Genomic DNA, 56,869 nt, shown 5'->3' with positions numbered 1-56,869 from the left:
GCGCGACGAAGAAGGGGCCGTTCAGGTAAAACAGGTTCTTGAGAGGCGCCGCCTCCTCCGGCCGCGCCCAAGGATAGAGCAGCGGCAGGGCGAACAGGATCGGCAGCAGGCACAGCGCCAGCAGCAGCATGGTCGCGGCGGCGGCCCGCAGCGGCTCCCGCGCCGGCCGGCCCCAGCGCCCACCGGTCAGGTCGTGGGCCAGCAACAGCATCAGCGCGCCGAGCGGCAGCCCGACCCAGAAGGCGAAGGCCGCCAGCCAGCCGCGCAGCACCGCGCCGGGGTCGAACGCCAGTCCGACCGCGCACAGGACAAGGCCGGCAACGCCCACCAGAAGCGATGCCGTCCGCCCCCTCATTTCAGCCCCCGCCGGACCGCGTCCGGAAGGCTGGCCGCGGCGACCCGCTGGCTGTCCTGAAGCGCGCGGATGTAGGCGGCGATGGCCCAGCGGTCGTCCGAGGCCACGCGGTCGGCGTAGCTGTACATCACACCGTAGCCCTGGGTGACGACGTCGTAAAAATGCTGCGTCGGCGCCTGCCTCAGCCGGTCGATGTGGAAGGACGGCGGTGCCGGGAATCCGCGCTGCACGATCATCCCGTCTCCCTCACCCAGATAGCCGTGGCAGGGCGTGCAGTAGATCGCGAAACGCTCCTGTCCGCGCGCCAGCAGGGCGGGTGTCAGCGGCGGCGCCGGGCGGGCCACGTCCTCCCGCGCGATGGCGTCCGCGGGCGGCACCGGCGGCCAGACCTTGCGGTCGGGCAGCGCATTGGCCGGCCGCCATGTCTTGTCGCGCGGCTGGCTCGCCATGTTGTCGCAAGCCGTGAGCGACAGGAGCGCCAGGGCCGCCAGCACCAGGATCCTCGCGGTCATTCCGGCACCTCCTCGATCCGGACGCCGTCGAAGCGGGCGAGGGCTCGGTCCAGCCGCTCCCGGTCGATGCTGGCCTCGCGCAGTTCCACCCCGATCAGGAAGCGGTCCTGCGACGCCCGCTCCATGCCCGGCACCGCGAACACCGGGTCGTAAAGGCGCGGCAGACGGCACAGCGCGAAGAAGGCCAACACCCCGACCAGCAGCATCGCCAGCGCCGCCAGTTCGAACGTGGAGGTGCTGAAGGCCGGCCAGCTGTTCAGCGGCCGTCCGCCGATGTTCAGCGGGTAATGCACCGCCATGCCGACATATTGCAGCAGGAAGCCGCCCACCGCCCCCGCCACGCCGGCCGCCACGATGATCAGCGGCAGCGCGCGGCTGCGCCGGCCCAGCAGCTCGTCCACCCCCTCCACGGCTTGCGGGCTGTAGACCTCCAGCCGCGAGAACCCGGCCTCGCGCAGCCGGCGCAACGCGTCGAGCATCCGGTCGGGGCTGTCGAAGACGGCGAGGACGCGGCTCATCCCGACCTCCCCTTCTTCTGCAAAAGCTCCCGCATCTCGAACATCGAGACCATGGGGATGAAGCGCAGCAGCAGGAAGAATCCTGTCAGGAAAAGCCCGGCCGAGCCGGCCAGCGTCGCCCAGTCCCAGACGGTCGGATGGAAGGGAAACCAGCTCGATTCGCTGTAATTGCGGTGCAGGCTGGAGGCGACGATGACGTAGCGTTCGATCCACATGCCGACCACCACCCCGGCCGCGATCACGAACAGCAGCGGCCGGTTCAGCCGCACGGCGCGAAACCACAGCAGCTGCGGCACCACGCTGTTCAGCGCGATCTTGGCCCAGTACCAGGGGGCGTAGACGCCCGTGAAATTCGCCAGCACCACCGTGATCTCGTGCCGCTCCCCGCGATAGAAGGGCATGAAGACCTCCAGCAGATAGCAGTAGGTCAGCAGCAAGCTGGCGGTCAGCAGCAGCCGCGCCAGCACGTCGACGTGCCGCAGCGTGATCACGCCGGAAAGCGCCAGCGCGCGGCGCAGCGGAATGACCAGCATCAGCACGACCGCGAAGCCCGACAGGGCGGCGCCGAAGACGAAATAGGGCGGGAATTGAGTCGCGTGCCAGCCCGGCGTCAGGCCGCCGGCGAAGTCCAGCCCGACCACGCTGTGGATGGACACGACCAGCGGTGCCATCAGCGCCGCCAGCACGAGGTACAGCGTCTTGAACTCCCGCCAGTGCTGGGACGATCCCTGCCAGCCCAGCGCCAGGATGCCGTACAGCACGCGCTGCCAGCGCCGCGTCGCCCGATCGCGCAGGGTCGCCAAGTCGGGGATCAGCCCGACGTACCAGAAGACCACCGACCCGATCACATAGGCCAGGATGGCGACGAAGTCCCAATGCAGCGGGCTGCGGAACTGCGGCCACAGCGCCATGGTGTTGGGGTACGGGAACAGCCAGTAGAAATACCACCAGCGCCCCAGATGGATGATCGGCATGATCCCGGCGCAGGCAACGCAGAAGACCGTCATGGACTCTGCGATGCGACTGGTGGCGCTGCGCCATTCCGACCGGGTCAGGAAGAACAGGGCGGAGATCAGCGTCCCACCGCTCGCCATGCCGACCCACCAGACGTAGTTGGCGATGGCGAAACCCCAGGCGACCGGCCAGTCGATGCCCCAGATGCCCACACCCCGGATGAACAGCCAGACGATCGCCACGACGAACAGCCCCAGCAAGCCCGCCGACAGCCCGAAGCCGACCCACCACCAGAGCGGAGTCGGCGCCTCCAACACGATGTCGCTGACGTGGGCGGTCACGCCCATCGGCGTCACGCCCGGCTCCACGACCCGCCGGGTGTCCTCCTGCATCCGTTCGGCGGCGATCGTCACGGCTCACGCCTCCTGGATGTCGGGGTTGGGGTTGCGCAGCCGGGCCTGGTAGGTGGTGCGCGGGCGGGTGCCCAGTTCCTCCAGGACTCCGTAATTAAGCGGGCTGCCCCTGCGCCGAGACACCGCGCTGTCCGGATCGTTGGCGTCGCCGAAGACGATGGCCTCCGCCGGGCAGGCCTGCTGGCAGGCGGTCTTCACCTCCCCGTCGCGGATCGGCCGCCCCTCCCGGTCGGCGGTGATGCGGGCCTCGCGGACGCGCTGGATGCAGTAGGTGCACTTCTCCATCACCCCGCGCGCCCGCACCGACACGTCGGGGTTCCAGGACATGGGCGGCCGCGGATCGTCCTCCGCATAGTTGAAGTAGTTGAAGCGCCGGACCTTGTAGGGGCAGTTGTTGGAGCAGAAACGCGTGCCGACGCAGCGGTTGTAGACCATCACGTTCAGCCCGTCGGTGTCGTGCACCGTCGCCCCGACCGGGCAGACGACCTCGCAGGGCGCCTTTTCGCAATGCATGCAGGTCATGGGCTGGAACAGCGTCTCGCTTGGCGCCTCCGCTTCGCCTCCGTACCAAGTGTCGACGCGGATCCAGTGCATCTGCCGGTTCCGCAGAACCTCCTCCTTGCCGACGATGGCGATGTTGTTCTCCGCCTGGCAGGCGGCGGTGCAGGCGTTGCAGCCGATGCAGGCGTTGAGGTTGATCGCCATGGCCCAGGCGTTGCGTGGGTACTCCCAGGCCGGGTAAAGCGACTGATCCGACACCGGCCGTTGCGCGAAGCGCGGGTTCTCCCGGAACTCGTCCAGCGTTCCCGTGCGCACGACATCCGGCGAGTCGATCATCTGGTGATGTTGTGTGGCGGCCAGCGGATACGTCCCGCCAGCCTTACGCAGCAGCACCGCCACCTGCCAAAGCCCGTCTGTCCGTCGCAGCCGGTAGGCGTCGAAGCCCACCCCCTTTCCGATCCGGCCCGCCACCGTCCGCCCAAAGCCGAAGGGCAGCGTGACGCAGTCCGGCGCGTGGCCCGGCAGCACCCACACCGGCGCCCGCACCGCCGCACCCGCCACGGTCAACTCGACCACGTCGCCGTTCTTCAGGTCCAACCGCTCCGCCGTCGCCGGCGCCAGCAGCGCGGCGTTGTCCCAGGTCAGAGTCGTGAAGGGCCGCGGAAGTTCCTGAAGCCAGCCGTTGTTGGCGTGCCGCCCATCGCCCAGCCACGGATCGGGCCGGAACAGCGCGGTCAGCGCCTCGCCGCGCGGCGCCTCGGCCGGACTTGGCAATCCAGTCGCCAAGTCACCAGACACCGACACGTCGACCGGCGTCGCCGCGCTGTCCGCCACCACGCCCGCGCGGACGGACTCGGTCCAGAACGCCTCGGCGTCCGCCTCCCCGCGCGCCTGCGCCGCGCGCAGCCAATGGTTCCGGACGATGCCGTAGCCGTTCGGCCGCGGCTCCCCACCCAGCACCGCCAGCAGTTCGTGCGCCGACCAGCCGGCCCACAGCGGCTGCAACTGCGGCTGGATGATGGTGACCGTGCCGTCAAAGGCCCGCGCGTCGCTCCACCGCTCGAAGACATGCGCTTCCGGCACGTGCCAGCCGCACAGCATCGCCGTCTCATCCACATGGGTGCCCAGATGCACGGACAGCGGCACCCGCCCCAACGCCTCCGCGAAGCCCAAATCCGCTGGCGCGGTGAAGGCCGGGTTGGAGTCGAGGATCAGCAGCGTGTCCACCGCCCCGGCCCGCATGTCGCGCACCAGCGCCGCCAGGGAGTCCGCATGATCGACCGGATCGACCTCCACTGGATCGATGTGTGTGACCGTCGGCCCCGGCGCGCCGAGCGCGGCGTTGATGGCGTGGACCAGCGCCTGCACGGCCGGCGGCTGCGCCGGCCCGGCGTGGACCAGCGCCGCCCCACGGTGCGCGCTCAAGTCGCGGGCGACCGCCGCGACCCAACCCGGCCCCTGCCCCTTCCACTCCACCGGTCCCGCGCCGAGTTCGGCCGCCACCGCGCGCACCGCCCGCTCGATCTCCTCCGGCCGCGCGACAAAGCGGTGGTCGGCACGGGCACCGGCCAGAGTCGGCACGCTTTCCACGGCGTAGAGGCGGTTCGTCGCCTCCGGCCGTCCCTCCTCCGCCGCGCGCCGCCGCCGGGCGAAGTCGCGGGCGTAGCGCAGATGGCCGGGCGCGCCGTCGAGAAAATCACTCTCGATGGCGAGGATCACGTCCGCCCGGTCCACATGCAGGACCGTGTCGACCGGCCGCCCGAAGGCGAGCGCCGCACCGGCCCGGACGTTGTCCCGCCCGTCCGCCTCCCACTGGTGCCACTGCATCTCCGGAAAGCGTTGCCTCAGCGCCTCCATCTGCGCCGCCAGCGTCGGGGAGGTAACAGCGCCGCTGAGAATGCGGAGCCCTCGCCCACCCTTCGTCGCCAGCGCGTCCACGCGCGCGGTAAGCGCGGTGACGAAGGCGTCCGACCCGGCGATCCGCCCCGCCTTCAGGGCGGCCTGTGACCGGTCGGGGTCGTAAAGGTCGAGAATGCTCGCCTGGATGACGGGGTCGAGCGCGCCGAGGCTCGCGGGATGCTCCGGGTTGCCCTCCACCCGCACCGGGCGGCCCATCTGGTGGACGACCAGCACGCCGTCGGCGTAGCCGCCGCGCGTGACCGCCGTTGCGAAATGGCGTGCCACTCCGGGCACCACGCCCGGCGGCAGCGCGACGTAGGGGATCGCCACGTCCGGCACGGTGGTCGGCCCGCAGGCGGCAAGTCCGCCCAGCGCCAAGGACGCGCCCATCAGCTCCAGCAGGCGCCGCCGGCCGAGCGTCGCCTCCGTCAGCGAAGGCAGCCCCGGAAATTCCCGCTGCAGCAGGCCCATCACCTCCGGATCGCGCGACAACTCGCCCAGGCTGCGCCACAGGGCACGCCCACGCTTGCCCTCAAGCCGGCGGACCAAAGCCGCACGATCGTTGATCGGCTCATTGCTCATCGATGGCACACCGAGCAGTCGGACAGGGTTTCCGGGTGGATGTGGTACTGGGCGAGCAACTGCTGGCCCGACGGCGTGCCGGCCGTGCGTTTCCAGTCCGGGTTGAAGACCTCCTCGCGCGGGCGCAGGTTCGGGGCGGGGTCGCGGTGGCAGTCAAGGCACCAGCCCATGCGCAGGCTCGCCCCCTTCCAGGTCAGTGGCATGCTGTCGATCGGCCCGTGGCAGGTCGTGCAGCCCACCCCCTTGGCCACATGGATGCTGTGGTTGAAGAAGACGTAGTCCGGCAGGGCGTTGATCCGGTTCCACTGGATCGGCTGCCCCTGCGCGAGGCTTTGGCGCACCGGCTCCAGCACCTTGGCGTTGGTCCAGATCTGCGAATGGCAGGTCATGCAGACGTGCGTCGGGGGCAGCCCGGCGTTTGCCGACACCTCCACCGACGTGTGGCAATAGCGGCAGTCCAGCCCCAGGCCGCCGACGTGGTGTTCGTGGCTGAAGGGGACCGGCTGCTGCTGTACGATGCCGCGTTCCGTGGCGTATCCCGTCATCGGGACCAGCCAGCCGGCACCCACCAGCACCACCAGCCCGGCGACGGCGGTGCACAGGACCAGCTTTGTCACGAGGTTGGCGGTTGGACCGAAGACGGCCGGCATGCTCCCTTCCCGACCCGTTGACGGCGTGGATGCAAGAGCCTCAACGCACGGGAGGAAAGGTCGTGCCGAAGTTTTTCAAAACCCCGATGGGGCAATCACTTACGTCTGGTGCCGCGATGGAGCGCCGGGACCCGGAGGGCCATGCCGCGCGTTTCCCCCGCATGACGACACGCCCCATCCGCGCCGCCCTTGCCGCTGCGCTGCTGCTGCTCGCGGCCGGCTGCGAGACCTACGACCCCGGCAACCCGCTGATCGGGCGCTGGACCCTGACCGCGCCCATCGGACTCGGCATGGCGCTGGGAACCTACGAGTTCCGCCGCTCCAGCATGCGCGGCTTGGGCATCGACGAGCCGGTGCAGTATTCGGTATCCGGCAACGAGGTCACGGTGATCCCGGAAAGCTTCGGCCCGACGCTGGAAATCGAAATGATCGACGCCAACACCGCCCGCCTGAAAGACCCGCTGACCGGCGGCCTGATGACGTTGCGGAGGGTGCGGTAGCAACGGAAACCCCCTCTCCCGCCCCCGGCGGGAGAGGGGTGACAAACCTCACGCCGCCTTCAGCATGCCTTGCATGTCGTCGAAGGACGGCAGCTTGTCGAGCACGCCGACGGCCGACACGGCCATGGGGCCGGCGAAGCTGCGGGCGGCTTCCTTGACGACATCCTCCACCGTGACCGCGTCGATCCGCTCGAAAATCTGCTCGATGGTGCGGATCTCGCCGGTGCGCAGCAAGGTGCGGGCGAAGCGGTCGGCACGGCGCATGGTGGATTCCAGCGACTTGCCGACGGAGAAGCGCATCTGCTCCTTCGACCGCTCAAGCTCCACGGCGGTGACGCCGTCCTGGACCTTGCGCAACTCTTCGAAGAAGACGGGGACCAGTTCGGCCACCTCCTCCACGCCGGTGCCGGCGTAGAAGCCGAGCGCACCGCCGTCCGCATACTGGATCGGCGTGGCGTAGACGGAATAGACCAACCCGCGCTTCTCACGGATCTCCTGGAACAGGCGCGAGGTCATGCCGCCGCCCAGGATGTTGGCGAGGTGGCGCAGCGCGTAGCTCGCCTTGTCCTCCGACCCCACGCCGGGGAAGGCCGCCATGAAGTGCACCTGCTCCGCGTCGCGCGGCAGCAGCGCAGATCCGCCCTTGTTGGCGACCGGCTCGTGGAAGGGCGTGTCCTTCGGCGTCAGGTGGCCGAACAGCGCCTCCATCCGGCGCACCACCGTGTCGTGGTCGACGTTGCCGGAGACCACGTAGACCATGCGCCGGGGATCGTAATGGGCGACATAGTCCAGCAGATGCTCCCGCCCGAAGCCGGCGACGTTCTCGCGCGGGCCCAGGATCGGGCGGCCGAGCGCCTGCCCCTGGAAGGCGGTGCGGCGCAGCGCCTCGTAGACCACGTCCTCAGGCTCGTCGGCGTAGCGGCCGATCTCCTGGATGACGACGCCGCGCTCCTTCTCCACCTCCTCCTGCGGGAAGACGGAGTTCAGCACGATGTCGCCGATGATCTCGCAGGAAACGTCCACATGCTTGGCCGCCATCTGCGTGTAGTAGGCGGTGACGTCGTAATCGGTGTAGGCGTTGAACTCCCCGCCGCGGTTCTCGATCTCCAGCGCGATGGCCAGCGCGTCGCGGCTCTCCGTGCCCTTGAAGATCATGTGCTCCAGGAAGTGCGCGATGCCGTTCACCTCCGGGCGCTCGTTGCGCGCGCCCACCCCGACCCAGACGCCGCTGGTGATCGTGCCAAGATGGGGCAGATGGTCGGTCAGCACGCGGAAGCCGTTGCCGAGGGTGGTCAGCTGGATCGTCACAAAGGCTCTCCTGATTGGCGCGGATGTCGTTCGAACAGAAAACGTGGGTTGCCGGGCCCGCATGAACAACGCCCCGATCCACGCCGTCAACCCGATGCGGCACCGTTCCGGCGCTCATCCGCGTGTTTTTCGCCCCGCTCGGCCGTCGCCTGCTCCCACAGCTGGCGGAAGCGCGGCTGGCGGCGGATCAGGTCGGGCAGCGGCCCGCTGTCCAGGATCCGTCCGTCCATCATGAAGACCACCGTCCCGAAACGGGGCAGCAGGTGCAGCCGGTGGATGGAGGAGATGATGCAGGAGTCCGGAAACTCCCGCATCAGGTTGCCGTAAACCTGCGCTTCCGTCGCCGGGTCGAGGCTGCTCGTCGGTTCGTCCAGCATGATGATGGAACTGGACCGGGCGGCGAGGATGCCGCGGGCGAGCGCCAGCCGTTGCTTCTGCCCACCGGACAGGTTGCCGCCGCGCTCCACGATGCGCGTTTCCAGCCCCTGCGGCATGGCCTCCACGATCGGCGTCAGCCGGGCGAGGTTGCAGGCACGGCGGACCTCCTCGTCGCTGTGCTCCACCCCCATGGTGACGTTGTGGTGCACGGTGTTCTCGAAGATCTCCGGGTCCTGCGGGATCAGCGTGGCGGCGGAGCGCAGGTCGACCAGCTCCGGATGGTGCGTGCCATCGATGCAGAAGCGCACCGCCCCGGCCTCGTACAGCCCGCTCAGCACCCGCATGAGGGAGCTTTTGCCCGACCCGCTCTCCCCCACCAGCGCGATGCGGTCGCCGCGGCGCAGGGTGATGGAGACGTCGTCCAGCGTGGGGGCGGCGCTGCGCCGGTTCGGGTGGTGGAAGCGCAGGCCCTCCACATGGATGTCCCGCCAGCCATCCGGCACATGCCCGCCGAAGCCGCGGCGCTCCGGCGCGTCGAAGATCTCATCGGCGCCGGACAGGTCCGTGGCGCTGCGCACCACGTCCTGCCACTGCGTGGCGAAGGAGCCGACGACGTCGCCGATCTGCTCCGAATATTGGTAGACCATGACCGCGGTGCCGACCATGACCACCCCGGCCGACCGCCATTCCAGCCAAGCGTAGAGGGCGACCAGCCCGACGCGCAGGATCTGCCCGAACAGCTCGATGGTCAGCCACTTGGCCTCGTTGACCACGATGTTGCGGCGTAGGGGGGCGAAGACCGCGCGCAGGCGCCCCATCATGGCGCCGCGCGTCGCCTCCTCCAACCGCAGGGTCAGCACGGTGCCGACGTTGCCCAGGCTGTCGACCATCTCCGCCGTGTAACGCCGCTCCGCCACGTTCTCGTCGTCGATCAGCTTCGCCATGGTGCGGTCGAGACGCAGGACCACCGCCCCCAGCACCGCATAGGCGGCGACGGCCGCCGCCCCAACCGGGGGCGAGATGGCGAACACCGCCACCAGTGGGCCGAACAGCCCGACGGCGTTGCGCAGGTAGGTCCACTGGTTCTGCGCGAAGCCGAACAGGGCGAGGTTCGCCTTGCCGACGCGCTGGATCGTCTCCCCGGAATGGTGGGTTTCGTGCCAGCCCATGGGCAGGCGCATCAACTTGGCGTAGACGGCGTCGGAGAAGCGCTCGCGGATCTTCAGGGCGGTGAAGCGCTCCACCACGCGGCCCGGCCCGTGCAGCAGCCAGCCGGCCACCCCCGCCGCCAGCATCAGCAACAGCGCCAGCCCGGCCGCGTGGATGTCCTGGGCGCGGGTGTCCTGCAAGGCGTTGACCGCCTGCCCGAAAAAATAGGGCACGGCCAGCCGCGCCAGCTGCGCCGCGACCAGCAGCGCCACGAACAGCACGACCAGATGCCGGCTGCCCTCCGCAAAGCGCCACAGGGCGGCGTACAGGCGGAACAGCCCGCGGCGAGGGCCGGGGGATGGGGGAGGATTAGGGTGGGGACCCAACGCGGGGGCTTTCGTCTCGTCAGATTTCATCACGATATCCGAAACCATCCCGTGCACACCGGAGGGGCGTACGTGCCATCCGTACGTCTCGCAATACCCGTACGCTTCGTCGGACGATCAACCCACATTTCCACCCGCCAACCGACGCGCATACTCCGTCCGCACTCTCGCGCAATCCCGTGCTCCACCGCGACCTTCTGAGTTTTATGCAATTCGCAGACAAGACGTGCCGGCTTTGGGCTGGTATCATACAGTAACCTACCTGTGGTTCGCCCCGCCCCATACCAAATTGGCGTGCGACGTCATTTCTGGGACACGCGCATGAAGGTGATCCTTGCCCAACCTCGCGGCTTCTGCGCCGGAGTGCAACGCGCCGTCGATATTGTGGAACGTGCCTTGGCCATTTTCGGCCCACCGATTTATGTTCGGCACGAAATCGTCCATAACGCACATGTCGTCGGCCGGCTTCGCGCCAAAGGCGTGCACTTCGTCGACGACTTGTCCGAGGTCCCGACCGGCAGCGTGACCATCTTCAGCGCGCACGGCGTCTCCCCGGCCGTGGAGCGCGACGCCAAGGGCCTCGGCCTGCGGGTGATCGACGCGACCTGCCCGCTCGTCAACCGGGTCCATCTTGAAGCCATCCGCTACGCGCGCGCCGGACACGAGGTGGTGTTGATCGGCCACGCCGGCCATGCGGAAGTGGAAGGCACGCTCGGCCGCCTGGAAGGCGGTCGGGCGCATCTGGTGTCGGGGGTGGAGGATGTGGCGACGCTCGCCGTGTCGGACCCGGAGAAGGTCGCCTACGTCACCCAGACGACGCTGAGCGTCGACGACACCCGCGCCATCATCGACGCGCTGAAGGCCCGTTTTCCGGCCATCAACGGCCCGGACACCAAGGACATCTGCTACGCCACGCAGAACCGCCAGCGCGCCGTGCGCGACCTCGCGGCCCAGGTGGACGTGCTGCTGGTGGTGGGCTCGGCCAACAGCTCCAACTCCAACCGGCTGTGGGAGATCGCGCGGGCGGCCGGGACGAAGGCCCACCGCATCGACGACGCCGACGGAATGGACCCGGCCTGGCTGGACGGAGCGTCCGCCGTGGGCATCACGGCCGGCGCGTCGGCGCCCGACGACCTCGTCCAGGGGCTGGTGGATCGCATCGGGTCGCTCTTCAAGATAAACCTTTCGATCCTTGACGGCGTCGAGGAAGACGTGCATTTCCGGTTGCCGCCCGAAGTGGCGCACGGCGGATCCTCCGCCGAACAGACAGACACCCCGGCACCGGTGGGAGCTTGAACGAATGTCGGTCCCTTTGATCCAGGCGGCACTGGTCGGCGCCTATGTCGTGCGCCAGCGCCTGAGCGGCAACCGGCGGTTTCCGCTGGTGCTGATGATGGAACCGTTGTTCCGCTGCAACCTGGCCTGCGCCGGCTGCGGCAAGATCGATTACCCTGAACCCATCCTGCGCAAGCGCCTCTCCGTCGAGGAAGCCTTGCAGTCCGTCGACGAGTGCGGCGCCCCGGTGGTGTCCATCGCCGGCGGCGAGCCGCTGCTGCACCCGGAGATCGACAAGATCACCGAGGGCATCATCGCGCGGCGCAAGTTCGTCTACCTCTGCACCAACGCCCTGCTGCTGGAGAAGCGGCTCGACCGCTTCAAGCCCAGCCCCTTCTTCACCTGGTCCGTCCATCTGGACGGCAGCCGCGAGGAGCATGACCACGCGGTTTGCCAGGACGGCGTGTTCGACCGCGCCGTCGCGGCGATCCGCAAGGCGAAGGAGCGGGGCTTCCGCGTCAACATCAACACCACGCTGTTCGACGGCGCCGACCCGGACCGCGTCGCCGCCTTCTTCGACGAGGTGATGGCGATCGGCGTCGACGCCATGACCGTCTCGCCGGGCTATGCCTACGAGCGCGCGCCGGACCAGGCGCATTTCCTGAACCGCCGTAAGACCAAGGAGCTGTTTCGCGCCGTCTTCCAGCGCGGCAAGGGCAAGAAGTGGCGCTTCTCGCAGTCGTCCCTGTTCCTCGACTTCCTGGCCGGGAACCAGACCTACCGCTGCTCGCCCTGGGGCAACCCGACGCGCAACGTCTTTGGCTGGCAGCGCCCTTGCTACCTGCTGGGCGAGGGCTACGCCCCGACCTTCAAGGCGCTGATGGAGGAGACGGACTGGGACGCCTACGGCACCGGAAACTACGAGAAGTGCGCCGACTGCATGGTGCACAGCGGCTATGAGCCGACCGCCGTGGAGCACACCATCAGCAACCCGCTGAAGGCCCTGGTCACCAGCCTGCGCGGCCCGCGGACGACGGGGCCGATGGCGCCGGAGATCAATCTCGACCGCCAGCGCCCGGCCGAGGACGTCTTCTCACGCCACGTCGCCGACGCTTTGGAGCGGATCGAGGCGGAGGAGACCCCGCGGAAACGCGCGGGCAGCCGCGTTTAAAGCGGCCATGGCTCGGGCGAGATCAAGCCCGAGCCGGCACAGTCCGATAAGTTGCCCGGGGTCGCGCAGCACCTGCGCCAGAACCGCCCCGGGCGCCATCTTTCCATCCCCGTCCAGCCCCGTCAGGGCCGCCGGCGGCAACGCCCGCCCAGCCGGGTCCGCGACCGCGCGCAGCACCGCGAAGGGCCGCCCCCGCTCCCGGCAGGCGCGGGCCACCGCGTAGCTTTCCAGATCGACCGCCAGCGCGCCTGTGCGGGCGTACAGGCCGGCCTTGTCCTCCACCGTGACGGCGGGCCGCGAAGCGCCCACGATTGCCCCGGCGCGCGCCTGCGGCAGGGCGCCCAGCAGCGCCCGGCGCCAAGCGGCACTCGCCAGAATGGTCATCTCGTCGCCGGCAACCGCCGTCGCCACCACCAGCGTGCCCGGCGGGGCCAGCGGGGCCAGTCCCCCGGCAATGCCGAAGCTGACCAGTCCGGCCGCGCCATCGTCCAGCAGCCGCAGCGCCACCGCGTAGGGGTCCGCACCCGAACAGGCGACGGGAAGCCCAGTGCGTCGGGCGATCCGCGCTTCGGCGGTCATGCCGGTGAGGATGGCGGGGGTCAGCGTGTGTCTCCGGCGTGGGTGGGGTGTGCAAGTCCTGGAGTCGGGCCCCCACCCTAACCCTCCCCCACTTCGCGGGGGAGGGAACAGTGCCTCACCCCTTCAACGACCGGTACCGGGCGAGCGCCCACAGGGGGAAGCTGGCGGCGTAGCCATGGTACTTCAGATAGAACACCCGCGGGAAGCCCACGGCGGTGAAGGGCTCCTCGGTCCACAGCCCGTCGGAATTGCGGTTCCCGATCAGGAACTCAATGCCGCGCTCCACCGCCGGATCCTCGACGCGCCCGGCCGCCATAAGGCCCAGGAGTGCCCAGGCGGTTTGGGAAGCGGTGGAAACCGGCCCGTCGCCGTGCGGCTGTCCGGGCCAGTAGGAGGCGCCGTCCTCGCCCCAGCCGCCGTCCGGGCGCTGGTGGGCTAGCAGCCAGTTGGCGGCGCGCGCCATCTCCGGCGCGGAACGGGAGTAGCCGGCGGCGCTCAGTGCCTCCAGCACCGACCAGCTGCCGTAGATGTAGTTGGTGCCCCAACGCCCGAACCAGGAACCGTCCTTCTCCTGCTCGCGCTCCAAGAATGTCAGGCCGCGGCGAGTCGGCACGGTGTCGCGCCCCTCGCCCAGACGGGTCAGCATCCACACGCAGCGCGCCGTGACGTCGGACGTCGGCGGGTCGAGCAGCGCGCCATGGTCGGCGAAGGGGATGTGGTTCAGGAACTCGTGCTGGTTGTCGACGTCGAAGGCGCCCCAGCCGCCGTTTCGGCTCTGCATCCCGACGATCCAGTTGCGGGCGCGGCGGATCGGCTCCGCGTAGCGGATCGGGTCCAGTTGCTGCATCGCAATGACGACCATGGCGGTGTCGTCGGTGTCCGGGTAATGGGCGTTGTTGTACTGGAAGGCCCAGCCGCCGGGCTCCAGCCCCGGGCGCTTCCAGATCCAATCGCCCTCGACGTCCAGGATCTGCCGGTCGATTAGCCAGTCGGCCCCGCGCCGCGCGGCATCGATGGCGGCCGGGCTGCCGGCCTCCAGCAGGGCGTTGCAGATGATCGCGGTGTCCCACACCGGCGACAGGCAGGGCTGGGCGTAGGTGCGGCCGGGTTTGCGCACCAGCAGCTTCTTCAGGGACTCGCGCGCCGTGACCGCGGCCGGGTGGTCGGGCGAATAGCCCAGGCAGTGGTACATCAGCGTGGCGTTGACCATCGCCGGAAAGATGGCGCCCAGCCCGTCCTCGCCGTTCAGCCGCTCCGTCACGAAGGCGACGGCGCGCTCGATCGCCTGCCGGCGCGCCTTCGCAGGGAAGCGCGACTGGACCGCATGCAGGGCCGCGTCCATGGCGCGGAAGAAGGTGCCCCAGGCGCTGCGCGACAGGTTGCTGTTCCAGTCGCGCACCTGCTCCGGCGGGACGAGGAACAGTTCGCGGATGGTCACGTTGCGCGGGTTGCGGGCGCGCAGCCGGTGCGCCATCACCACCAGCAACGGCACGACCACCGTGCGCGACCAGTAGGAAATGCGCCCGATGTGGAAGGGCGACCAGTCCGGCAGGTTCATGATCTCCACCGGCATGGCCGGCACGGCCCGCCAGGGCACCTCGCCGAACTGCGCCAGCAGGATGCGGGTGAAGACGTTGACGCGGGCGGCCCCGCCGCGGGCCAGAATGGCCTCCCGCGCGCGGACCATGTGCGGTGCGTCAAGGGAATCGCCGGCCGCCTTCAAGGCGAAATAGGCTTTGACGGTGCAGCTGATGTCCATGGCGCCGCCCTGGAACAGCGGCCAGCCGCCGTCCCGCCCCTGGCCGGCGCGCAGGAACGCGGCGATCTCGGCCTCCAGGACGGGGTCGATCTCGTCCAGGATGTGCATCAGGAGCAGGTATTCGGAGGGGATGGTGGCGTCGGCCTCCAGCTCGAAGACCCAGTGGCCGTCGGGGTTCTGAAGGCCGATCAGCGCGTTCGTGGCGTCCGCCACCGCGTCATCGACGGTCCGGGCGGACGGCCCCGATGGCCGAACCCGCAAGGTTATGCTTGCGTTGTCGTTGAACATCCAGATTCCCGGTTTACGAAAGCACCGAGGTACCGTGGTGCCGCGCGTCGCGTGATGGTTGGAAGTAACATACCGTTGCGTACGCGCGCCAATCAACCATACGTGTGGCTGAATTGCACTAATCGAAGACGTACGGTCTCATGGACCTTCGGTTGCCCTGTGACAGCCGGCGTGTCGGGACTGCACGCCACCGTCCTCATGTGCAAGATCCCGGAGAATCGGACAATCCGGCCGGTCGTCGCCATGACAGGCGTTCGCCAACTCCTTCAGCGTGTCGCTCATTGCGCGCAATTCGGTGATCTTCGCTTCCAGCTCCGCCACATGGTCCAGCGCTACGCGTTTCACTTCGGCACTGGGACGGTTGCGATCCTGCCACAGTCCAACCAGCCGCTGGATCCGCTCGATGCTGAAGCCCAGCGTACGCGCCCGCTTGATGAAGCGCAGGACGTTCACATCGTTGCCGCTGTACACCCGATAGCCGGCGGCGGTGCGCCCCGCCGCCGGAATCAGACCGATCGACTCGTAGTAGCGGATCAACTTGGCGCCGACTCCGGACGCCTTCGATGCCTCTCCAATGTTCATGGCTTCCAGCTCCGCAGAGTGAGGGCGTTGGTCACCACGCTGACCGAACTCAGCGCCATCGCCGCCCCGGCCAGGACCGGGCTCAGATAGCCCAGCGCGGCCAGCGGGATGCCCACCACGTTGTAGGCGAAGGCCCAGAACAGGCCCTGGCGGATCTTGGCGTAGGTGCGCCGCGACACGTCGATGGCCCCGGCGACCAGCGCCGGGTCGCCGCGCATCAGCGTCACGCCGGCGGTGTGCATGGCGACGTCGGTACCCGTCGCCATGGCGATGCCGACGTCAGCCGCCGCCAGCGCCGGGGCGTCGTTGATGCCGTCACCGACCATGGCGACCACCCTGCCCTCGCTCTTCAGGGTCGCCACCACCGCCGCCTTGTCGCTGGGCAGCACCTCGGCGAACACCCGGTCGATGCCCAGGTCGCGGGCGACCGCCTGTGCGGCCCCCTTACCGTCGCCGGTGACCATGACTGGCTCGACGCCCTGCGCCTTCAGCGAGCGGACGGCGGCCCGCGCGCGCTCCTTCACCGTGTCGCCGAAAGCGACCAGCCCCAGCACGCGGCGCTCCGGCGCCGTTTCCGCCAGCCAGGACAGCGTGTGGCCGGTGGACTCCAGTTCCACCGCCCGCGTCTCCAGCGCCCGGTCGGCCAGCCCGCTCTCCGCCATCAGGCGCCGGCTGCCCAGCAGCACCGCGCGCCCGTCAACCGTTCCCGACACCCCACGCCCGGCCAGCGCCTTGAAGTCGGCCGCCGCGCCAGCCGCAACGCCCCGCCCCGCCGCCCGGTCACGGACGGCGCGGGCCAGCGGATGCTCGCTGCCGGCCTGGAGCGCCGCGGCCAGCCGCAGCAGGTCCTCTTCCGTCAAGCCGGGCGCGGGGACGAGGTCGGTGACGCGCGGCTTGCCTTCCGTCAGAGTGCCGGTTTTATCGAAGGCAACCGCGGTGATGGCGTGGGCGTGTTCCAGCGCCTCCGCATCCTTGATCAGGATGCCGTGCCGGGCGGCAGCCCCGGTTCCCACCATGATGGCGGTCGGCGTGGCGAGGCCCAGCGCGCACGGGCAGGCGATGACCAGCACCGACACGGCCGTGACGATAGCGGCCTCCGCATTGCCGGTGGTCGCCCACCATGCCGCCAGCGTTACCGCCGCAATGACCAGAACGACGGGCACGAAGACGGCGCTGACCTTGTCGACCAGCCGCTGGATCGGCGCCTTGGACGCCTGCGCGCCCTCCACCATGCGGACGATTTTGGCGAGCATCGTTTCCGCGCCGACGGCCATCGTTTCCACGACCAGCAAGCCGTCCAGGTTGATCGACCCGCCGGTAACGCGCGCCTCGGGGCCCTTCTCCACCGGCAGGCTCTCGCCCGTCAGCATGGATTCGTCGACGCTGCCGGTGCCCTCCGCGACCCGGCCGTCCACCGGGATGCGCTCTCCGGGGCGGACCACCACGGTGTCGCCGACGCGCACCTGCCCGATGGGCAATTCAGTTTCCACCCCGCCGCGGCGCACCCGTGCGGTGTCGGGGCGCAGCTTCATCAACGCGCGGATAGCCGCCGCCGTCTGCCCCTTGGCCCGCGATTCCAGCCACTTGCCCAGCAGCACGAAGGTGATCAGAACCGCCGAGCCTTCAAAATACAGGTGCGGCCGGTGCCCCGGATGGGCGGTGAGCATCAGGTAAACGCTGAGCCCCCAGGCGGCCGAGGTGCCGAGCGCCACCAGCAGGTCCATGTTTCCGGCCCCGGCCCGCACCGCCTTCCAGCCGGCGCGGTAGAAGCGCCACCCCAGCCAGAACTGCACCGGCGTGGCCAGCAGCGCCTGCGCCCAAGCCGGCAGCATCAGGTCGAAGCCCAGCAGGTCCGCCACCATGCCGACGACCAGCGGCGCCGACAGGGCCGCCGCGATCAACAGGTGGTGAAGCTCCCGCCGGCTGCGGTCCTGGGCTTGGTCTTCCTCGCTCGCCGCCGCCTCCTCGGTCACCGGAGCGGCGCTGAAGCCGGTCGCCTCGACCGCCTCGGCCAGCCGCGCGGCATCCACCGTCCCGGTATAGGCCGTGACGTGGGCGCGCTCGGTGGCGAGGTTGACGGACGCGCTCTCCACCCCCGGCACGCGCTTCAGCGCCTTTTCCACCCGCCCGACGCAGGACGCGCAGGTCATGCCGCCGACCGTCAGGTCGAACTCCGCCTTCTGCGGCTCGTAACCGGCGGCCTCGATGGCCTCGGCCACGGCCTTAACGTCAGGCTGATCGGCGAAGGTGACCCGCGCGCGCTCCGTCGCCAGGTTCACCGCGACGTCCGCGACGCCGGGCACGCGCTTCAACGCCTTCTCCACCCGCCCGACGCAGGAGGCGCAGGTCATCCCCGCCACGCCGATGTCCAGCGTGGTGTCGTTATGAGTGGAGTTGTCGGCGTGGGTGGCGGCGGTGGACATGATCGTCCTTCCTGAACGACGAATGGCTCTGGCGGGCGGCGGTGACGTGGCGGTCAAGCGGCGGAAAGCCCCTCGACCTCGAACCCCGCCTTCTCGATGGCCGCGCGCACCAAGTCCGGCTTGGCCGAACCGGCGACGCGGACGTCCTTGGTGGCAAGGTCCACCTCGACCTCCTGCACGCCCTCGACCGTGCCCAACGCCTTGCGCACCGACGCGGCGCACCCGCCACAGCTCATATCCGGAACCTTGAACGACAGCATGGCCGTGATCCTCCATCGATGTTGATGGGGACACCCTGCGCCTTCCAGCGATTGGAAGGTCAAGGGGTTTTTTCACCGCCTGAACAAACCGGCACCCGCGCTGTTGTGCTGGGGCACAGACGAACCAACGCACAGCAGGATTTGCCCCAGCGATGACCCGCCTGACCATTGAGGAAGCCCAACAGCGCGTCCGCCTGTTCCTCACCCAGGACATGGTGGAGGCCTTGCGCGCGGTGGATTACGAAGCGCCGCCGCTGGCCGACACGCCGAGCGGCCTGACCATGGAGCGCGCCCGGCGGGCGGCGGTCAGCTTCAGCCATGTGGAAGGGGCGTCCGACTGCATCTACCGCGTGGACGCCTACAACGAATCGCTTTTGATGCGCCTGCAGCTGAACGTCCGGCGCTTCGTGGCGATCTACCAGGTGCCGGTGGCGGACCCCGTGGGCAGCAGCACCATCGCCCCGCATTTCGAGCGCTGGTCCATCGGCGCCGGCCACGCCGGCTGGATGATCGGCTGGCGCGACGGCACCGACCCCTGGCAGGCCGACCGCCGGACCGTGGAGACCTATTGCTACGCCATGCTGCCGGAGGATTTCCTCGACAACCCGCTGGAGCAGCTCTACTGGCGCACGGACCTCGTGCAGATGACCCGCGCCTTCATGCTGGAGGCGCGGCGCATGGGGATCCGGCTGGCGGCGGAGTAAAGCGGGGGCTGTTGGGTTCCGGCTGCGCCTGCACCCAACCCACGAAGAACCCGTAGGTTGGGTGCAGCGAAGCGAAACCCAACAAGCGTTACGCCAGATCGAACACCAGCACCTCGGCGTCGGTCTGGCCCACCAGGGTCAGCGCGGTCTCGTCGCGGACCGCGGCGCCGTCGCCTTCCTTCAGCAGCTGGCCGTTCAGGCTGACCTGCCCGCGGGCGACCTGGACCCAGGCGTAGCGGCCGGCGCGCAGTTCGTGCGTAACCTCGTCGCCGTCCTTCAGCAGCGTGGCGTAGAGATCCACGTCCTGGTGGATCGTCACGCTGCCGTCGCGCCCGTCCTGGGAGCCGACGAGGCGCAGGCGGCCCTGCTTCTCCTCGGCCGGGAAGGCCTTCTGCTCATAGCCGGGCTTCATGCCCTCCTCGCCCGGCAGGATCCAGATCTGCAGGAAGTGCACCGGGTCCTTCTTCGAGGCGTTGTACTCGCTGTGGCGGATGCCGGAACCGGCGCTCATCCGCTGCACTTCGCCCGGCCGGATGACCGAGCTGGTGCCCAGCGTGTCCTTGTGCTCCAGGGCACCGTCCAGGACGTAGGAGATGATCTCCATGTCGGCGTGGCCGTGCGTCGGGAAGCCGGCACCGGGGATCACCCGGTCCTCGTTGATCACCCGCAGCGCACGGAAACCCATGTTCGCCGGGTCGTAGTAATGCCCGAAGGAGAAGGTGTGCTTGCTGTTCAGCCAGCCGATGTTGACCGCACCCCGTTCGTCGCGATTGCGAACCGTGATCATGTCCGTCCTCCTTGGTAACCGTTCAGGGCACTGCGCCCTCGTTTCTGAAGGCAAATGTGCTCCTGTCGGGATCAAACAACAATCACCGCTGGCGCGGCATGTCTGTTCCAATTTGCGCAACAAACGCCTATGATGGCGCACCACCGCCACCCACCATTTCCGTGCCGGATCATGACCGACATCTCCTCCCTCCTGCTCGCCATGGACCTGACGGGCGTCTTCATCTTCGGCCTGACGGGGGGAACGATGGCGGTGCGGCGCCAGTTGGACATCTTCGGCGTGATTGTCCTCTCTATGGTGACCGCGCTGGCCGGCGGCCTGTTGCGCGACCTGATGATCGGCGCCGTCCCACCGGCGTCCCTGCGCGACGACCGCTACCTGATCGCGGCGCTGCTGTCGGGCTTGGTCGCCTTCTTCTTCCACCCGCAGATCAACCGCCTTGTGAAGCCGGTGATGGTGCTGGACGCGGCGGGGCTGGGTCTGTTCGCGGTGGCCGGCTGCGGCAAGGCGCTGACCTACGGGCTTACGCCGGTGCCCGCCGTGCTGCTGGGCGTGCTGACCGCCTGCGGCGGCGGCGTGGTGCGCGATGTGCTGGTCGCGGAGGTGCCGCGCGTCCTGCGGGAGGAGATTTACGCCATGGCCGCCCTGCTTGCCGCCGTCATCGTCATCGCCGGCGCGGAGCTGGGCCTTCCGCGCACGCCGGTCGCCATCGCCGCGGCGCTGGCCGGCTTCCTGCTGCGGGTCGTCAGCGTGTGGCGCGGCTGGAGCGCGCCGCGGGCGCCGGGCTCGTGAACCATCCGGGCCCCTTGCCTGTTGGAAGGACCATGAGCACACCCGTGAAGGACAATCCGGCCAAGAGCCGTTACGAGCTGGATGTGGACGGCAAGATCGTGTTCGCCAACTACCGGCGCAACGGGTCGACCCTGTACATCCCCTACGTGGAGGCGCCGCCGTCGCTGCGCGGCACGGGCGCCGCCGGGCGGCTGATGGAAGGCGTCATGGCGATCGCCCGCGCGGAGGGGTTGACCGTGGTGCCGATTTGCAGCTACGCCGCCAACTGGGTCCACCGCCACCGCGAACACCACGATTTGCTGGGGCGGTAGTAACGCCGTTTACAGCCCCAGATACGCCTGCTTCACCGCGGGATCGGCCAGCAGCTGCTCGCCCGTGCCGGACAGCACGACGCGGCCGTTCTCCAGCACATAGGCCTGCTGGGCGAGCTTCAGCGACGCGGCGACGTTCTGCTCGACCAGGATGATCGTCATGCCGTCGGCCGCCAGGTTGCGGATGGTGCGGAACAGCTCGTGCACCATGGCGGGGGACAGGCCGAGCGACGGCTCGTCGAACATGATCAGCTCGGGCTTGCCCATCAGGCAGCGCCCGATGGCCAGCATCTGTTGCTCGCCGCCCGACAGCGTGCCCGCCGCCTGCTCCAGCCGTTCCTTCAGGCGCGGGAACAGAGCCAGCACGCGCTCGAACGTGTCCTTCGCCCCGGCGCGGGCGCGCGGGATGACGGCGCCCATCTCCAGGTTCTCGCGGATGCTCAGCGTCGGGAAGATCTGCCGCCCCTCCGCCACCTGCCCCAGCCCGAGGTCGCAGACGATGTGGCTGGGCAGGCCGGCGATGTCCTTGCCCTTGAAGGTGATCCGCCCCCGCGCCGGCTTCAGGATGCCGGAGATGGTGCGGATCAGCGAGGTCTTACCAGCCCCGTTGGCACCGACGATGGCGGTGGTGGTGCCCTCCGCCACCGTGATGGACACGCCGTCGAGCGCCTGGGCGTCGCCGTAGAAGAGGTCGAGGTCGGTGACAGTCAGCATGGGAACGCACGGCGGCCGGTGGAAAGGAGCGGCACCTTAGCGCAGGCGCCGCCGGAACCGAACGGCTTTTGCGTGCGGACGATCACCCCCTGGAACGCAGCTCACGGCGGATGATCTTGCCGGTCGTGGTCATGGGCAGGCTGTCCACGAACTCCACCGCACGCGGGTATTCGTGGGCGGCAAGCCGCGTCTTCACATGCGCCTGGATTTCGGCCGCCAACTCGTCACTCGGCCGCACGCCGTCCTGGAGCACGATGAAGGCCTTCACGATCTCCGTGCGCAGCGGGTCGGGCACGCCGACCACGGCAGCCATGCGGACGGCGGGATGGCCGATCAGGCAATCCTCGATCTCGCCGGGGCCGATGCGGTAGCCGGCCGAGGTGATGACGTCGTCGTCACGCCCGACGAAGCGGATGTAGCCGTCCGCATCCAACTCGCCTTGGTCGCCGGTGACCAGCCAGTCGCCCCCCTCACCAACGAACTTCGCGGCGGTGGCCTGCGGGTTGTTCCAGTATTGCAGGAACATCACCGGGTCCGGCCGGTGCACGGCGATCAGGCCGAGCTGGCCGGGGCCGAGCCGCTGGCCGGACTCGTCGATCACCGCGACGTCGTGGCCGGGCACCGGCCGGCCCATGATGCCGGGCTTGGGTTCCATGACCGCGGCGCAGGACGACACGATCATGTTGCACTCGGTCTGGCCGTAGAACTCGTTGATCGTCACGCCGAAGGTCTGGCGGCCCCAGTCCAGCAGCTCCGCCCCCAGCGTCTCGCCGCCGCTGGCGACGGAGCGCATGCTGTAGCTCCAGCGCGCCTGCGGGTCCTTCACCGCGCGCATCATCTTCAGCGCGGTCGGCGGCAGGAAGGCGTTGCGCACGCCGAAGTCGGCGATCAGGCGGAAGGCCTCCTCCCCGTCGAACTTCTCGAAGCGGTGGGACACCACCGTCACGCCATGGTGCAGCGCCGGCAGCAGCACGTCGAGCAGCCCGCCGATCCAGGCCCAGTCGGCCGGCGTCCAGATGCGGTCGCCGGCCTGCGGGAACAGGTCGTGGGAGATCTCCACCCCCGGCAGGTGGCCGAGCAGCACGCGGTGCGCGTGCAGCGCCCCCTTCGGCTGACCGGTGGTGCCGGAGGTGTAGATGATCACCGCCGGATCGTCCGCCGCCGTATCGACGGGCGTGAAATCCGCCGCCGCCGCGTCGACCAGCCTGTGCCAGTCCTCCTCACCCTCGGCGGCGCCATCGATGCGCAGGACGAGCGCCAGTTCCGGCAGCCGGTCGCGGATCTGGGCGATCTTCGCGGCCCCGACCGCGTCGGTCACGACCACCTTGGCCCCGCAGTTGCCGAGGCGGTATTCCAGCGCCTCCACCCCGAACAGGGAGAACAGCGGCACGGCGATGCAGCCCATCTTGTAGGCCGCGATGTGGGTGATCGCCGTCTCCGGCGCCTGGGGCAGCAGGATGCCGATCCGGTCGCCGCGGACCACCCCCTGGGCGGCCAGCGCGTTGGCGAGCCGGTTCGACAGCCGGCGCAGGTCGGCGAAGCTGTAATTCTCGACCGCGCCGTCGCGGCGCTTGTGAATCAGGGCGAGTCGCTCCGGATCGCGGTCGGCCCACTTGTCGCAGACGTCCACGCCAATGTTGTAACGGTCCGGAACCACCCACGCGAAACGGTCGCGCAGCGCGTCGTAGCTGTCCGCCTTCGGCAGCATGGCACTCCTCCCAACATGTTCTTGTCAGCCGCCTTTGGCGCGGCCATTTTTTCCATGATAGGGGTAACGCCCCAAACCGTCACGCGGACGGAATAGTTCGCGGGGCAGCCATGTTCATCGACACGAAGCGAAACCTTGGGCGGTATGATCCCGCCACCCTGTCGGAGAGACCAGTCATGAAGGCCAAGCCGTTGGTTGCGGTGGTGTTGTCCATGGGCCTGCTGGCCGGCTGCGCCAGCCCTTCCGGTTACGGCAACGCCGGCTATGGCGGTGAGAGCACCTTCGGCGGCGGGAAGGCGACGGCTGGGACGCTGCTGGGCGGCGTGGTCGGTGGCCTCGCCGGCTCCCGCTTCGGCGGCGGCACGGGCAAGCTGGTGGCGGTCGGCGTCGGCACGCTGCTGGGCGCCGCCATCGGCAACGCCGCCGGCCAGTCGCTCGACCGCGCCGACGCGGCCTACGCCCAGCAGGCGGCCGGCCAAGCCTACGCGGCGCCGACCGGCAGCACGGTCCGCTGGAACAACCCGCAGAACGGAAACTGGGGCAGCTACACCCCGACCCGAGACGGCACCGGCCCCTATGGCGAACTGTGCCGGGAATTCCAGACCACCATCTCCGTCGGCGGCCAACTGCAGCAGGGCTTCGGCACCGCCTGCCGCCAATCCGACGGCAGCTGGCGCGTGGTGAGCTGACGAGACGATTTCACCACCAAGACACCAAGGCACCAAGAATTCCCGCCATGGTTTGACGTCGATCGCCGTCGGCGCTCATGTCAGCACGGTGCACCTTGGTGTCTTGGTGCCTTGGTGGTGAGAATTGTTCGTCATGCCGCGCGGACGGCGGACAGGAACACCTCCACCTTGCTGCGCAGGGCGTCGGCCTGATCGGACAGCGTGCCAGCGGCGCCCAGCACGTCGCGCGCCGCCGAGCCCGTCTCGCTGGCCGCGCGGTTGACGTCGGCGATGGTGTCGGAGACCTCCTGCGTTCCCGTCGCCGCCTGCTGGATGTTGCGGGCGATCTCGCGCGTCGCCGCCTGCTGCTGCTCCACCGCCGCGGCGATGGCGCCGGCCACCTCGTTGATGCGGTCGATGGTCCCCATGACGTCGCCGATGCAGGCAACGGCCCCGTCCGTCTCGGACCGGACCGAGGCGATCTTCGCCGCGATTTCGTCCGTCGCACGGGTGGTCTGGTCGGCCAGCGCCTTCACCTCCGCGGCCACCACGGCAAAGCCCTTGCCCATCTCGCCCGCCCGCGCGGCCTCGATGGTTGCGTTCAGTGCCAGCAGGCGAGTCTGCGAGGCCACCTGGGTGATCAGGTCGATGACCGCGACGATCTCCGCCGAGGCGTTGGCGAGGCCGCGCATGGCGTGGTCGGCGCGTTCGGCCTTCTCCACCGCCTCCCCGGCGATGGCGGTGCTGGTGGCAACCTGGCGCCCGATCTCCTCGACGGAGGCCGCCAGCTCGTCGGTGGCGGTGGCGACGGTCTGCACGTTGGCCCTGGCCTGTTCCGACGCGCTGGCGACGGTGACCGACTGGCGCGAGGTCTGCTCCGCCGTCGCGGCGAGCTGGCTGGCCGTCGCCCGCATCTGCACCGCCGCGGAGGAGACCGATCCCAGCGCCGCGCCGGCCTCGCGGTCGAAGCGGCCGGTCAGCTCTTCAATCGCCTGCGCGCGGCGGGCGCGGGTGTCCCGCTCCGCCTCCTCGCGCGCCGCGGCCTCTCGCGCGGCTATCATGTTGTCCCGGAAGACCAGCACGGCCTTGGCCATCAGCCCCAGCTCATCGCCGCGGCCGGTCGCCGGGATGGCCACGCCGTCGTCGCCCCCGGCCAACCGGCGCATCGCTTCCGTCATGGCCGACAGCGGCCGCACGATGGAGCGCGACGTCAGCAGCACCGCCGCGACGGCGATCAGCAGCCCCAGCGTCAGCAACACGCCCTGGACGACCACCAGCCGGTTCGCCGCCGCGATCATGCCGTCGGTGTCGGCCTGGAGCAGCGCGCGCTGGCGCGGAATCATCCCGTCCGTCGCCGCCGCCCCGGCCCCCGCCACGCCGGCTTTCGCATCGCCGACCAGCAGCCGCATGACCTTGTTGGCGCGCGGGATGGCGTCATCGTTGAGGGAGTTCAGCGCGCCCATCTGGTCGCCGATGGTGCCCAGCGATTCGGCCATGTCCTGGTCGCGGCGCAGGTCGTCAAGCAGCGGCTTCACCTCCGCCCAGGCCTTGATCACCAGCGCGTCGGTCCAGTGTGTGGACAGCGCGTCCAACTCCTGCCGCAAGGCGTCGATGCGCTCCCACGCCTGATTGCGTTCCTGCTTCAGATCCTCGCGGTTGGTCAGCAGATAGCCCTGCATGGCGCCGTTGGTCGCGGTGACCGCCGCGACGATCCCCTGCCCGGCCAGCGCCGTAGGCATGCGCACGTCGGCGACGAAGCGGCTGATCGTCTTGCCGTTGCTGGTCATCGTCAGTCCGATGCCGACGGTGACCAGCAACACGGCGATCACGGCGGCGAAGCCGATGGTCAACCGTTGCCCGATCCTGAGACGGCCGAAGAACCCCGAGAGTGCCTTCATGCGTTCCTCCACGAACGGAGCCTTTCCGGCCCCTTGTTCGCCCGGACGTTGAAATGCCGGACGCTATTCGTATGTAAGAATGAATGATGGCCCCACAAACATTAATGGAACGTTGCGCCGGGGGATAATGCGCCTACAAATCCTCAGCACCCAGGTAGGATTCGACCACGCGCGGATCCGCCACGACTTCCGCGGGCGAGCCGTCGGCGATCTTCTCGCCATGGTCCAGCACGACGACTTGGTCGGACAGCGCCATGACCGCGCGCATCACATGCTCGATCATCAGGATGGTCAGGCCCTCGCGCCGGTTCAGGTCGCGCAGCACCTCGACCATGCGGTCCACCTCCGTCGGGCGGAGGCCGGCCAGCACTTCGTCCAGCAGGAGCAGCGTCGGCCGGGTGGCCAGCGCGCGGGCGACCTCCAGCCGCTTGCGGTCGGGCAGCGTCAGGCTGCGCGCCGGGCGGGCCGCCTGGTCGGCGAGCCCCAACCGCTCCAGGACCGTCCGCGCCTGCCGCCGGGCCGCCTCGACCGAGGATTCACGGGCGAGCGCGCCGACGATGACGTTCTCCTCCACCGACAGCTGCCCGAACGGCTTGACGATCTGGAAAGTGCGGCCAATGCCGGCGGCGCAGACGCGGTTCGGCTTCAGGCCGGTGATCGTCTCCCCCTTCAGCCGCACGCGCCCCTCGTCGGGCGGGAAGACGCCGGCGATCAGATTGAAGGTGGTCGTCTTGCCGGCACCGTTCGGCCCGATCAGCGCGACGATCTTCCCCTCCGGCACGGCGAAGCCGACGTTGGAAACGGCCTTCAGCCCCCGGAACCGCTTGGAGAGGTTCTGCACGTCGAGAAGGGGCACCATCACGCGTCCTCCCCCGGCTGGCGCACAAGGCCCAGGCGGCGCGCCAGCCACGGCCACACGCCGTCCGGCCGGTACACCACGATGACCACCAGCGCCACGCCGTAGAACAGCTGCTTCAGGCCCGGCAGGTCGAGGCCCGACACCTCGATCAGGAAGGTCAGCAACTCGCCCAGCGGCGTCAGGATGAAGGCGCCCAGGATCGGGCCGATCAGCGTGCCGATGCCGCCGACGATGGCCGGCAGGATGATCTCGATGGATCGGCCCATGGAGAAGACCTGCTCCGGGAACAGGTTGTTGAAGTAGAAGGCCTGGAACACCCCGCCCAGCGCCGTCAGGGCCGACGACACGGCCACCGCCGTGATGCGCGCGCGGAACAGGTCCACGCCCACGGCCTCCGCCGCCTCCGGCTCCTCGCGCACGGCCAGCCACTGGTAGCCGAGCCGGCTGTGCAGCAGGCGCCGCGACAGGGCGAGCGCGCCGGCCACCAGCGCCAGGATGACGTAGTAGAACAGCGTCGGCGAGCCGCGCAGGTTCAACAGGTCGTTGCCGGCGTCGCCCGCCACCGGGATGAAGAAGCCGCCCGACCCGCCGAACCATTGCAGGTGATCGAAGCCAATGCGCGCCACCTCGGCGAAGGCGATGGTCAGCAGCGCGAAATGCACGCCGCGCACGCCGAAGCGGAAGCCCAGGAAGCCGATGAAGCACCCGGCCAACGTCGCCGCCAGCATGGCGACCCACAGTCCGAGCCACGGTCCGATGCCGAAATGCACGAACAGCGCGGCGCTCGCGTAGGCGCCCAAGCCCACATAGAGCGCGTGGCCCAGCGACAGCAGGCCGGAGAAGCCCATCATCACGTTCCAGGCCTGCCCGACATAGGCGAACCACAGCACCGTGGTCAGCACCGACACGACGTAACGGTCGGCGAACAGCGGTGCGGCCAGAAGGACCACGCCCAGCAGGGCGAGCAGGACGATCCCGCGGCGCGTCACGACCGCTTCCCCAACAGGCCCTGCGGGCGCAGCAGCAACACCACGATCAGCACCACATAGCTGAAGAGGGACTTGAGCGACGGCGCCAGCAGGAAGCCGGCCATCGCCTCCGACAGGCCGATCAGCACGCCGCCGAACAGCGCGCCCGGCAGGCTGCCGAGGCCGCCGACGATGACGATGATGAAGCTCAGCAGCGTGTATTCCGGCGCCAGTTGCGGCCGGGCGTCGACCAGCAGGGTCATGAGCGCCCCCGCGATGCCGACCACACCCGCCCCGATGCCGAAGGTCAGCGCGTAGAGCCCGTCGATGTTCAGCCCCACCACGCGGGCGCCCAGCGGGTTGTCGGCGCAGGCGCGGATGGCCTTGCCGGTGCGGCTGAATCGGAAGAAGGCGAACAAGGCCGCGGCCACCACGATGGCCCCGGCCCCGGCGCGCAGCCGCACGGCGTCCAGCAGCAGCGGCCCAAGCTCCACCGTGTCGAAGCCGTAGGGCACCTGGACGTTGCGCGAATCCGGCCCGAACAGCATCAGCATGGCGTTCAGGATGATGGTGGCGATGCCCAGCAGCAGGATGAACTGCATGTGCTCCGGCCGCTCGACGAAGCGGTTGACCAGCCCGCGCTGGAGCAGCCAGCCGAAGCCGAACAGCACCGCCGCGACGATGGGCGCCGCCAGGATCGGGTCGAGCCCGAGAAAGCCGGACAGCAGCACGGCGCCGTACATGCCGGCGACCATCATCTCGCCATGCGCGAAGTTGACGACGCGCACGACGCCGAAGATGACCGACAGCCCAAGCGCCGCCAGCCCGTAGACCAGGCCGGTCAGGACGCCGGACACGGCGATGTTCAGGTAATAATCGAACGTCATGCGAGGTACGACCGGTGGCTGAGCGTCAGCGGCGTAGCAGCCCTACGTATTCGTGGCAAGCGCAATGAGGTCAAAAGCTGCGGTAGCGATCGCCGACGCCCCCACCCTCCTGCTTCGCAGGTCCCTCCCTCCTCCGCTTCGCAGGGGAGGGCCTGTTTGCGGAGCCAGCGGCAGTTCCCTCCCCTGCGAAGCGGGGAAGGGTTAGGGTGGGAGCAACCGCCCCAACTCCGCCACCCGCCGCGTCACGTCCTCCACGCGGCCATCCAGGGCGTTGCGCAGGCAATTCCGGGCGGCGGCGGCGACCGCCGGGTCGTCTTCCGTTCCCTTGCGGACCCAGCAGAGCGCGGTGACGCGGTCGTCGAAGCGGCGGTCGTCCTGGACCAAGGCGTAGGACGCCGCCTCGCGGCGTTCCGGTGGCAGGCCGGACAGAAAGCGTTCCTGAAGGCCGCGCGCCCGCCCGTCCAGCGCCGCCAGTTCCGGCGTGGCGCAGATCATCCGGCGCAACGGCGCGGTCACGGTGGCGCAGCGCGGGTCGGGAACGACCAGCGATGGCACCGGCGACGGGGCCGGCGTCGGCGCGGGGGCCATTGGCAGGGACACCGGGAGCGCCGCCACCGCCGGCCGTGGCGCGGGCGGCGGCTCCGCACGCTTCGCCACCACGGTCGGCACGATCGCAGGTCCCGGCGCAGGCCCCGGCGCCTCCCCGGCCACGACTCGGACCGGAGTCCCCACCTCCACCACGGCGAACAGCGCCTCCACGTCGGCGGGCAGCATGCGGAAGCAGCCGCTGCTGACCCGTCGGCCGATGGAACCCGGCTCGTTCGTGCCGTGGATGGCGATGGCGTTCCAGCCGAGGTCGAGCGCGTGGCGGCCCAGCGGGTTGGCCGGCCCCGGCGGCACCTCCAGCGGCAGCGACGGCTTGGCGCGGCGCTGGTTGGCGGTGGGATGCCAGGTCGGGTTGCGGCGCTTGCGCACCACCGTCGTGTCGCCGAGCGGGATCGCCACGCCGGGCCGCCCGATGGCGACAGGGTAGGAGCGCACCTCCCGCCCATTTTCCAGCAGGGAGAGCCGCCGCTCCTTCAAACTGATGATGATCCGCTGCGTTGCCGCGGCGGACAGGCCGGCGCCCGGGGTGTCCGGGACCTGCGCCGAAAGCCGGGAGGGCAAAAGAATCGCGAGCGCAATCGCCAGGGTTGCCGTCCGCGCCGGATGCCTCAAGAATGTCGCGATGCGCCGCATGGGAAAAGTTGAGCGCAACTCTCCTAAAACCGCGTAAATATGACGTCAGGGATAAGAAGCAGGAACGCCCAGCCATGGACACCATCGAACAGACGCTGACCGTCGCGACCGAACACCACCGCGCCGGCCGCACCGCGGAGGCCGAGCGCCTCTACCGCGAGGTGCTGGCGTCGTCGCCCGGCCATCCGGACGCGCTGCACCTGCTGGGTGTGATCGCGCTTCAGGGCGGGCGTCCGGCGGAGGCGGCGGACCTGATCGGGCAGGCCGTGGCCGGCGACCAGACGTCCCCCCTGCTGCACGCCAACCTGGGCCACGCGCTGCACGCCGCCGGCCGCACCCGCGAGGCGGCGCTGAGCTTCGCCCGCGCGCTGACCCTGCTGACCAACCAGGGCGAGGGTTGGAGCAACGTCAACTCGCTGGCCGGCCTGATCCGCCGCTACGACGACGAGACCCGGCGCGCGGCCGCGGCGGAGGTGGACGCCGGTTACGCCATGGGCGACGTGATGCGGCGCCGGTCCCTGCTGTTCCTGCTGTCCGGCGACCTCGCCCATTACGAAGCGCTGACCCGCGCCGTGCTGGCGGAGCCGATGCACTTTTCCATCCCCTCGATCCACTACGCGTTCTGGGGCATGGCGATGCAGATGTTCCAGGGCGCGGTGCGCACGGGCGACGTCGGCCGCTTCACCTCCGACGACCTGATGCGCTTCTACCGCCTGATGGTGGAGGAGACGATCCGTCGCTTCCGCCTCGCCGGCCGCATGCGGCGCGCGCAGCCGCGCGGCGAGATCAAGCGCGTCGCGCTGATCACCAACCAGATGCTGGGCGAAGGGCACCAGCCGACCGCCGACGCCTTCGACTACGCCCGCCGCCTGCAGGACGAGTTCGGGCGCGAGGTGGTCATCATCAACCCCAACGCCATGGCGATCACCGGCGAGAACGGCTTCGTCCCCGAATATTCCTACAACGTCACCGAGGACTATCAGGGCGAACAGACCATCGCCGCCTTCGGGGCGCGGGTGCCCATGATCTCCTTCCCGCAGAAGCGGTTCGACGAGGAGAAGCTGCAGGCCATCGTCGACCGCGTCGATGCCTGGGACCCGGACGTGATCGTCGCCTTCGGCAGTTCCAACGTGATCGCCGACCTGTTCGCGGGTGCGCGGCCGGTGATCTGCCTGCCGACCTCCTCCGGCCTGCCGCTGACGCTCGGCCGCCTGATCCTGGGCTATGACGAGGGCGACGGCACGGACGGATGGCCCGCCGACCTCGCGGCCCGCTTCCGTCCCTACGCCTTCGGCTGGACCCTGCCGCCGGGCGGCGGCGCCCAGACCCGGACCGATTTCGGCCTTGCTGAAGGCCGCCCGCTGTTCGTCACCGTCGGCAACCGCCTGGACCAGGAGGTCGGGGCGGATTTCCTGGCCCTGGTCGACGATCTCCTTGACCGCCTGCCCGACGCGCAGGTCGCCTTCGCCGGAAAGGTCGATTCACTGCCGGACCGCCTCTTGGCCCTGCGCAACGCCGGCCGCGCCCGGTCGCTCGGCGACGTGGCCGATGTGCGGGCGCTGTACCGCCTCGCCACCGCCTACCTGAATCCGCGCCGCCAGGGCGGAGGCGGCAGCGCGGCCTTCGCCCTGGCCGAGGGGCTTCCGGTGGTCACCCACCCGACCGGCGACGTGGGCCGGGTGGTCAGCAGCGCCTTCCAGGTGGCCGACGACGCGGCCTTCCTGGAGCGCGCCGCAGCGCTCGCCACCGATGACGCGTTGCACACCAGCCAGTCGGCCGAGGCCCGTGCCCGCTTCGCCGCCGTCGGCGACCGCCGCGCCTCGGTGGAACGCCTGCTCGCCTACGCGCTGGAGGCACAGACGGCCTGAAGCCCCTCTCCCCCCTGGGGAGAAGGGTTGGGATGAGGGGGCGGCCGCAGGCCGGAAAAGCCACCTCATTGCAGGACCTGAACGCCCTGCGAGCGCCCCCTCACCCTACCCCTCTCCCCAGGGGGGAGAGGGAACTCGGAAGCGTACTTACCCCCGCTTGCCCCAGCCCGGCGCCGGGAAGACCGGGTCCATCTCGGCCGAGGCCTTGGGCAGGACCACCGTCGGGCGCAGGTTGCGGTTCTGCACGCAGGCGGAGATCAGCTGCGTGTTCTGGCCCTTCTCGTCGAAGGTGATCGCCGGGCCGACCATCATCTTGTCCTTCAGGTTGGTCTGGCGCAGCGCCGCCAGCATGGCGGCCGGCTCCGCCGTCCCGGCGCGCTTGAAGGCGTCGGCGGCGACCAGGATCGCTTCCAGCGTGAAGGCGACGTTGAAGGCGTAGCCCTCGAACCGGTCGTTCGGATACTGCTTCTTGAACGCGGCCTCGACGCGCTTGGTCAGTTCGGCCTTGGGGTCGTACCAGGGCAGGTTGGTGATGGCGTAGTCGGCGTACTTGCCCAGCACCTTGTAGAACTGCTCGTCATACAGGCCGGGCGAGCCGGGGGAGACGATGCCCTTGGGCTCCCACCGCTGCTTGACCATCTCGCGCACCATCATGATGGCGTCGTTGGCGCGGGTGGTGACGATCGCCAGCTCGGCGCCCGTGCCCTTGGCCTTGGCGACCTCCACCGACAGATCCTGCGCCTTCGGGTCGTAGGAGATCGAATCGACGATGGTGAAGGGCATGTCCAGCTTCGGGAAGAAGGCGTCCATCGCCTGACGGTTCGCCATGCCGAAGGTGTCGTTGGCGTGCAGGAACACTGCCGTCTTCGGCGTGGTGCCGGTGGCCGCGAACAGGTCCTTCATCAGCGCCAGCCCATTGGTGATGAGCATGGTGGAGGTCGGGAAGTTGCGGAAGACGGTCTTGTAGCCCTGCTCGGTCAGCCGGTCGGCGGCGGCGATGTTCATGACCAACGGGATGCCGCGCTGCTCGCACACCTGGGCGGCGGCGGCGGTCTGGCCGCTGTCGAAGGCGCCGACGATGACATTGGCCCCGTCGTTGATCAGCTTCTCCGCGCGGGAACGGGCGACGTCCACGTTCGATTCGGTGTCGGCCGACAGGATCTCGACCTTGTAGCCCAGCTCGCCCAGGATGGCCGGCGCGATCTCCGCGCCGCGCTGGCAGGCTTGGCCGGCCTGGGCCAGCAGGCCGGAGCGCGGCAGCAGAACGCCCACTTTCAGCGTGGTGCCCTGCGCGAACGCGGGCGCCCGGCCGAAGGCGGCCAGCGCGCCGACAGCGGCCGCGGCGGTGCCGAACTGGCGGCGGGTGAGTCCTCCCGTGGAACCATTCTTGCTGTTGATGTCGTCGTTCATTGTCGGACGTTTCCCTAGGGCGTTATCGTGGTCCGGATGATTTCCCCTCCGGGGGTGTCGTGTCAAAGTGGAATCACCCCTTCTTCGTCCCTTCAGGGCATACCCGCGTACGGACCTGACCGCATGGCGACCATCCAGGAAGCGCTCGACGCCGCGCTCGATCACCTCAAGGCCGGCCGGCGGGTCGAGGCGCGCATCCTTTACGGCCGCATCCGGGATGCCGACCCCGACAACGCGGAGGCGCTGCACCGTCTCGGCCTGCTGATCGCGCTGGAGGGTGACGCGGCGGCGGGGCTGGAGCTGATTGCGCGCGCCATAGCCCTGGACGGCACCGACGCCGACGCGCATTTCAACCTCGGCGCCCTGCTGCACGTCACCCTGCGGACGGAGGAGGCGATCGCCAGCTACCGCCGGGCGCTGGAGCGTAGGGCGGACTTCCCCGACGCCGAATACCACCTCAGCGAAGCGCTCCAGGCCATCGGCCGCATCGGGGAGGCGCTGGACGTGCTCGGGCCGCTGCTGGTCCGCCACCCGCATTTCGCCCCCGGCTGGCGGCAGAAGGGCGACATCGAGGCCGACCTGGGCCGCCCCGGCGCCGCGGTGGATTTCTACGACATGGCCCTGGCGCTCGACCCCGCCGACCGCGCCGCGCGGGACCGGCAAGCCACGCAGGCCGCGGCCTTCGCGGCGCGCCGCGGGGTCCTCGACGGGCGCGGCGCGGACGGCCGGCTGGACCTGCGCGACGTGACCTTTCTGATTCCCTTCCGCGCCGACAGCGAGGACCGCAAGCGCAACCTGCGCTGGATTGTCTCCTTCCTCCTGAAGCACGGCGACACGACCATCCTTGTGGGCGAGGACAAGGCGGGCCCGAGCGATGTGGGCGACGCGCTGGGGCAGGACCTCGCCGCCCGCTGCCGCCACCTGCACCTGACCGGCAACGACACCCCCTTCACCCACAAGGCCCACCTGATCAACCGCATGGCGGAGGCGGTGGAGACGCCCATCGTCGCGCTGCACGACACGGACATCGTCGTGGACCCGGTGCAGTACGCGCTGGCCCGTGACGCGGTGATGAGGGGGGCGGCCATGGCCTTCCCCTACAACGGCCTGTTCTTCTGGGTGATGGGGCGGGAGGTGCACCGCTTCGGCCACACCCTGTCGGCGGCCCCGCTCAACGCGCTGTGCCCGCGCTTTCCCCTGATGCACCGCAATTCGCCGGGCGGGGGCGCCTTCTTCGACCGCGCGACCCTGCTGGAGGCCGGCGGCTACAACGAGAATTTCGTCTCCTGGGGTTTCGAGGACGACGAGATCGTGGAGCGGTTGCGCCGGCTCGGCTTGGGGGTGGAGCGGGTGCCCGGCCCACTCTATCACCTGGAGCACGCTCGGCCGGATAACTCCACCGACCAGAACCCCTTCATCGCGGCCAACAAGGCGGAGCTGGAGCGCGTCCGCGCGCTGGACGCGGACGGCCTGCGCGCCGACATTGCCGCCGACCGCCTGCGCCGCCCGCTGTTCTCCAGCGCCGGGTAGCCGTTACCCGACCTTCTGCTCGGCGAACTGGTCGAAGGCCTCCGCCGCCATGGCGGCGTACATCACCGACGGCCCGGCGCCCATGTAGATCGCCATGCCCAGCGTCTCCATCACCTCCTCCCGGGTGGCGCCGTTCTGCACCGCTGCCTGGGCGTGGAAGGCGACGCAGGCGTCGCAGCGGGCGGCCACGCCGATGGCGAGCGCGATCAGCTCCTTCGTCTTGGTATCGAGCGCCTTCGTCTCCAGTGCCGCCTTGGCGATGGCGGAGAACCCCTTCATCACGTCGGGTGCCCCGCCGCGCAGGGTGCGCACCGCGGCCGACATCTCCACGGTCATCTGCGGCCAATCCTGAACCATAACGCCTCCGGCGGTTAATTAGTTTACTCTAATGTAAAACACCCGTTGTCCGTTGGAAAGAGGCTTGGAGCAAGGAGGCCCGCCGCGGTGTTTCGAAGGGCAGGATTTCATTGCATTCCGGCCCGACCATGCCCCCGCGCCCCGTGCCTCCGCGTCCGATCATCGTGACGGCCGACAAGGTGACCGCCGACAAGGAGCCGTTCGACATCGACGAGGCGTTCCGCCGCCTGCGCGTCGCCGTCGCCGACCTGCCAAAGGCGGCGATGTTCGCCCTGCGGGACCGCGGCTACGGCAACCCGTTCGAGCAGCTGGTCGGCAGCCTGATCTCCGCCCGCACGCGGGACGAGACGACCATGGCCGTGTGCGAGCGCCTGTTCGCCGTCGCCCGGACGCCACAGGAGATGGCCGCGCTCAGCGAGGCGGAATTGGTGCGCCTGCTGAACGGCGCCACCTTTCCGGAGCCGAAGGCGCGCGACATCCTGGCGCTGTCACGCCGCATCGTCGTGGAGCATGGCGGCGAGGTGCCCGACACGCCGGACCGCCTGATGGCCTTCCGCGGAGTCGGCCCGAAGATCGCCGCCCTGACGCTGGCGGTCGGCTTCGGCATACCCGCGGTGGCCGTGGACGTGCATGTGCACCGGATCACCAACCGCTGGGGCTATGTCGCGGCCCCGACGCCGGAACGCACCATGGTCGCGCTGATGGAGGCGCTACCCCGCCCCTATTGGGTGGAGATCAACGAGCGGCTGGTGCCCTTCGGAAAGTGGATCTGCACGGGCGAACGCCCGCGCTGCTCCACCTGCCTGCTGCTGTCCATGTGCCGGCAGGTCGGCGTGACCACACACCGATGATGGCGCACCGATGACTTGACCCACATCATCGCGAGGGAGGGCGTGGCGCGGTCTTTATCCCGTTGTCCTCACCGGTCAGGAAACCTTCGCGATGATCGTCTACGCCCTGCGTTGCTCCTGCGGCCACGAGTTCGACCAATGGTTCGAGAACATGGCCGACTGAAATATTACCATTCTGGATCAAAGCACTAGCTCACTGCATCCGACAGCCATTCGAAATTCGTTCGGCAGCGGCGCGCGATTCAGCAAGTCGACGACGCCCCGTGGTTCTCGTCATGTTCATTCCCAGCACCAAGTTATCGCGCCATCCGCGCCGCCCTACCGACCAGGATCGCGCGCCGGTGTGCGCCACACTTCGAGCACCGCCACGGGATCGACTCGGGCTCGGCCGCCCAGCCGAAGCGCAAGATGAGGTCGCCCGGCTTCACCTCCGCGAAGCGACCGCAGGCAGTGCATTTCAGTGGGATCAGCACGCCGTGATAGGAGAGCCGCCCGAGGCAGTCGAAGCGCTTGGTGCTCACGCCAGCTCCTCCGACTCGGCCTCCAGCGTGCACGGCAGCCACGCCAGCAGCTCGCCCTCCACCCGCTCCCAGCCGTCGGCGCCGAGCATCCGCCACCCACCGCCGCTCCATCGCGAATCGGCAACGCGCCTTCCGCCGGCGAACCATCCGACAATGCGAGTCCCGTCGCGGCGAGCTTCTTCCGGCCTGCGTCCCAGGATGGCGCCCAGGTCGCGCGCCGCCCCGGCCCTCCTCCACCGCTGGCCATCGCCGAGGATGTCGACCAGGGACGCTCCGCATCGGCAGGGCCGGGCGTCCAAGCCCATGTGCACGTGGACGGTTTGGGCGCAGGAGGCGCACCAGCCTTCCAGGTACAGGATCGGGGCGCCGCAGTCGCCCTCGTCGGCGTTCGAGGTCATCGGAACGGGCCGCTGTTCGTCGTCGGTCTGCCGCTCGCCCATGCACGCTCCTCCACACGCTCACACTGCCATGATCGGCAGCGACAGTGAACGAAGGATGAACAACGGAACATCGCCGGAGGAACGCGCCGATGCGCGGTCCGTGCGGCGGCACCGCCCTGAGGGCCAGCCCCTCGGCCATTACCTCGGCGGGCTTTCCTTTGAGAGGCTGCGGCGGGACTATACCCACCCCCATTCCCACTAGACCGAGTAATACTACGCTGTAAAGTTGCTGCGTCCTTAATTGGACGCTCTTACCGCAATAGTAGACCACGAGTAGACCACTCGCCCGCCGCCCCTCCATCCGGACGGCGGGCTTCCTATTTGGGGCCACGGCTGCACTGCGGCACTCCGCATGCTCGCTGGCCTGATCCCCCCGCGATCAGTAGAGTTCGCTCGGTCCCCAATGGCAGAGACCGGTGTCAATGAACTCAGGCCCGCCGTCCTCTTCCCGTCGCGGCGGGCTTTTCCGGTCCGCCACATGGCAGAATTGACCTACCCGAGCGCGGTATGTCGGCTGCGCGAGCACACAGCGACGTCGTTAGCCTGTTGATAAACTGCGCCCACAGCGCAGTTACAGCGCAGTTACAGCGCAGTTTGGTTTGCCACCACAATGGGGAACGCAACCATCATCCTACAAAGCAGCAAACAAGGTATCGGTGTTGCGGCGTTCAGTCTCCCCGGCTGGACGCCGCAATCGCGTCTGCCTTCTGTTGAGCCACCACAGAGGTCAACGGTGGTGGGTGGGACTCATAATCATAGACCTGCTATTCTGCGGTCGGTCCGGCGAGCTTCGACCAAAGGCAAACAGCAAGAAAAACATGGCTGCGAGAGCGATTAGGAAAATTGGGAAAACGCCTTCGGCAGCGTAGCGTAATCCTCGCCTGATGTCGAAAGCCATCCAATTTGATCGACGCATGTCGGCACCCTGAAGGCGCGCGAGCTGGCTTGGTTCACCTACTGAAACGCGCGCTTGTCCTTAAACAGTTATTCCGCTTAGCAGTTGCATCCCTCAGAATTGATAATGGCCGCCCCGGAGAGCGGTCGTCTACCCGATACCGTAAACTGCTGAAGTTGGCTCAATGACAGAAATGAAAACAGCAAGCTCGGCACGTCAGCGGGTTCTGTCCACAGCGAGTCCGTCGCATTGTGCGGTGCAATGGAACCCATTCGCACCCGAAGCGCTGGAAAGTCACGATACCCCCGCCCATACTCTTAAGCCCGCCTTGGCAACCCCCGTAGCGGGCTTTTCCTTTGAGGAGCTTCGACGCCGGCGCGGAACATCCGGTAAGGCCTCAGCATAACCTGCATGCTTTCCGTTTAATTCGGCGGCTATAGACATCCTGGCAGAGACCGATGAAGAGCCGCACACTGGAGGCGCGGCTCTCCTATTGATCGGCCACCATTCCGTCGCCTGGAACCGAGCGCGTCGTGGCAGCCGGCTGTTGGGGTCAGCCGCCGATGTCGTTGTGGTTTTTCCCGGAGCCTCCAGGAATACCGTCGCCGCCGCCATTGCCGCCGCCGTTGTTGGCATTCGACCCACGCCCACCGTGAGACTTGGTAATGGCGTGGGAGGTCAATGACGTTGACAACAACGTGGTGACCGCGGGCAATGTGACCACCGCGAACTTGCCGCACGTGGCCAGAAACTTCCGCCGCTCGAGTTCATCGGCGTCACGGGTAGGATCAGTCTTAGGCGTTTCCATGTGCGCCCTCCTAGCGTTGCCTAAGGGGCCGTTTTCAGAACTCCACGAGGCGAGCCGCGACCACAAATATGCAGGCTGCTGTGAGCAGCGCATCGACGATGGCGCCCTTCCTGTCATGGCGGCGATCCAGGCGTTTGTTGTTGAGCAACCAAGCATTGGCGTGCTCGACGATACAGCGGACCTGGCCGAGGCCGGAGCCGTGCGGCTGGCCGATCCTGCGGATGATGGGTTGGATGCCTTCACGCAGGCAGAGCCATCGGTTGTCGGCGCTGTCGTATCCGGCGTCCGCATACAGGCGCGCGATCCTGGCGCAGACCACCATGGCCAACCGGAGCAGGTCGGGGAAGAGCCGGGTGTCATGCACGTTGGCCGCGGAGGGCAACGCCGCTAGCGGAAGCCCGTCCGTCGAAACGACCACGTGGTACTTGGTTCCCGGCTTGCCGCGGTCAGTGGGGTTCGGGCCGGTCAAGGCGCCGCCCCGTTTCGCGCGCACCGAGCAACTATCCACAACGATGTCCCATGCCTGGGTGGCGGCTTCAGGGGCGGAGCGCACATACGGATCAGCACGGCATGGACCCGGCGCAGGACGGCTGTCGTGCTCCACTCCACTAGGCGTCGGCGCAACGTTGATCCCGACGCTCGGTGCGGCGCGGCCCGGAGTTCGCGCCACTGCACGCCCTCCCGCAGGAAGAATTGGAGCGTCTCAAGGACGGTGCAGGTTTGCATGGGAGGTCGCCCCTTCGTGGGGATTGCCCGCTCAATCTGGTCAATGACGCCCGCGACCAAGTCCATTACCCTCGGCTCCATGCCAGCCTCCCCATGCGATTGGCAGGGTAACCGGCAGGGCGGAGGTGCGTGGCCAACGGCGCGGCTTTTCGACAATCCGCTCCGCAATTTTCGTGCTTATAGGGGATGGCCATCGATGTAGCAATAAGTGGCCGCATCTGGCAGGCGCGCGTAGAAGTCGGCAGGGTCAATCTCTGCATTGAGCAACGCACCCACCTCATCAACGCACCCATTACGATCAGAATCGAAATAGTATTTCTTTCGGCTAAAGCTGAATACGAGGAACGGGTTCTCTTATAGCATTTGATAGCAGGCATTATGGAACGCAACAAAACTATTCTGTTCTTCAAATCTGTTCGCGTAGTAAATTCCTTTAATCAGCCTGCCGGTGTTATGAACCTCCCGGCCGCTTCGCCGCACAAGACGGCTCAAATCTGGCATGGCTTCCTGTTTAGATGCGACGGCTCCACACTGCCGCACTTCTTCCGTCTCCACATCGTTAACTGGCTGAACACAAGCCAATATAGCAATAAATGCACTACGGTGACTAACCCGACTTAGAGCATTGAGACTGCTCATGGCATCTTCCTCCGAGCGGATCATCACCGCAATAATGCTCAGCAGAAACCACGAACAGAGGCTATCGGGCAGCCCCTCTGAAAGCCACAGAAACTAAGGGGACTTTCCGCTTCCAATTGGCGCTGATCGGTCCTTCTTGCGCATATGGACGTTACGGAAAGCAACCTCTGCGCCTCCACAGACCAACCTAACGTTCGCGCCAAGGTGCAGCCGGGGTTCTGAAAACGGCCCCTAAGAGAGCGATACTGGAACCAAGAAACTTGGAAGGCCATTGCGAAACCGCTGACACATTCGAATTGATATGCCTGATGCCTCGAGACCATCCCGCCGTGGTGCCCGCTTCCGCCGGCAATACCGTGCCAAGTTAGCAGTGCGAACCTGAGCGACGTGGCCCCGCAGTGATCAACATGCCCTTCTCGCCCCAGGGAAGCTTACCGCCCCGGCCACCGCCGCGTCTTGGAATAAAGCCGCTCCGCCTCGCTCGCCTTCCGCATGATAAAGGCGATGCCAGCCGCGAAGCCGACGATCAGGCCCGCGGCGATCCCAAGCGCGCTCACTTCGCCACCCCCTTGACCTTCTCGATGGTCCGGTACGCCCCGATGCCCAGCATGGGGAACAGCAAAGCCAGCAGCGTGTCCGTGTCCATCTGCGGCAGACGCGTGCCGGGCGAGTAGACCGACAGCGCCCAGCCGGCCAGAGGATAGGCGATGGTCTGGACGCCCAGGCCGATCGCACAGAGCCAGCCGACGAACGGCCGCCAGCCGGACACGAACACGGACGGGTTGGCCGCCTCGGTGGCGTTCACCTGCAGCTGCGCCGCGTCGCTCGCCGACAGCACGTCGATGAGCTTGGTCTGCATCTCGGCGGCCGCCTTGGCCTGGGCCTGCGGGTCGGGGATGCGGCCAATCAGGTCCTGGATGATCGGCATCAGCAGGGGAAGGAGTTGGAGCATGGGCCCTCCTTTCGGGCATGAGAAAAGCCGCCGGGCGGATGCCGGGCGGCTGGTGGTGTGGGGAGGAGTTGGGAGCTTTGGAGCAATTCCAGCTGCTCTCGTTTGCAGTAGCCTCAACGCCCAAAGAACGTTCAGTCAGGTTTGGCTATAAGCTGCCAGTACCGTGATGGCCGCTTCGGAGACTTCGATGCTGGATAGCGCAGAGTCCATCAGCTCTACTCAGGCGGAAAGCGGTACGGACGCGATCCCACTAGAACTCGATCCTTACAACGTGCCGCGTAAGCGACTAAGCAGCTTTGGTCTTTCGCTCGGCTGGGTCCTCTGCCCCCTACTGTCCTGGAGCATTATATTCCTTGGACTACGCATCTTCCTTTGATGCGGCGGTCACAAAAACGGTGTGATGCTTTCGGCAGGCATTTCGAAGGTCACGCCTCCACCAGGCCGAGCGCCATCATGGCGGCATGGCCGTATTGCTCAGGGCTGTACCAGTCGGCGGGGTAGCCCTGCGGCGCCCGGCCGTTCTCATGCGTGACGATGGCGCGGGCCATGCCGATCAGCGTCTCCGCATAGGCCCAGTCCACCGGCGCGTCGGGATCCACACCAAGGCGACGGGCCACCGTGTTCACATACGCGCTGGTGTCGTTCTCCTGCGGCGGGGCCCAACGGTTGATCGCCTGCCGGATGGTGACGATCCGCTTGCCCTGGCCGTCCGCCTTCCGCCGGTAGTTCAGCAGGACGCGCATCAGGGCGCGGAGCCCATAGACCGGATCGTCGAACTGGCAGAAGGCCGCGTCGCCCTGGGTGGTGGACAGGCCGTGCCAGTCGTCGCCATGGCGCAGGTTGCCTGGGTTGTTGTTGCGCACGCCGCGGGGCAGCGTGGTGTCGCGCGGGATCGCCGCGCTACGAAGCGTGGGCATAGCTGATTTTCCGTATTGGAAGTTGAACGAGGTGTGGCGGTTAGTGATGCTGCCGCCGTTCCCGCCGGGAACACTGAAATGGACAAACTACGGCGGCCGCTCCCCCTGGCCGCCGTTTTCTTACGTGGGCGCGCTGTCAGCAAAGGGTACGGCCGATGGCTTCAGAGCATCGCGCCGGTCCTGGCGCTCATCGCTGCGCTTCCACACCTTGCCCGGCGAGGCCATTCTGACGCCGTCGGCGAATACCTCACGAAAGGCGAAGGTGATGTGGTTGGCCCGATCTTTGGCAGCCGTGCTCCTTGGCGTACTCCTGACCGCCGGCACGTCCGCGCGATCGGACACGCTCGAGCATGTGCGCGATATAGGCATTCTGCGCTGTGGCCTCACCTCCAGTGGCGTCGGCCTGTCCGCTATTGACTCCACCGGGCAATGGCAGGGGTTCTACACCGACATGTGTCGCGCCTTGGCCGCCGCTGTCACGGGTAACGCCGACCATGTGGAGTTCATCGAAACCGACTCCGCAAACCGCGTCGCCGTTCTGCGGCGAGGCGAGGTCGATGTGGTCATGGGGGCGAACACCTGGACGCTGCAGCGCGACACCACCCTCGGCGTCAGTTTCCCGGTGGTGTATCTCTATGACGGACAAAGCTTCATGGCCCACCGCTCCCTGGGAGTGGCAAGCCTCAGTGATCTTGCGAAACGCGCCGGGGCTCCCCCTTTATCCGTTTGTGTCGGAGAGCAAACAACCAGCATCCACAACCTGGAGGCCTGGATCGCCCGAACCGGCGCTCAACTTGTGGTGCGTCGAACACTCACAGCTACCGGAGGGACGTTCCCGTTTTTCACGCACCAGTGCGACCTCATCACCAACGATCAGATCTGGTTGCATGGCAAGCGCCTGTACGGGGCTTCGGACAGCCAAAAATACGTTATCTTCCCTGAGACTTTCTCCAAGGAGCCTCTTGGGCCAATGGTCCGCAGCGACGACAGGCGCTGGTTCGACATCGTCCGCTGGGTCTTCCTGGTCACCGTGTTGGCGGAGGAGAAGGGCATCACCGCCACCAACGCCCAGGACATGAGAACCTCAGAGGACATGGACGTGCGTAAGCTGCTGGGCGTGAACTCCGGCCTGGGTCAGGGCTTGGGCTTGGGCGATGCGTGGGGCTGGCGGGTGGTCACGCAGGTTGGCAACTACGGCGAAATCTACGAGCGCCACCTGGGCCAAGGCTCGCCGCTCCGCATCGAGCGCGGATTGAACGCTCAGTGGACCCAAGGTGGCTTGATGTATGCGCCGCCACTGGGCGAATGAGGCAACTCAACTCACCCGGTTTGGCGTGGAGTCGCGCGGGATCGTCGCGCCGGGGAGCGTGGTAGCCATGAAGGGACCTCTTAATTGGCGCTTGTTGGGAGTGCTGAGCATGCCCACGGTCAGGACACCCATCCCGCCAGGATGGGTTCATCAGCATTACTGACCCTCGGCGGCCCGGTGCGGCCGCCTTTCTTTTCACCCTCTCCCGGCCAGCCGGACCGCGCCTACGCCGTATCGCCGTGCGCCATTGTGATGACGCGAGCACGGCAGCCCTCTGCCCATCCGTCGAATTGTGCTGTTGCTCAGCGCCGGTTGAGTGTCGCAACCTACCTGTGTCGCTGACGGGGATCACGGCCACCCCACAAGCTCCGATCCGGAGCAGGCCGTCCATCCGCAGGCCATTGGCACAGCAGCCGCATCTGTGGTGGGTTGAATAGGCGCAGATCCAGAGGATTGGGCCGAGACCGCTTTATCGCTCGGCTTCGACCTTTGATGTTTTCCTGAGCACTCCTGGACCTGACATCGGCGGCCCCGTTCGGCCGCCGTCCTTTTTGGGTGCCGCGTGCATTTTCCTCACTCTATTAGGATTTACATGGAGCCCAGGAGAGCCTCCCCGAAAGTGCTGATTGCTGCGAGCTGATGCGGGCTGCAGACTCTTGTTACATATCTAGCGGGCGCGCGGTCCGCCCGAGCATACCAAGCTCCGTCCCAACCAAAGCATCCACGGCGGGAAACGGAGTGTGGCCGAGCATACGGTGCGATCGGGGGAGGCGGTGTCTTGCGAGGACGGCCGCCTCTCTCGGTTTCCGGGCATGAAAAAGCCGCCCAGAGGCGGCCGGCCGGTGGTTCGGTTGGAGTGTTGTCGCGGGCGCTCAGAGCGTCGCGGCGAACCGGAAGAAGTCATCGATCTGCTCCGGCGTCTTGCCCTGCGCGGCACCGATCGCCGCGGTCAGCTGGTGATCCCGGCGGAACTCGGTGGCCCCGCTCAGGATCATCTCGGCGGCGAAGCGGTCGGTCTCCGGCAAGCCATCGACCATCACCGCCAGGACGGTGGGGATCTCGCCGGTTTTCACCGCGGGCGAGCGATCGCGTCCCACCGCGTGGTGTCTGAGGCGTGAGGCTGGCCCGCCGGAGCGCTCCCCCATAGCTGGCGCAGGCGGGCCGGCCGTTCGGGAGCGGCGGTCACCGTGTTCTTCGGCTAAGTTGAGGTTGCTTAACGACCATCAACCAAGACGGAGACCACGATGACCGAGGACAGGATCGCTCTTCAGGAGCTGATTGGGAAGAGCGCCGATGCCGACTTTCTGCGCGAGATGGTCGGCTTCGCCGCCCAGCGCCTGATGGAGCTGGAGGTGGAGAGCCTGTGCGGCGCCGGGTATGGCGAACGCAGCGAGGACCGCCAGACCAAGCGCAACGGCTACCGGGAGCGGACCTGGGAGACGCGCGCCGGGGCCATCGACCTGCGCATCCCCAAGCTGCGGCGCGGCTCCTACTTCCCGGCCTTCCTGGAGCCGCGCCGCACCGCGGAGAAGGCGCTAATCGCGGTGATTCAGGAGGCCTACGTGCAGGGCATCTCGACGCGCAACGTCGATGATCTGGTCAAGGCGATGGGCATGACCGGCATCTCCAAGAGCCAGGTCAGCCGCCTGTGCCAGGACATCGACGAGCGCGTGCAGGCGTTCCTGAACCGGCCGCTGGAAGGCGACTGGCCCTTTGTGTGGCTGGATGCGACCTACGTGAAAGTGCGCCAGGACGGCCGCATCGTCTCGCTCGCCGCCATACTGGCCATCGGCGTCAACAGCGATGGCCGGCGCGAGGTGCTGGGGCTCGGCCTCGGGCTGTCGGAAGCCGAGACCTTCTGGACCGATTTCCTGCGCACCCTCACCCGCCGGGGCCTACGCGGCGTAAAGCTGGTGATCGCCGATGCGCATCTCGGGCTGAAGGCCGCCGCTTCCAAGGTGCTGGGCGCCACACTTCAACGCTGTCGTGTTCATTGCATGAGGAATCTCCTCGCCTGCGTCGGCAAGGCGCACCAGACGATGGTCGCGGCCACCATTCGCACCGCCTTTGCCCAGGAGACCGCTGAGGCGGCGCATGAGCAGTGGCGCCGGGTGGCCGACAGCCTGCGGCCGCGCTTTTCCAAGCTGGCGGCGCTGATGGACGAGGCGGAGTTCGACGTGCTGGCCTACATGAAGTACCCCAAGGACCTGCGCACCAAATTGCACAGCACGAATCCTCTGGAGCGGCTGAATGGCGAGATCAAGCGGCGCACCAACGTCGTCGGCATCTTCCCTGGCGAAGGGGCGGTTGTGCGCCTCGTCGGCGCCTTGCTGCTGGAGCAGCATGATGAATGGGCGGTGGCCCGGCGCTACATGACCATGGAAAGCCTGGCCGAGCTGTGCCACCCTCACACCCCTGATCCGCTGTCCATCGCAGCGGAGTAGACCGGCGGCCTCAACCCGCCGAAGAGCACAGAGGCCCCCTCAGACACCACGCCTCGGGGCACGATCCGGCGAGCGCTTCGGCCTGCGTGATGTAGGGTTCATCACCCATCGCGAGCGCCTGGAAGAACTGGCGGTCGGAGATGGTCGACGGCACCGGGGCGATGATGACCGGGAGCGGGGGCAGGGTGATGTCGGTGTCGGCGAGGTCGACCACCGCGCCGTCGAGCAGGATCTTCGTCATTATTTCATCCCCAGGAGCGTGATGCGGCCGGCGTTGACGTTAACGGTGCCGCCGTTCGAGCCGCCGATGCTCAACAGATTGATGTCTGCGGCAACGACAGCCGTGGAGAACATACGCTGCGGGCCGTAGTTGAAGTGATGTCCCGCAACGTCGCCCTTGATCAGAACCGATCCGGACACATTGGAATATTGGGCAATTTCAAACTCGCCGGTGAAGCCGATGTTCGCCGCCGAGTTCCACGACAGTTGCAGGGAGCCGTAATTGCCGTTGCGGTACTCATGCCACGGCGCGGTTGCGCCGCTGCTGGTCGGGCTCATCGACAGAATGCCGTGCGCTTGGCTTCCGGCCGGGACCCAGGTGGAGCCGCCATCGGTGCTCATCGACATCCAAAGGCCAGCTTCAGCAACGGGATTGAGGCCGGTGATCAGGAGCTTGTAACGCTTGTACCCTGCGGCCGAGAGCTTGTTGGGCAGGGTGATAAGCGCAGAGGAGACCGACGACGAGACGGTGGTCTCGCTGATCACCTCCCAATTGCTGACGCGCTTGCCGTTGAGCGTGGGGGCGGTCTTGAACTCGATCGAGGATCCGAACAGCGCAGTCGGCTGCGTGGAGGCCCCGAGGTTCAGCGCGCCGCCGTCGTTGCGGATCGTGGTGGTGTTCACGCCGCCGTCAGCGCTGCGGGTGCTGCCGTTGACGAAAACATTCAGCTTGGGGCCGGTGTCGTTCTCGCCGATGAGCACCTGATTGAAGGTGCCCGACGACATCGCGCCCTTGCGAGCGTTGAACGAGGCTGCGTTGGCCGACAGATCGCTCTCGGCGTCGGTGTTGTACTGCCCCTTGATGTTCCACGAGCCCGAGCGGGCGTCGTAGACGCCGCGCACCACGCCCGCATAGTCGGTGTAGGCTTTGCCCCACCAGCACGTTTCAACGTAGTTATAGGTGGTGTAGCTCGCCCCGTCCCCGGTGCCCTTCTGGAAGCCGTTGGTTCCCCAGGACGAGCCAAGAGTCAGCGTGTCCACAAGCGCGAGTTGGTTGAACGTCACGTTGGTGGCGCTGGTGTTCCCGGTGTGCAGCAGCCGATAGGCGGTCGCGGTGCCGGACAGGTCCTGCCCGGCGGTGGTCGCGCCGCTGTAGTTGACGACGTTGATGTCGCCCCACGAAGGCCAGTTGAACAGGATGCCGCGCGCGCCGATGCTGCCGTGAGTGTACTGAGCGCGCAGGACGTTGTTGCTGTCGAAATACAGGTTGGAGCCGACCACAGCGTCGCCGTTGCTCGCGCCGCCCAGCGTCGCCCACTGGCGGGAATTGATGCTGCCGTTCGGGGCGTCCACACCGCCAGCCGCCCACACCATCAGGTTATCGCGAACCCAGGTGGTTCCGTCGTCGGACAAGGCTTGCAGGGCGAGCCGGCCATTCTCATAGTCGATGCGCGCCCACTTCGCGCCAGCCGCGCCGTCCGTGTCGTTGAAACGGATGTTGGGGTAGGTCGAGGAAATGGCTTGGCTACCCGTCCACAGGCCGCCAAAGGTCGGTACAACGTTGCCGTTGTTGCCCGCGTGCAGGGCGGTGTTGCCGCCCAGCGTGACGCCCGCGAAGGCCGACCAGCCATTCCCGTCGCGCGCCACCAGAGCGTTCGCCGTCGCCGAGCTGGTCGCCCCGTTCAGCGTCTGCTTGTCAGCCGCCGACATCAGGCCATTCGCGCCCACCGTGGCGACCGCCGTGCCGGCCTTGGTGGCGGGGTCGAAGTTGCCGGCGTGCCATGCCCCGTATCCGCCGACCGTCAGCGCCCCGCCGACCGCAACGTTGCCCTTGAACGAGGCGGCGTCCGTCGAACTGATTTCAAACGCCGCCGGCCACACGCCTTCGCGGCGCAGGCCGACCGCCCCGCCGTCGACGACAAGCTGCCACGCCTTGTTGCTGTTATCCGTTTCACTGAGCCAAAGGCTCGGGGCGATCCCTGAGATCGTCATCGGGACCTTGAATGTGGCCCCGGACGGCGCGTTGCCGTTGCGCGTGACCTCCAGCCAATTCGTCGATGCGCTCCATGCGTCGTTGAGCGTCTGAAATTGCAGAATGCCGTTGTCCGCGACCGCGCCCCAGCGCTTCGCGTCGGTGCCGCTGTCGCTGTCGAACCAATAGAAGCCGGGGAACGGCCCGGTCGCCATGATGTTCGTCCCGAGGAAGCCACCCGCCCCGTCGCGCTTGACGACGGAGTTAGCGTTGGGGTTCTCCGAAATGTCCGTCGTCGTCAGCATCCGGCCGAGCGCGGCCATGTCCGCCACGCTGACGGAGGCGCTGCCGGGCGAGGTCTGCCCGTAGGCGAGCGCCGTTGTCCAGGTGCCGTTGCACTGGACCCGGAAGTTGAAGGGCGAGTACGTCTCGCGGTAGGCGTAGACGTCATGCAGGAAACGGTTGCTGCCGACCTGCACCAGCTTGACGTAAGTGAACAGGGGGGCGCCGATGTAGCTGAATCGCCCCTCGGTGTTGGCGATGGTCGTGTTGGTGTTGTCGGCGGTGTAGGCCATGACCCAGGTGATGCCGCCCGAGGCGAGACCGTCGCTGTTGCCGTAGCCGTAGCCGCCCGCGCAGGTGATCAGCAGGCGACGCGCGACGACGCCTTGCGCGTCCCAGCGTCCGAGCTTGACCCAGTCGGCCGTGCCGGCGTTGTTGGCGACCTCCTGCCCCTCCTCCCAGGAGTAGCCGTCGATCTTATCGGCGTCGATGTTCGAGTCCTTGCCCTTGACCCACGCGAAGGTTCCGGCCCCGGTCGCCTTGAGCAGCTTGTCGACGTCGCCCGAGCCCGGCGCCGGGACGTGGATGCCGGTGTTAGCGATGTGCGTGTCGATCTCGGCGTGGCTGCGCGCGCCGGCCCCGCTCAACGCCTGATGGCTGATCTTCGACTCGTCCAAGCCGAGGTAGGCGAGCGCCGCCGTGTCGTCGAGGCGCACGGTGATCGCCGGATCCTCGGAGGCAACGGCGCGGGCCTGCGACGAGAACACGACTTTCCGGGTCGCGTTGTCGTAGGTGACCGACATGCCCGAGCCGGCGACGAGGTGCAGCGTGTCGGCCGCCGCCTGCGCGTTGATGCGGCCGGAGTTGCCGTCGCCGACCACGCCGAACATGTAGCCGCCGGCGATGACCTGCGCGGTCTGCGCGGCGGTGCGCGCCTGCTCGGCCCAGTGATAGGCCGACAGGGCGCCCGAGGCCACCGGCTGGCCGACCGGGTTGGACGCCCACGCCTTCGCCAGAGTGGCGGAGTCCGCCGCCTCGTTGCGGCGCTGCTCGGCGACGACCTGCGCGGCGACCGCGTGGATCTTGGCGTCGACCGAGTCCGCGGCGGCGTTGATCGCCGTCGTCTTGGCGTCGGCGGCCTGTCCGGCGGAGACGGCGGCGTTGGTCTGCGCGGCGGTCGCCTGGTCGCGGGCCTGCGTGGTCACGTCGCGCGCCGCCGTGGTCACGTCGCGGGCGGCGAGCGTCGTGTCGCGGGCGGTCAGGGTGGTGTCGCGGGCCTGCTCGGTGGCCGTCTTCGCCGTCAGGGTCGCGTCGCGCGCGCCGGTCGCCGTGGTGGCGGCGGTGTTCGCCGTCACGGCGCTGTTCCCGGCCGCCGTCTCCGACGCCTTGGCGTTGCCCTCGCTGGTCGCGGCCGCGCCCTTGGCGTCGAGCACGGCGTCGCGCGCGGCCTCGGCCGCCTGCCGGTCCTGGTCGGCCGAGGTGACGTAGGCGGTCAGCGTCGTCGCGGCGGCGGTCGCCTGGTCGGCGGCCTGCTGCGCGGCGGCGATGTCGTCCTCGATCATGTCGACGACCTGCTGCACGTTGTCGAGCAGCCCGTTGTCGATGAGGATGAGCAGGCGCCCGGGCGAGGTGATTAGGCGGGTCACGCCCTTGCTGTCGGTCAGCGGGTACTTGCCGTCGCCGTTGGGCCCGCCGTCGGGCTGGCCGGCGACCCAGTCGTCGTACTGATCCTCGCGGGTCTGCCACTTGCCGACCATTGTCATCAGCTCGGCGACGACCTCGGCGTTGGAGATCGCCGCGCCGCCGAAGATCACCGCGTAGGCGACGCCGACCACGGTTCCCCCGGCCCACGCCCGGTCGAGCGTGATCTGCGCGTCGCCGTCGACGGTCTTGATCTCGTAGAGCGTGTGGAAGTCGGTCGTGAAGACCATGCCGGGGCGCAGCGCGTTCGCCCACAGCGTTGCCCCGATCCCGGCGACGGTGGCCGAGCCGTTGGTCAGGTTCACGGTTCCAGTGCGATACCAACCGGCCATTTACGCGGACTCCTCGGGGTAGGGAAGGCGGTCACGGATCGCCGCGAAGTCGGCGGTCATGCGCTCCAGTTTTTCGGGCTTGTTGCGCAGCAGGGCGTCTTGCATGGCCTCCTGCTGCTTGTGCGCCGGCCACGCCGCCAGGTAGGCGGCCTCGCGCAGCGCGGCGATCTCGTCGCGGGTGCGGGTCTTGACGATCTTCATGCCGGCACCTCGATCTCGAAGGTCGTGTCGAGGTGCGGCCAGGCGCTGACGGCGACGCGGTAGGCGCCGGGCGCGTCGTCGTACTCGAACGCGCCGTCGGTGACCTCGTAGGTCTCGGACGTGCCGAGCGTCACGCTCGTTACCGTCACCGTCGCCGGGATCGGCAGCGCGTCGAGGCCGGCGATGGTCGGGCGCGGGCGCACCATGACCTCGTCGCCGGACAGGTCGACGTAGTCGCGCTCATAGTCGGCGCCCTGCGGCACGATGCCGTAGTCGCCGGGCTGGAGTTGGTGGCGGTAGTCGGACAGGGCGCAGCCGCCGGTGCCGAGGATGCGGCCCTGCGCGTCGTAGCGCGTGAAGACGGCGCCGGTCGACGGCGGCACGAACGGAGGGGGAGGAGCGGGCGTGTCGGTCATTTGCGCAGCTCGATCTCGACGATGAAGTGGAATCCGCTTTGCGCGATGGCGGCATCGCTGACGGAGGTGAATGTGTTGGTGCCGGCGGCCCGGCCGACGACGCGGACACTGGCGTAGTTGAAGAAGCCGTCGGTGCTGCAGGCGAAGACGGCGATCGGCTTGCCGGTGGTCGTCATGGTGCAGGAGGCGTTGTTGCCGCCGGCGCCCCACGCCATGTTGCCGGTCGCGAGGTCGGCGATGGACCGGCCTTGGATGGTCAGGTTCTTGATGTTGGCGTCGTCGATCTCGGCGTAGCCGATGTGGGCCGACTTGATGGCGGCGTTGGCGATCTTCGCGCTGTTGATGCTCGCGTCCTGGATGAACGCGGTCGACATGGAGATGCGCTGCACGCCGTCGACCGTGCCGATCACGAACGGGAAGTCGGCCGACTGCCCCGGCTGCCCGACGATGAAGTTGCCGGCGCGGACGACGAACTCGCTGAGTTTGCCAGCCTCGCCGCGGTCGTAGGCGGCGAGACCGAAGCCGGCGGCATAGCCGTTGACGTCGACCTTCACCGTCCACTGCGCCTGCAGGCCGTCGATCGACGAGGCGGCGGTCTGGATGGCGGCTGTGTTCTGCCCGACCGTGCTGCTCAACGTCTGCACGTCGCTGGCGACCGCCAAGACCGCGGTGGCCCGGGTCGTCTGCTCGGCGGTGATCGCGGCGGTGTTCTGCCCGACCGTAACGGCCATCTGGTCGAAGCGCGTGCTCAACGCCTGATCGGCGCTGCTGCGCGTGGTCGCCTCGCTGGCGATGGCCGCGGTGTTCTGGCCGACGGTGGCCGACAACGCCGTGACGCTGCCCGCCGTGGCGGCGATGTCGTTGGCCTGCGTGGTCAGCGTCCGGTTGACGGTGGCGAGCTTGCCGTTGACGTCGGCGGCGAGGTCGGTGACCGCCTTGGCGTTGGCGCTGATGCCGTCGGCGTGCGCTTCCTGCGTCGTCACGATGCCGGCGATCCGCTCGTCGACGTCGGCGACGATGCCGTCGATCCGGGTCGCCGTCGCCTCGTCGGCGTTCGCCAGGGTGGTGAGCTTTTCGGTCACCTGCGCGAACTGGCCGTCGAACTGCGCGGTCACCGTCGTGACCTGCTCGGCGAGCGCCTGGCGGTCGGTGACCTCCTGCGTGATCTTCGTCGTCACCTCGGCGACGTCGGCCTCGCGCTTGCCGATCTCCGCCTTAACGCGGGCGAAGGTGCTGTCGGCGCGCACCGCGGCGAGCGCCAGCGTCTCGGCGACCTTCTCGACGCTGTCGATCTTCTCGGCGAGCAGCGGGACAAGCTTTGACTCCGCGATGACCCGGTCGACCAGGTCCTCGTGGCTGATCTGCTGCGTCGTCGCGCTGGTGCCGAGGTTGGAGTTGAAGTCGCCGGGGTTGCGGCCGAGGTCGACGGCGCGCACCCAGAACCACTTGGTGACCAGCCCGCCGAGCCCGCCGCGAGGGAAGGTGTTGCCCTTGACCGTGCCGGCCAGCACCGCCGTCGCCAGGTCGTCGCGGTCGTTCTCCCACACCTCGATCTCGGCGAGGTCGGTGTCGCTCGGGTTGACCCAGGTGAGGGTGATCTGCCGGTAACCGCCGATCGCGGCAAGGCCGGTCGGCTGGCCGGGCGGAATCCCCTTGCCGTGCACCCTCACTGCCGCCTCGACCGCCGGGTCGGACTCGCGCCCATCGACGGCGACCGAGCGCAGGCGCAGCGTGTAGAGCCCTTCCTGGAGGCCGTCGAGGTCGAGGCTGTGCAGCGCCGTCTCGTGAACCTGCCACTGGCCGCCCGGCGTCTGCACGGCGAGGCGGTACTTGGCGACGACCGGATCCGGCACCGGCGACCACGCCACGGTCATCCGGGCTTGCGGCAGGCCGTTGATCCAGTAGACGCTCTCCACCGCCGTCAGGTTGGTCGGGGCGGGGATGCCGTTGCCGTTGTTCTGGTAGACCGGCGGCGGGATATCCAGCCCGTCCTCGACGCGGGCGTACTTGCCCGGGTCGTGCGACAGCGCCGTGACCTCATAGACCGCCTTGCTCTTCTCCCGCACCGCCAGAACGCGGAACAGCCGGGGCGCCAGATTGGAGCCGGTCAGCACCCACATCGCCCCGGGCTCGGGCGCGCTCGGGAAGCCGCCGGCGACGGCGATCGTCGCCACGCTGCCGACCCCGGTGACCACGTCGCGCTCGACCACGCTGCCGTCGGCGAGCACGACCGACAGCGCGTAGCTCTGCCCGGCCTCCAGCGTCACCGGCGCGTCGAGCGTGACCGTGCTGGTGGTCGCCGCCGCCACGCGCCCGCCGAAGCGGACGCCGGCATAGTTGGGATCGGCGATGGCGACGAGGTCGCCCGGCATGACGTCGGCGTGGTCCCACGCCGCCTCGTAGGTGACCGTCTCGGTCTCGCGCTGCTCGGTCTCCAGCAGCCAGCGGCCGAGGCGGCGGGCCTGCGAACGCGAGCGGCAGCCGTAGGCGGTGATCTCCGTCTGCCGCCAGCCGTAGCGTTCGATCAGCGTCGGGTTCTCGACGACCTCGATGGCCGCCCGGTCGCCGTCATCGGGGTTGGTGTAGGTGACCAGCACCGACGAGTGCCGGGCCTTGACCGCCGTTCCCGAATAGCTGAAGGCGCCGTTGATGACGTTCGCCGGGGCGACCAGCTTGACCGGGTCGCCGGGCATGTCGGCGCGGGCGTAGATCTGCCCGCTGCTCCAGTAGACCAGGCCGCGGAAGCTCGACGCGATGCCCTGGATGACCTTGTAGGCGTCCTCGCGCGAGGCGATCACGCCGTTGAAGGTGAAGCGCGGTTCCCAGCCGCCCTGGCCGTCCGGCACCAGTTGGTCGCAATACTGCGCGATCTGGTACAGGCTCCACTTGTCGACCTGGCTGGCGTTGATGAACTTCCCAAGCCCGTAGCGCTTGCTGGTCAGCAGGTCATAGAGCACCCACGCCGGGTTGTCGCTCCAGACGACTTTGAACAGGCCATTCCATGCGCCGACATAGGTCCGGGTCGCCGGGTCATAGTTGCTCGGGACCTGGATGCGCAGGCCGCGCACCTCGTAGGCGCGGGCCGGGATGGAGGAGCCGAACAGCTTGGCGTCGACCTCCAGCGCAACATAGGCGCTGTTCGGGTAGCTGAACTTGCCGTCGGTCAGGACGGTGTAGCTCTGCCACCAGGTCGCGTCCTGCAGGGCAGTCGAGGTGCTGTCGCCATTGATGCGGACGACGCGGACGTCCCACGGCGCGCTGTAGGTGCCATCCTTGGGCAGCTCGATGCGGAAGCTGCGCTCGTACGGGCTGGTCGTCTTGCCGGCAATCGAGGTGTGGACGACGCGCCGGTAAACGCCGCCGGTCGGCTTGACCTCGATGGCGATGTCGACCTCGGCGCCGTGCAGGTCGCCGTTGGTGACGTCCTGCCGGGTCAGCGCCGGAATGCGGATGGTGACGCGCACAGCGTCGGCGTTGGGGTTGGTGATCGTGCGGACGACCGGGACGTCGTGCTTGACCTCGGTGCTGACCGCCACCTCGTTCTCGGTGGCGGTGAAGCCCTCGACGTGCGGCTGGTCGGGCAGGCCGGTGCGCAGCGTCCAGGTGACGCCCGGGAAATTGGCGCTGCCGTCGCCGGTGATCAGCGGCGTGCCGTCGAGCGTGATCGAGCGCGCGCCATCCACGAGCCCGTCAATCTCGCCCTCGCCGAGCAGGTCGATGACGCGGGCGACGGTCGTGCTCTGCAGGGTGTTGGGATCTTCCTGCGCGACACGCCCGCCGTCGCCGCCACCGCCACCCTTGCCGCCGCCCGAGCCGGAGACGCCGCCGGACTCGCCCGCGGTGCCGTAATCGACGGTCGCGCCGGTGCTGATCTGGTCGACCGAGAGGCCGGCGGAGACGACCGTCGAGCCGACCCGGCAGCGCCCGTAGATCAGCGGCACGGCGCCGCCCTGCTCCTGCGCGTTGACCGGGCCGTTCATGACGAACGAGGCGCGCTTGTCGACGCTCTCCAGGCTGTCGAGCCCCTTGACCTGCGGCGCCAGCATCATCGAGGCGCCGGACAGCACCATCGACAGGCCGAACAGCGCAATGGAGCCGTAGGACATGCCCATCGCCGCGCCGCCGAAGGCCGGAGCCGCCAGCCCGGCGGCGGTGCCGCCCGAGTAGACGATGGCGACGGCCATGATGACCATGCCGATCACCGCCTTGACGCCGCCCTTGGACTTCTGGCCCGAGCCCGCCGCGACGGGAGCGATGTGCAGGTCGCCGGCGCCGAGGTGAAAAGTCAGTTCATCGGCGCCGAGGTGCAGGCCGGTCTTTTTGTCGCCGCGGATGATCCGATAGGTGCCATCCTTGACCGCCGGCAGGAAGGCGCCGGAGGTCAGGACGTGCAGCGCCCGGAACGCCTCCGCCGGGCTGGCGACGTCCAACTCGTAGACCGCGCCGAAGCGGCGGCGCAGCGCGCCGTGCAGGTGAACTTTGCGGAGGGCCATCAGGCGAGATCCTTGTGGCGCAGGACGTGGGTCACGGTGCGCAGCCACGGGCCGAGCGGCTCGCGCCGGCTCAAGCGGTTCTGCAGGTGGTGCAGTACCAGGGCGCCGCCCTTGACGACGACGCCGGCGTGGTTGGGGACCGGGCTGCGGATCTGCATCAGCAGGACGTCGGAGTCGCGCATCGTGGCGCGCGGCACCGCGGCGAAGCCGGCGGCGGCGAAGTTCTCGACATAAAGGTTCTCGCCGTTCGTCCACCAGGCGTCGTCACGCGGGAACTCCGGCAGGGTGATTCCGTGCGTCTTGGCGAAGTAGTCGCGGATCAAAGCGTAGCAGTCGGTCACCGCGTGGCAGAACGGGCGGCCGATGAGGTCGGGCGTCGGCGTGTCGGCGCCCCACACGACCGGGTCCGACACGCTCTCGCCGTCGGTCATCACCAGCAGCCACGGCACGTCGGTCGCCATCTGCCCGGCCATGTCGGCGCGGGTCGGCGCCGAGTTGCTGTTGGTGTGGGAATGCACGATTGCCTGCACACGGTCGCGGTGCGCGTCATAGACGTCGTCGGCGATGCGGAAGTCGACGCGCGGATCCTTGCCGTTGTTGCGGCACGGGACGTAAGCGCCGGCGACGATGAGGCCGCAGCACTCTTTCGGGAACTCGGCGAGGGCGTGCGCGGCGATGGCCTCGCGCAGCGCGGGCGTCAGGGTCAGGGGCATGTCAGCTTGTCCTCACGCGGGCGACGCCGGGGAAGGCCCAGGTCGGGAGCACGCTGTTCGCCCCGAAGCGGGCCTCGCAGCCGGTGACGAATTTCGAGCAGACGTCGGACCCGGCGGCGGTCGGCTGGTCGTGGATGTCGAAGGCGGCGTTTCCGGCGTACGGGCAGGTCGCCTCGCTGTAGTCCCACCCGGCCCCGGTCCACCGCCGATAGGTCGCCGTGCAGGCGCCCTGCAGCACCTGGCGCCCCGGCAACGGGCGGCCCTCCTGGTCGATGACCGCGGCCAATTCCCACTCAATGTGCGTCTTGTCGAGCACCGCCTTGCGCTCGATGCGGTAGACGTCGAGCGGGAAATGCGCGGTCGGGTCGGCGTCGGGCTCGCCGTCGAGGAAGCGCCGGAAGGTGCGGATGCGCGTGATCTGCGCGCCGAGCAGGTCGTCGTAGGTGCCGACCAGCGCGGAGAACGCGCGGTTGACGTTGCTGATGCGCAGCTTCGGCGTGGGCAGAACGCCGGTGCCGCTCCACTCCCAGCCCTCGGCCTCGATGTCGATCGGCGTGTAGGTGACGCCGCCGTAGACCAGCGGGGTCGCCTCATAGGCCGACTGCGTGAAGGCGTAGACGCCGCCGCCGAGCCGGGTGGCGTCGAGTTGGAACAGGACGACGTAGGGGCTCGGCGCGGGGCGTTGGGCCTCGCGGGCGATCGGGGCGTTGCTCATCGGGGAGACCTCAGAGGTCGAAGACTTGAGTCAGCTTGGCCGACAGGGAGAAGCGCCGCTCGCCGAGGGCCTCGGCGCCGACGATCGGGGCGCGGCTCCAGGACTCGGCGATGAACTTGCGCGGCGTCGCGGCGTCCAGCGGCGTCCACCAGAACGCCTCGACTCCGCCGCGGTCGTCGAG

The 56,869-nt window shown here is 68.4% G+C and carries 52 protein-coding genes (2 of these 52 cut by a window edge); 12 read left to right on the top strand and 40 right to left on the bottom strand.

Annotation, left to right across the window (positions count from 1 at the left end):
• The 6 genes in view from M2351_RS37065 to M2351_RS37040 are tightly spaced (at most 3 nt apart) and all read right to left on the bottom strand, a layout consistent with a single transcriptional unit that may run on beyond the window.
• On the bottom strand, positions 1–355 hold the beginning of the coding sequence (locus tag M2351_RS37065; RefSeq protein ID WP_264660989.1) for a hypothetical protein. Its footprint begins 725 nt before the window's first position; the window shows 355 of its 1,080 coding nt (coding positions 1–355); its start codon is at positions 353–355; its stop codon lies beyond the left edge, outside the window.
• Positions 352–867, bottom strand: a complete 516-nt coding sequence (locus tag M2351_RS37060; RefSeq protein WP_264660988.1) for a c-type cytochrome — start codon at positions 865–867, stop codon at positions 352–354. Before M2351_RS37060 ends, M2351_RS37065 begins: the two co-directional genes overlap by 4 nt.
• Positions 864–1,385 carry a DUF3341 domain-containing protein gene (locus M2351_RS37055; RefSeq protein WP_264660987.1) on the bottom strand — a complete coding sequence of 174 codons (522 nt, stop codon included), beginning with the start codon at positions 1,383–1,385 and terminating at the stop codon, positions 864–866. Before M2351_RS37055 ends, M2351_RS37060 begins: the two co-directional genes overlap by 4 nt.
• Positions 1,382–2,752: an NrfD/PsrC family molybdoenzyme membrane anchor subunit gene (nrfD, locus tag M2351_RS37050; protein ID WP_264660986.1), complete on the bottom strand. Its 1,371-nt coding sequence runs from the start codon at positions 2,750–2,752 to the stop codon at positions 1,382–1,384. Before nrfD ends, M2351_RS37055 begins: the two co-directional genes overlap by 4 nt.
• Before the next feature lie 3 nt (positions 2,753–2,755).
• Positions 2,756–5,734, bottom strand: a complete 2,979-nt coding sequence (locus M2351_RS37045; protein WP_264660985.1) for a TAT-variant-translocated molybdopterin oxidoreductase — start codon at positions 5,732–5,734, stop codon at positions 2,756–2,758.
• A complete protein-coding gene (locus M2351_RS37040) occupies positions 5,731–6,384 on the bottom strand; it encodes a cytochrome c3 family protein (protein WP_264660984.1) in 654 nt (217 codons plus the stop codon). The genes M2351_RS37045 and M2351_RS37040 overlap by 4 nt, the downstream gene beginning before the upstream one ends.
• 161 nt (positions 6,385–6,545) lie before the next feature.
• On the opposite strand from M2351_RS37040, the gene M2351_RS37035 reads away from it, so the two are divergent.
• Positions 6,546–6,884: a hypothetical protein gene (locus M2351_RS37035; protein ID WP_264660983.1), complete on the top strand. Its 339-nt coding sequence runs from the start codon at positions 6,546–6,548 to the stop codon at positions 6,882–6,884.
• A 48-nt stretch (positions 6,885–6,932) separates the two neighbouring features.
• On the opposite strand, the gene M2351_RS37030 is transcribed toward M2351_RS37035, so the two are convergent.
• Positions 6,933–8,192, bottom strand: a complete 1,260-nt coding sequence (locus tag M2351_RS37030; protein ID WP_264660982.1) for a M16 family metallopeptidase — start codon at positions 8,190–8,192, stop codon at positions 6,933–6,935.
• A gap of 86 nt (positions 8,193–8,278) precedes the next feature.
• The gene (locus tag M2351_RS37025; protein ID WP_264660981.1) at positions 8,279–10,135 is read right to left on the bottom strand and encodes an ABC transporter ATP-binding protein; all 1,857 of its coding nucleotides are present in this window, start codon (positions 10,133–10,135) and stop codon (positions 8,279–8,281) included.
• A 291-nt stretch (positions 10,136–10,426) separates the two neighbouring features.
• Between M2351_RS37025 and ispH the strand changes: the two genes are divergently transcribed.
• Entirely contained in the window at positions 10,427–11,401 is a 975-nt protein-coding gene (ispH, locus tag M2351_RS37020; RefSeq protein ID WP_264660980.1) for a 4-hydroxy-3-methylbut-2-enyl diphosphate reductase, read from the top strand.
• Between the two features lie 4 nt (positions 11,402–11,405).
• Positions 11,406–12,551 (top strand): adenosyl-hopene transferase HpnH, encoded by a 1,146-nt coding sequence (hpnH, locus tag M2351_RS37015; protein ID WP_264660979.1) that lies wholly within the window; start codon positions 11,406–11,408, stop codon positions 12,549–12,551.
• Here hpnH and M2351_RS37010 read toward each other — a convergent pair.
• From M2351_RS37010 to M2351_RS36990, 5 genes are all read right to left on the bottom strand, one after another.
• Positions 12,474–13,130: a phosphorylase family protein gene (locus tag M2351_RS37010; protein ID WP_264660978.1), complete on the bottom strand. Its 657-nt coding sequence runs from the start codon at positions 13,128–13,130 to the stop codon at positions 12,474–12,476. The genes hpnH and M2351_RS37010 overlap by 78 nt on opposite strands.
• A gap of 115 nt (positions 13,131–13,245) precedes the next feature.
• Positions 13,246–15,177 (bottom strand): squalene--hopene cyclase, encoded by a 1,932-nt coding sequence (shc, locus tag M2351_RS37005; RefSeq protein ID WP_264660977.1) that lies wholly within the window; start codon positions 15,175–15,177, stop codon positions 13,246–13,248.
• A 138-nt stretch (positions 15,178–15,315) separates the two neighbouring features.
• Positions 15,316–15,759: a Cu(I)-responsive transcriptional regulator gene (cueR, locus tag M2351_RS37000; RefSeq protein WP_264660976.1), complete on the bottom strand. Its 444-nt coding sequence runs from the start codon at positions 15,757–15,759 to the stop codon at positions 15,316–15,318.
• Positions 15,756–18,182, bottom strand: a complete 2,427-nt coding sequence (locus M2351_RS36995; RefSeq protein ID WP_264660975.1) for a heavy metal translocating P-type ATPase — start codon at positions 18,180–18,182, stop codon at positions 15,756–15,758. The genes cueR and M2351_RS36995 overlap by 4 nt, the downstream gene beginning before the upstream one ends.
• Before the next feature lie 53 nt (positions 18,183–18,235).
• Entirely contained in the window at positions 18,236–18,442 is a 207-nt protein-coding gene (locus M2351_RS36990; RefSeq protein WP_264660974.1) for a heavy-metal-associated domain-containing protein, read from the bottom strand.
• A 152-nt stretch (positions 18,443–18,594) separates the two neighbouring features.
• Between M2351_RS36990 and M2351_RS36985 the strand changes: the two genes are divergently transcribed.
• Complete coding sequence (locus M2351_RS36985) at positions 18,595–19,146, top strand: hypothetical protein (protein ID WP_209766477.1); 552 nt, start codon at positions 18,595–18,597, stop codon at positions 19,144–19,146.
• Positions 19,147–19,234: 88 nt separating this feature from the next.
• On the opposite strand, the gene M2351_RS36980 is transcribed toward M2351_RS36985, so the two are convergent.
• Complete coding sequence (locus tag M2351_RS36980; protein WP_264660973.1) at positions 19,235–19,933, bottom strand: pirin family protein; 699 nt, start codon at positions 19,931–19,933, stop codon at positions 19,235–19,237.
• 171 nt (positions 19,934–20,104) lie between these two features.
• Here M2351_RS36980 and M2351_RS36975 point away from each other — a divergent pair, with 171 nt between their 5' ends.
• Positions 20,105–20,725, top strand: coding sequence for a trimeric intracellular cation channel family protein (locus tag M2351_RS36975; protein ID WP_264660972.1), 621 nt, complete (start codon positions 20,105–20,107; stop codon positions 20,723–20,725).
• 32 nt (positions 20,726–20,757) lie between these two features.
• Entirely contained in the window at positions 20,758–21,036 is a 279-nt protein-coding gene (locus M2351_RS36970) for a GNAT family N-acetyltransferase (protein WP_264660971.1), read from the top strand.
• A gap of 9 nt (positions 21,037–21,045) precedes the next feature.
• On the opposite strand, the gene M2351_RS36965 is transcribed toward M2351_RS36970, so the two are convergent.
• On the bottom strand, positions 21,046–21,750 hold the full coding sequence (locus M2351_RS36965) for an ABC transporter ATP-binding protein (protein ID WP_264660970.1): 705 nt from the start codon (positions 21,748–21,750) through the stop codon (positions 21,046–21,048).
• Between the two features lie 82 nt (positions 21,751–21,832).
• Complete coding sequence (locus M2351_RS36960; protein ID WP_264660969.1) at positions 21,833–23,458, bottom strand: AMP-binding protein; 1,626 nt, start codon at positions 23,456–23,458, stop codon at positions 21,833–21,835.
• Between the two features lie 176 nt (positions 23,459–23,634).
• On the opposite strand from M2351_RS36960, the gene M2351_RS36955 reads away from it, so the two are divergent.
• Positions 23,635–24,147 carry an RT0821/Lpp0805 family surface protein gene (locus M2351_RS36955; RefSeq protein WP_264660968.1) on the top strand — a complete coding sequence of 171 codons (513 nt, stop codon included), beginning with the start codon at positions 23,635–23,637 and terminating at the stop codon, positions 24,145–24,147.
• A gap of 131 nt (positions 24,148–24,278) precedes the next feature.
• Here M2351_RS36955 and M2351_RS36950 read toward each other — a convergent pair whose 3' ends face one another.
• The 5 genes from M2351_RS36950 to M2351_RS36930 all read right to left on the bottom strand — a co-directional run bounded on the left by M2351_RS36950 (position 24,279) and on the right by M2351_RS36930 (position 29,905).
• On the bottom strand, positions 24,279–26,024 hold the full coding sequence (locus M2351_RS36950; protein ID WP_264660967.1) for a methyl-accepting chemotaxis protein: 1,746 nt from the start codon (positions 26,022–26,024) through the stop codon (positions 24,279–24,281).
• Positions 26,025–26,157: 133 nt separating this feature from the next.
• Positions 26,158–26,883 (bottom strand): ABC transporter ATP-binding protein, encoded by a 726-nt coding sequence (locus M2351_RS36945; RefSeq protein WP_264660966.1) that lies wholly within the window; start codon positions 26,881–26,883, stop codon positions 26,158–26,160.
• Entirely contained in the window at positions 26,883–27,872 is a 990-nt protein-coding gene (locus tag M2351_RS36940) for a branched-chain amino acid ABC transporter permease (protein ID WP_264660965.1), read from the bottom strand. Before M2351_RS36940 ends, M2351_RS36945 begins: the two co-directional genes overlap by 1 nt.
• Positions 27,869–28,738, bottom strand: a complete 870-nt coding sequence (locus tag M2351_RS36935; protein WP_264660964.1) for a branched-chain amino acid ABC transporter permease — start codon at positions 28,736–28,738, stop codon at positions 27,869–27,871. Before M2351_RS36935 ends, M2351_RS36940 begins: the two co-directional genes overlap by 4 nt.
• A gap of 201 nt (positions 28,739–28,939) precedes the next feature.
• Positions 28,940–29,905, bottom strand: a complete 966-nt coding sequence (locus M2351_RS36930; protein ID WP_264660963.1) for a L,D-transpeptidase — start codon at positions 29,903–29,905, stop codon at positions 28,940–28,942.
• 146 nt (positions 29,906–30,051) lie between these two features.
• On the opposite strand from M2351_RS36930, the gene M2351_RS36925 reads away from it, so the two are divergent.
• On the top strand, positions 30,052–31,845 hold the full coding sequence (locus M2351_RS36925; protein WP_264660962.1) for a tetratricopeptide repeat protein: 1,794 nt from the start codon (positions 30,052–30,054) through the stop codon (positions 31,843–31,845).
• Between the two features lie 147 nt (positions 31,846–31,992).
• Here the strand turns inward: M2351_RS36925 and M2351_RS36920 are convergent, their stop codons facing one another.
• A complete protein-coding gene (locus M2351_RS36920; RefSeq protein ID WP_264660961.1) occupies positions 31,993–33,255 on the bottom strand; it encodes an ABC transporter substrate-binding protein in 1,263 nt (420 codons plus the stop codon).
• A 123-nt stretch (positions 33,256–33,378) separates the two neighbouring features.
• Here M2351_RS36920 and M2351_RS36915 point away from each other — a divergent pair, with 123 nt between their 5' ends.
• Positions 33,379–34,785 (top strand): tetratricopeptide repeat protein, encoded by a 1,407-nt coding sequence (locus M2351_RS36915; protein WP_264660960.1) that lies wholly within the window; start codon positions 33,379–33,381, stop codon positions 34,783–34,785.
• Positions 34,786–34,788: 3 nt separating this feature from the next.
• Here M2351_RS36915 and M2351_RS36910 read toward each other — a convergent pair whose 3' ends face one another.
• Positions 34,789–35,142 (bottom strand): carboxymuconolactone decarboxylase family protein, encoded by a 354-nt coding sequence (locus M2351_RS36910; protein WP_264660959.1) that lies wholly within the window; start codon positions 35,140–35,142, stop codon positions 34,789–34,791.
• Between the two features lie 164 nt (positions 35,143–35,306).
• Between M2351_RS36910 and M2351_RS36905 the strand changes: the two genes are divergently transcribed.
• Positions 35,307–35,993, top strand: coding sequence for an endonuclease III domain-containing protein (locus tag M2351_RS36905; protein ID WP_264660958.1), 687 nt, complete (start codon positions 35,307–35,309; stop codon positions 35,991–35,993).
• Between the two features lie 296 nt (positions 35,994–36,289).
• Here the strand turns inward: M2351_RS36905 and M2351_RS36900 are convergent, their stop codons facing one another.
• The 8 genes from M2351_RS36900 to M2351_RS36865 form a co-directional block, all read right to left on the bottom strand.
• Entirely contained in the window at positions 36,290–36,514 is a 225-nt protein-coding gene (locus M2351_RS36900; RefSeq protein ID WP_264660957.1) for a hypothetical protein, read from the bottom strand.
• Positions 36,511–36,954 carry a hypothetical protein gene (locus M2351_RS36895; RefSeq protein WP_264660956.1) on the bottom strand — a complete coding sequence of 148 codons (444 nt, stop codon included), beginning with the start codon at positions 36,952–36,954 and terminating at the stop codon, positions 36,511–36,513. The genes M2351_RS36900 and M2351_RS36895 overlap by 4 nt, the downstream gene beginning before the upstream one ends.
• 1,448 nt (positions 36,955–38,402) lie before the next feature.
• Positions 38,403–38,657 (bottom strand): hypothetical protein, encoded by a 255-nt coding sequence (locus M2351_RS36890; protein ID WP_264660955.1) that lies wholly within the window; start codon positions 38,655–38,657, stop codon positions 38,403–38,405.
• A gap of 34 nt (positions 38,658–38,691) precedes the next feature.
• Positions 38,692–39,165: a transposase gene (locus M2351_RS36885; protein ID WP_264662410.1), complete on the bottom strand. Its 474-nt coding sequence runs from the start codon at positions 39,163–39,165 to the stop codon at positions 38,692–38,694.
• A 572-nt stretch (positions 39,166–39,737) separates the two neighbouring features.
• Complete coding sequence (locus M2351_RS36880) at positions 39,738–40,022, bottom strand: hypothetical protein (protein WP_264660954.1); 285 nt, start codon at positions 40,020–40,022, stop codon at positions 39,738–39,740.
• Positions 40,023–40,453: 431 nt separating this feature from the next.
• On the bottom strand, positions 40,454–40,579 hold the full coding sequence (locus M2351_RS36875; RefSeq protein WP_264660953.1) for a hypothetical protein: 126 nt from the start codon (positions 40,577–40,579) through the stop codon (positions 40,454–40,456).
• A complete protein-coding gene (locus tag M2351_RS36870) occupies positions 40,576–40,974 on the bottom strand; it encodes a holin family protein (protein ID WP_264660952.1) in 399 nt (132 codons plus the stop codon). Before M2351_RS36870 ends, M2351_RS36875 begins: the two co-directional genes overlap by 4 nt.
• Positions 40,975–41,399: 425 nt before the next feature.
• Positions 41,400–41,891, bottom strand: coding sequence for a structural protein (locus tag M2351_RS36865; protein ID WP_264660951.1), 492 nt, complete (start codon positions 41,889–41,891; stop codon positions 41,400–41,402).
• A gap of 46 nt (positions 41,892–41,937) precedes the next feature.
• Between M2351_RS36865 and M2351_RS36860 the strand changes: the two genes are divergently transcribed.
• A complete protein-coding gene (locus M2351_RS36860; protein ID WP_264660950.1) occupies positions 41,938–43,200 on the top strand; it encodes an amino acid ABC transporter substrate-binding protein in 1,263 nt (420 codons plus the stop codon).
• Between the two features lie 872 nt (positions 43,201–44,072).
• Here the strand turns inward: M2351_RS36860 and M2351_RS36855 are convergent.
• The gene (locus M2351_RS36855) at positions 44,073–44,297 is read right to left on the bottom strand and encodes a hypothetical protein (RefSeq protein ID WP_264660949.1); all 225 of its coding nucleotides are present in this window, start codon (positions 44,295–44,297) and stop codon (positions 44,073–44,075) included.
• Between the two features lie 147 nt (positions 44,298–44,444).
• On the opposite strand from M2351_RS36855, the gene M2351_RS36850 reads away from it, so the two are divergent.
• Positions 44,445–45,644, top strand: a complete 1,200-nt coding sequence (locus tag M2351_RS36850; protein ID WP_264654291.1) for an IS256 family transposase — start codon at positions 44,445–44,447, stop codon at positions 45,642–45,644.
• 10 nt (positions 45,645–45,654) lie between these two features.
• Here M2351_RS36850 and M2351_RS36845 read toward each other — a convergent pair whose 3' ends face one another.
• The 8 genes in view from M2351_RS36845 to M2351_RS36810 are tightly spaced (at most 10 nt apart) and all read right to left on the bottom strand, a layout consistent with a single transcriptional unit that may run on beyond the window.
• Positions 45,655–45,885: a hypothetical protein gene (locus M2351_RS36845; protein ID WP_264660948.1), complete on the bottom strand. Its 231-nt coding sequence runs from the start codon at positions 45,883–45,885 to the stop codon at positions 45,655–45,657.
• Entirely contained in the window at positions 45,885–50,150 is a 4,266-nt protein-coding gene (locus tag M2351_RS36840) for a hypothetical protein (RefSeq protein ID WP_264660947.1), read from the bottom strand. The genes M2351_RS36845 and M2351_RS36840 overlap by 1 nt, the downstream gene beginning before the upstream one ends.
• Positions 50,151–50,351, bottom strand: coding sequence for a hypothetical protein (locus M2351_RS36835; RefSeq protein ID WP_264660946.1), 201 nt, complete (start codon positions 50,349–50,351; stop codon positions 50,151–50,153). It abuts the gene before it with no gap.
• Positions 50,348–50,767: a hypothetical protein gene (locus M2351_RS36830; RefSeq protein WP_264660945.1), complete on the bottom strand. Its 420-nt coding sequence runs from the start codon at positions 50,765–50,767 to the stop codon at positions 50,348–50,350. The genes M2351_RS36835 and M2351_RS36830 overlap by 4 nt, the downstream gene beginning before the upstream one ends.
• Positions 50,764–55,260 carry a TipJ family phage tail tip protein gene (gene gpJ, locus M2351_RS36825; protein WP_264660944.1) on the bottom strand — a complete coding sequence of 1,499 codons (4,497 nt, stop codon included), beginning with the start codon at positions 55,258–55,260 and terminating at the stop codon, positions 50,764–50,766. Before gpJ ends, M2351_RS36830 begins: the two co-directional genes overlap by 4 nt.
• Positions 55,260–55,973, bottom strand: a complete 714-nt coding sequence (locus tag M2351_RS36820; protein ID WP_264660943.1) for a C40 family peptidase — start codon at positions 55,971–55,973, stop codon at positions 55,260–55,262. Before M2351_RS36820 ends, gpJ begins: the two co-directional genes overlap by 1 nt.
• 1 nt (position 55,974) lies before the next feature.
• Positions 55,975–56,688, bottom strand: a complete 714-nt coding sequence (locus tag M2351_RS36815; RefSeq protein ID WP_264660942.1) for a phage minor tail protein L — start codon at positions 56,686–56,688, stop codon at positions 55,975–55,977.
• Between the two features lie 10 nt (positions 56,689–56,698).
• Positions 56,699–56,869, bottom strand: partial view of a phage tail protein gene (locus tag M2351_RS36810; protein WP_264660941.1) — the end only. It continues 198 nt past the right edge of the window; only the last 171 of its 369 coding nucleotides appear in the window; its start codon lies beyond the right edge, outside the window; it ends in the stop codon at positions 56,699–56,701.

The sequence above is a fragment of the Azospirillum canadense genome, assembly GCF_025961225.1.
GTDB classification, from domain to species: domain Bacteria; phylum Pseudomonadota; class Alphaproteobacteria; order Azospirillales; family Azospirillaceae; genus Azospirillum; species Azospirillum canadense.
The sequence above is the reverse complement of the archived record's forward strand: the minus strand, read 5'-3'. Positions and strand labels throughout refer to the sequence as shown.

Bases quoted from the DNA above. Each gene is read 5' to 3' on its own strand.
- M2351_RS37060 (WP_264660988.1), bottom strand. From the start codon at position 867: ATGACCGCGAGGATCCTGGTGCTGGCGGCCCTGGCGCTCCTGTCGCTC.
- M2351_RS37055 (WP_264660987.1), bottom strand. From the start codon at position 1,385: ATGAGCCGCGTCCTCGCCGTCTTCGACAGCCCCGACCGGATGCTCGAC.
- M2351_RS37045 (WP_264660985.1), bottom strand. From the start codon at position 5,734: ATGAGCAATGAGCCGATCAACGATCGTGCGGCTTTGGTCCGCCGGCTT.
- M2351_RS37040 (WP_264660984.1), bottom strand. From the start codon at position 6,384: ATGCCGGCCGTCTTCGGTCCAACCGCCAACCTCGTGACAAAGCTGGTC.
- M2351_RS37035 (WP_264660983.1), top strand. From the start codon at position 6,546: ATGACGACACGCCCCATCCGCGCCGCCCTTGCCGCTGCGCTGCTGCTG.
- M2351_RS37025 (WP_264660981.1), bottom strand. From the start codon at position 10,135: ATGAAATCTGACGAGACGAAAGCCCCCGCGTTGGGTCCCCACCCTAAT.
- ispH (WP_264660980.1), top strand. From the start codon at position 10,427: ATGAAGGTGATCCTTGCCCAACCTCGCGGCTTCTGCGCCGGAGTGCAA.
- hpnH (WP_264660979.1), top strand. From the start codon at position 11,406: ATGTCGGTCCCTTTGATCCAGGCGGCACTGGTCGGCGCCTATGTCGTG.
- M2351_RS37010 (WP_264660978.1), bottom strand. From the start codon at position 13,130: ATGACCGCCGAAGCGCGGATCGCCCGACGCACTGGGCTTCCCGTCGCC.
- shc (WP_264660977.1), bottom strand. From the start codon at position 15,177: ATGTTCAACGACAACGCAAGCATAACCTTGCGGGTTCGGCCATCGGGG.
- cueR (WP_264660976.1), bottom strand. From the start codon at position 15,759: ATGAACATTGGAGAGGCATCGAAGGCGTCCGGAGTCGGCGCCAAGTTG.
- M2351_RS36995 (WP_264660975.1), bottom strand. From the start codon at position 18,182: ATGTCCACCGCCGCCACCCACGCCGACAACTCCACTCATAACGACACC.
- M2351_RS36990 (WP_264660974.1), bottom strand. From the start codon at position 18,442: ATGCTGTCGTTCAAGGTTCCGGATATGAGCTGTGGCGGGTGCGCCGCG.
- M2351_RS36985 (WP_209766477.1), top strand. From the start codon at position 18,595: ATGACCCGCCTGACCATTGAGGAAGCCCAACAGCGCGTCCGCCTGTTC.
- M2351_RS36980 (WP_264660973.1), bottom strand. From the start codon at position 19,933: ATGATCACGGTTCGCAATCGCGACGAACGGGGTGCGGTCAACATCGGC.
- M2351_RS36975 (WP_264660972.1), top strand. From the start codon at position 20,105: ATGACCGACATCTCCTCCCTCCTGCTCGCCATGGACCTGACGGGCGTC.
- M2351_RS36970 (WP_264660971.1), top strand. From the start codon at position 20,758: ATGAGCACACCCGTGAAGGACAATCCGGCCAAGAGCCGTTACGAGCTG.
- M2351_RS36965 (WP_264660970.1), bottom strand. From the start codon at position 21,750: ATGCTGACTGTCACCGACCTCGACCTCTTCTACGGCGACGCCCAGGCG.
- M2351_RS36960 (WP_264660969.1), bottom strand. From the start codon at position 23,458: ATGCTGCCGAAGGCGGACAGCTACGACGCGCTGCGCGACCGTTTCGCG.
- M2351_RS36955 (WP_264660968.1), top strand. From the start codon at position 23,635: ATGAAGGCCAAGCCGTTGGTTGCGGTGGTGTTGTCCATGGGCCTGCTG.
- M2351_RS36950 (WP_264660967.1), bottom strand. From the start codon at position 26,024: ATGAAGGCACTCTCGGGGTTCTTCGGCCGTCTCAGGATCGGGCAACGG.
- M2351_RS36945 (WP_264660966.1), bottom strand. From the start codon at position 26,883: ATGGTGCCCCTTCTCGACGTGCAGAACCTCTCCAAGCGGTTCCGGGGG.
- M2351_RS36935 (WP_264660964.1), bottom strand. From the start codon at position 28,738: ATGACGTTCGATTATTACCTGAACATCGCCGTGTCCGGCGTCCTGACC.
- M2351_RS36925 (WP_264660962.1), top strand. From the start codon at position 30,052: ATGGACACCATCGAACAGACGCTGACCGTCGCGACCGAACACCACCGC.
- M2351_RS36920 (WP_264660961.1), bottom strand. From the start codon at position 33,255: ATGAACGACGACATCAACAGCAAGAATGGTTCCACGGGAGGACTCACC.
- M2351_RS36915 (WP_264660960.1), top strand. From the start codon at position 33,379: ATGGCGACCATCCAGGAAGCGCTCGACGCCGCGCTCGATCACCTCAAG.
- M2351_RS36910 (WP_264660959.1), bottom strand. From the start codon at position 35,142: ATGGTTCAGGATTGGCCGCAGATGACCGTGGAGATGTCGGCCGCGGTG.
- M2351_RS36895 (WP_264660956.1), bottom strand. From the start codon at position 36,954: ATGGGCGAGCGGCAGACCGACGACGAACAGCGGCCCGTTCCGATGACC.
- M2351_RS36890 (WP_264660955.1), bottom strand. From the start codon at position 38,657: ATGGAAACGCCTAAGACTGATCCTACCCGTGACGCCGATGAACTCGAG.
- M2351_RS36880 (WP_264660954.1), bottom strand. From the start codon at position 40,022: ATGAGCAGTCTCAATGCTCTAAGTCGGGTTAGTCACCGTAGTGCATTT.
- M2351_RS36870 (WP_264660952.1), bottom strand. From the start codon at position 40,974: ATGCTCCAACTCCTTCCCCTGCTGATGCCGATCATCCAGGACCTGATT.
- M2351_RS36865 (WP_264660951.1), bottom strand. From the start codon at position 41,891: ATGCCCACGCTTCGTAGCGCGGCGATCCCGCGCGACACCACGCTGCCC.
- M2351_RS36860 (WP_264660950.1), top strand. From the start codon at position 41,938: ATGCTGCCGCCGTTCCCGCCGGGAACACTGAAATGGACAAACTACGGC.
- M2351_RS36850 (WP_264654291.1), top strand. From the start codon at position 44,445: ATGACCGAGGACAGGATCGCTCTTCAGGAGCTGATTGGGAAGAGCGCC.
- M2351_RS36845 (WP_264660948.1), bottom strand. From the start codon at position 45,885: ATGACGAAGATCCTGCTCGACGGCGCGGTGGTCGACCTCGCCGACACC.
- M2351_RS36840 (WP_264660947.1), bottom strand. From the start codon at position 50,150: ATGGCCGGTTGGTATCGCACTGGAACCGTGAACCTGACCAACGGCTCG.
- M2351_RS36835 (WP_264660946.1), bottom strand. From the start codon at position 50,351: ATGAAGATCGTCAAGACCCGCACCCGCGACGAGATCGCCGCGCTGCGC.
- M2351_RS36830 (WP_264660945.1), bottom strand. From the start codon at position 50,767: ATGACCGACACGCCCGCTCCTCCCCCTCCGTTCGTGCCGCCGTCGACC.
- gpJ (WP_264660944.1), bottom strand. From the start codon at position 55,260: ATGGCCCTCCGCAAAGTTCACCTGCACGGCGCGCTGCGCCGCCGCTTC.
- M2351_RS36820 (WP_264660943.1), bottom strand. From the start codon at position 55,973: ATGCCCCTGACCCTGACGCCCGCGCTGCGCGAGGCCATCGCCGCGCAC.
- M2351_RS36815 (WP_264660942.1), bottom strand. From the start codon at position 56,688: ATGAGCAACGCCCCGATCGCCCGCGAGGCCCAACGCCCCGCGCCGAGC.